Here is a 57,671-nt window from a genome sequence, read left to right as displayed (position 1 = left end):
GCCAACAGCGCCCAAGCGGCATTCTGGACCACCTCCGAAGCCTGGTGGCTGGTGGCCGCCGGTCCGGTAACCCTGGTGCCCCTGGTGTGCTTCAACGCCGCCGCGCGGCACCTGCCCTACACCACATTGGGTTTTCTGCAGTACATCGCACCAACACTGGTATTGATGCTCGCTGTGCTGTTGTTCGGTGAACACCTGTCGTCCAGCACGCTGGTGGCGTTCCTGTTCATCTGGGCCGGGCTCGCCGTGTACAGCATCGATGCAGTAGTCAGCATGCGGCGGCGCAGCTGATCAAAAATCGTACAACCCTATACAGGCCACGTCCGACGTGGCCTGCGCAGATCCTTCCCAAGGTTATCCACAGCGTGATCCCCGCCGTTTGTGCACAAGCCATTGAAAAATGGTGATTTTTTGATCAGTACCCGGCAAGGCACGGCGGACCTGGCCTGGCGTCAAGTCTCTACAGGTTATCCACAGGCAGGCGCAGTTTTTCCTTGGATAACCGGCCTTACCCTTCATCGCTGAACTTGAGTTCCACCATTAACTCGTCGGCAAGGGTTTCCAGACGTTCTTGCAAGGTATCCAGCGACAGGGTCAAGGGCACCCCGAGGATGGCCTCGGCATGGAACAGCAATTCACTGCTCATCGGCGCCGGGCGCACGTGTGTCACCAACCGCTCGACATTCACGCCCTGCTCGCTCAGCAATCGGGTGATGTCCCGCACGATACCCGGGCGATCATTGCCCACCAGTTCCATGGCGATGGGTTTCCAGGTGCAGGACTCTTCAACCGCACTTTCAGCGATCAGCACTCGAATGCCATGGGTCGACAGTTCCTGCAGGGCTTCGATCAACTCGGCGTGGGATTCGGCCGGCGCACTGAGGCGCAGGATCCCGGCAAATTGCCCGGCCAGGTGCGACATGCGGCTTTCCAGCCAGTTACCGCCATGCTCGGCAATGCACTGGGCAATGCGCTCGACCTGCCCCGGCTTGTCCGGAGCGAAAACGGTAATCACGAGATGGTCCATGGCGCAGCCCTCTTGTTGTGGAAGCAAGAGTATAGGCAGAGCAGTTCCAACCTGTGACAAGTACAAATCGTGTACAACCATAAAGATTTATATGGAACAATCCATACATTTTTTGAGAACATCTCGTGCTTCGTCGTGACTGTACTGCTTTAGTCGGTCGCGGAACGACGCAATTAGTCTAATTTTCACAACCGCAAGTGATCATGTAGTATGCCTCGGCGCGCACTACATAACGTTGGACCGATGTCTGCTTAAGGCGCAGTCGCATCCCTGAAAAGCCCATCCGCAAGGCTTACTATCCCGCCGCCAGTGATGGCATGTACGGGTTCCGGGGTTTGTGGTTTAAATGTCCCGAGGCTTCATTGTCAAAATCGAAGAGCTGAAAAGCGAAATAGCTGAGCAGAGTGAGGCAAGCAATGACTGAACACGTTCAAGTCGGTGGCCTTAAGGTCGCCAAAGTCCTGTTCGACTTCGTAAATAACGAAGCCATTCCCGGAACCGGCCTCACCGCCGACGTGTTCTGGGCCGGTGCCGACAAGGTCATCCACGACCTGGCGCCGAAGAACAAAGCCCTACTCGCCAAACGCGACGATTTCCAGGCACGCATCGATGCCTGGCACCAGGCCCGTGCCGGCCAGGCCCACGACGCCGTGGCTTACAAAGCCTTCCTGCAAGACATTGGATACCTGCTGCCAGAAGCGGCGGATTTCCAGGCTACGACTCAAAACGTCGATGACGAAATCGCCCGCATGGCCGGCCCGCAGCTGGTGGTGCCGGTGATGAATGCCCGTTTCGCCCTCAACGCCTCGAACGCCCGCTGGGGTTCGCTGTACGACGCGCTGTACGGCACCGATGCCATCAGCGAAGCCGACGGCGCGGAAAAAGGCAAAGGCTACAACAAGGTACGCGGCGACAAGGTCATCGCCTTTGCCCGCGCCTTCCTTGATGAAGCGGCCCCCCTGGCGGCCGGCTCTCACGTCGACTCCACCGCCTATAAAATCGTCGACGGTAAATTGGTCGTCACCCTCAAGGGTGGTAGCAACAGCGGGTTGCGTGACGATGCGCAACTGATCGGCTTTCAGGGCGATGCCTCGGCTCCGGCCGCCGTCCTGCTGAAACACAATGGCCTGCATTTCGAAATCCAGATCGACGCGACCACCCCGATCGGCCAGACCGACGCCGCTGGCGTCAAAGACATCCTGATGGAAGCCGCACTGACCACCATCATGGACTGCGAAGACTCGGTCGCCGCCGTCGATGCCGACGACAAAGTGGTGATCTACCGCAACTGGCTCGGCCTGATGAAGGGTGACCTGTCGGAAGAAGTCGCCAAGGGCGGCCAGACCTTCACCCGGACCATGAACCCCGACCGTGCCTACACTGCCGTCGACGGTTCGAGCCTGACGCTGCACGGGCGTTCGCTGTTGTTCGTGCGCAACGTCGGTCACCTGATGACCATCGACGCGATCCTCGACAAGGATGGCAACGAAGTGCCGGAAGGTATTCTCGATGGCCTGGTCACCAGCCTGGCGGCGATCCACAACCTCAATGGCAACACATCGCGGCGCAACAGCCGTACCGGCTCGGTGTACATCGTCAAACCGAAGATGCACGGTCCGGAAGAAGTGGCATTCACCAACGAGCTGTTCGGCCGCATCGAAGACGTACTGAACCTGCCCCGCAATACCCTCAAGGTCGGCATCATGGACGAGGAGCGCCGTACCACGGTCAACCTCAAGGCCTGTATCAAGGCTGCCAGCGAGCGCGTGGTGTTCATCAACACCGGCTTCCTCGATCGTACCGGCGACGAGATCCACACCTCCATGGAAGCCGGCCCGATGGTGCGCAAGGCCGACATGAAAGCCGAGAAGTGGATCGCGGCGTACGAAAACTGGAACGTCGACATCGGGCTGAGCACCGGCCTGCAAGGTCGCGCGCAGATCGGCAAAGGCATGTGGGCCATGCCCGACCTGATGGCCGCAATGCTCGAACAGAAAATCGCCCATCCGATGGCCGGCGCCAACACCGCCTGGGTGCCATCGCCGACCGCCGCCGCCCTGCACGCATTGCATTACCACAAGGTCGACGTATTCGCCCGCCAGGCCGAACTGGCCAAGCGCGCTCGCGCTTCGGTGGACGACATCCTGACCATCCCGCTGGCCGTCAACCCGAACTGGACGCCGGAGCAGATCAAGAACGAACTGGACAACAATGCCCAGGGCATCCTCGGCTATGTGGTGCGCTGGATCGACCAGGGCGTGGGTTGCTCCAAGGTGCCGGACATCAACGACATCGGTCTGATGGAAGACCGTGCGACGCTGCGCATTTCCAGCCAGCACATCGCCAACTGGCTGCGCCACGGTATCGTGACCCAGGATCAGGTGATGGAAAGCCTCAAGCGCATGGCGCCAGTGGTGGACCGTCAGAACGCCGGCGACCCGCTGTACCGTCCGCTGGCGCCGAACTTCGACAGCAACATCGCCTTCCAGGCGGCGGTCGAGCTGGTGATCGAAGGCACCAAGCAGCCCAACGGCTACACCGAGCCGGTGCTGCATCGTCGTCGCCGCCAGTTCAAGGCAGCCAATGGGCTGTGATTGAGTGGTAGCGTTAAGAAAGGGCCCTGATCTTGCGATCAGGGCCCTTTTTATTTGCACAGTTCCTGTGCGAGGAAGCTTTGGTAAAAATCACTACAACTGGCTAGAGATCCATCCCCAACTCATGCTTGACCAACCCCAGCAACTTTTCCGTATCGATGGGCTTGAGCAGGAAATCCACCACGCTCAGGTGCATCGCCTCGATGGCGTCTTTCACGTCGGCATCGCCAGACACGATGATGATCGGCAGCGCGGCGCGCTCCGACTCGCGCACCAGGCGAACCAGTTCCAGGCCATCGACATTGCCCATGCGAAGGTCGGTGATCAGTAACCCGATCGACGGCTTGGTCTCCAACATCTTGAGCGCGGTTTCACCACTGGCCGCAGTCATGCAGTGGATGCCGTCCAATGCCAGGATTTCCGACAACAGCTCGCGGGCGTCCTTATCGTCATCGACAATCAGGACGCGCTGCGGCGGCAGGTCAGGTTCCAGCATGACGGCACTCAGCGCCTCGCGCTCGGCATCACTCAAAATATCGTGGTCGGACATGGTGCTCTCTACGTTCTATAAATCGATCCCCTGGCACAGTGGTCAGACATCGTTCGGCAGCGCTTCAATGTGCACTTCGTCGGATTTTTTTCCAAGAAACTTTGATGAAGTTTTTTTCAGCGTCCTGGGTGGGATGGTTCCGTCATTCCGGCGCAACGTCGGGACCTAGACTTACGTCCAATGGGCACTCCACTCGCAGAGGTCGACCATGGGGAACAGATCCGACCACAACAATTCAAAAAAGATTGCGCAATGGTTATGAAAAAAGCGGACGCCTTCATCCAGGCAGGGAAAACCGCGGTGTTACAGAACATTCAGGGCACGTTGCAGTTCCTCCAGCGCTTCCCCCCGTTCAACCAGATGGAAAACGCTCACCTGGCTTATCTGGTGGAACAATGCCTGCTACGTTTCTACGCACCGGGCGAAACCATTATCAAACCGGCCGACGGCCCGGTGGAGCATTTCTACATCGTCAAGCAGGGCCGGGTGGTAGGGGAACGCCCGCATTCGGCAAAGGGTGGCACCGAGACTACGTTCGAGATCACCACCGGCGAGTGTTTTCCCCTCGCTGCATTGCTTGGCGAACGGGCTACCCGAACCGAGCACAGGGCAGGTGAAGACACCTTCTGCCTGCAGTTGAACAAGCAGGCCTTCATCAAGTTGTTCGCCTTGTCCAGCCCGTTCCGGGATTTCGCCCTGCGCGGGGTCAGCAGCCTGCTCGACCAGGTCAACCAACAAGTCCAACAGAAGTCCGCGCAAACCCTGGGCACCCAGTACTCGCTCAACACACGCCTGGGTGAGCTGGCGATGCGTCATCCGGTCAGCTGCAGCCCGCAGACGCCGCTGCGTGAAGCGGTCAAGCTGATGCACGAGCAGCAGGTCGGCAGCATCGTGGTGGTGGATGAACAGAAAGCGCCGGTGGGGATCTTCACCCTGCGCGACCTGCGCCATGTGGTGGCCGACGGTACCGGGGATTTTTCCCAAGCCATCGCCGAGCACATGACCCAGACACCGTTTTACCTGACACCGGATCACAGTGCCTTCGACGCCGCCATCGCCATGACCGAACGCCACATCGCCCATGTCTGCCTGGTCAAGGAGCATCGTCTGTGCGGTGTAGTGTCGGAGCGCGACCTGTTTTCGCTGCAACGGGTCGATCTGGTTCACCTGGCACGGACCATTCGCAACGCTCCACGCGTAGAGAACCTGGTCAGCCTGCGCGGTGAAATCGGCCAACTGGTGGAGCGCATGCTGGCCCACGGTGCATCTTCAACCCAGATCACCCATATCATCACCTTGCTCAATGACCACACCGTATGCCGGGTCATCGAGCTGACCCTGGCTGACAAAGGCGACCCGGGCGTGCCGTTCAGCTGGTTGTGTTTCGGCAGTGAAGGTCGTCGGGAACAGACCCTGCACACCGACCAGGACAACGGCATTCTTTTCGAAGCCCGGGATGCGGCCCATGCGGCGCAGATTCGTGGCCTCCTGTTGCCCATCGCCCAGCAGATCAACCAGAGCCTGGCGCTCTGCGGCTTCACCCTGTGCAAAGGCAATATCATGGCCGGCAACCCGGAACTGTGCCTGTCCCGTGCCGAATGGGCCCGTCGCTTCGCGGCGTTCATTCGCGAAGCGACGCCGGAAAACCTGCTGGGCTCGAGCATCTATTTCGATTTGCGGGTGGTGTGGGGCGATGAGCAGGGTTGTGAACAATTACGCCGACAGATACTCGACCAAGTGGCCGATAATCGCCTGTTTCAACGCATGATGGCCGATAACGCGTTGCGTCACCGACCGCCAGTGGGACGCTTCAGGGATTTCGTGCTGAGTCGCAAGAATGGTGAAAAAGCCACCCTCGACCTGAAAGTGCAGGGCCTGACCCCCTTTGTCGATGGGGCCCGCCTGCTGGCCCTGGCCAATGGCATCGAGGCCAACAACACGCTGGAACGCCTGCGGCAACTGGTTGCCAAGGGCGTGATTGAAGCGCTTGATGGCGCGGCCTATGAAGAGGCCTATCACTTCATCCAGCAGACCCGCATGCAACAACACCAATTGCAGACCCGCGAAAACCTGCCTTATTCCAACCGCGTCGACCCCGACAACCTCAACCATCTGGACCGTCGCATCCTGCGTGAATCCTTGCGCCAGGCCCAGCGCTTACAAAGCAGCCTGACGCTGAGGTATCAGCTGTGAACCTGTTTTCCTGGCTGCGCCCGGCCCCGCCCCTGCTGCCGGACGCCTTGCAGCGGCGTCTGGAAAACCTGCCCGTGCCCTCGCCCCTGGGTGAATGCATCCTGCGAGAACAGCGTTGGGTGGTGATGGACCTGGAAACCACCGGCCTGAATCTGAATAAGGATCAGGTGTTGTCCATCGGCGCCGTGGTGATCGAAGACGGCGCCATCGACTTCAGCCAGCAGTTCGAACGCACCCTGCAGTGTGACAAGGAAAAACTGGGGCCAAGCGTGTTGATCCATGGCCTGGCACCCAGCGCGATTGCCGCCGGCAGCGATCCGGCCGAGGCGCTGTTGGCGTTCATGGAGTTTGTGGGTGACAGCCCATTGATGGCCTTTCATGCACCCTTCGATGCCCACATGCTCGGACGGGCCTTGAAGGATTACCTGGGTTACCGCTTGCAGCATCCGTTCCTGGATGTGGCGGACCTGGCGCCGATGCTGTGCCCCCAGGCCAGCCTGCGCAAAGCGGGACTGGACGACTGGATCGGCTGGTTCAAGCTTGAGGTGCAGGAGCGCCATAACGCCAGCGCCGACGCGCTGGCCACCGCCGAGCTGGCGCTGATCCTGTTCAGCCGCGCTCGCCAGCAACAAATCCAGAGTCCGCTGGACCTGCAGCAGCGCCTGGGCCAATGGAAACGGCGACAACAGGCCCCTTCGCTTTGACCTGAGCTGACGAACACGGAGCGCTTGTGTGAGCGAGCCTGCTCGCGATGGCATCGCCCCGGTCCGACAGGCATACCGGGTTGTCCGCATCGCGAGCAGGCTCGCTCCCACAAGGGGCCGGCCCTCATGCAGGATGTGCAACACCACCCGACCAGCGCCAATTGCTTTCCCGCCCCCGCCTCTGCCACAATCGCGAACAATTCTCGTTACTTAAAACATCGGTGATACTCCGTGTCCTCAATTCCTGGCCCCCACAGTGATCTGGTTGGTGCGTTGTACCGTGACCATCGCGGCTGGCTATTGAGTTGGTTGCGGCGCAACGTGGCTTGTCCACAGCGGGCGGAGGATTTGAGCCAGGATACGTTCGTGCGCCTGCTGGGCCGCGAGGAATTCAAGACTCCCCGCGAACCCCGGGCATTCCTGGTTGCCATCGCCAAGGGCCTGCTGTTCGATTACTTCCGTCGGGCGGCGTTGGAACAGGCTTACCTCACCGAACTGATGCTGATTCCCGAAGACGAACAGCCGTCGCTGGAAGAACAGCAACTGATCCTCGAAGACCTCAAGCACATCGATCGTCTGCTCGGCCAGTTGTCGAGCAAGGCCCGGGCCGCCTTCCTTTATAACCGCCTCGACGGCCTCGGCCATGCCGAGATCGCTGAGCGCCTGGGGGTTTCGGTTCCGAGGGTGCGTCAGTACCTGGCCCAGGGTATGCGCCAGTGCTACATCGCATTGTATGGAGAGCCGACATGAGCCCGGCCCATTCCAAACCGGTGTCCTCCAAAGTCCTGGATACGGCCATCGCCTGGCAATTGTCCCTGGATTCAGGCAGCGGCAGCCCTCAGGATCGCGAGGCGTTCGCGCAATGGCACGCCGCCGACGAAGAACATGCCCGGGCCTGGCAGCAACTGGGCATGCTGGATCAGCGTTTCAGTGTTGCCAGCGGCCCCGCACGGGCCGCGCTGCTGCAATCGAGAGTGAGCATCCGGCGTCGGCTGCGCAAGGCAGGCAGCGGCCTGGCCAGTATTGTCGCGGTCATCGGCCTGGCACTGTTCGCCGGGGAGCGTTTCCTGCCGCTGGATTACTGGCTGGCCGACCAGCGCACCGCCACCGGCGAACAGCGCACCTTGCGCCTGGCCGATGGCACGCTGATCAACCTCAACACCCACAGCGCGCTGAATGTGCGCTTCGACGACCAGCAACGGCGCATCGTCCTCCAGGAAGGCGAGATCCTGGTGGAGACCGGCCACAACGACCCCCGTCCGTTCATCGTCGAAACCCGCGAAGGCAGCCTGCGTGCCCTGGGCACACGGTTCCTGGTCAAGCGCGAAGAAGACGCCACGCGCCTGAGTGTTTTGCAATCCGCCGTGGCGGCCCATCCCCAGGCATCGGCGCAGGAACAGATCCTGCGCGAAGGTCAGCAAGTGTTGATGCGTCGCGATGGCTTCGGATCGACGCAGGCGTTGCCCCTCGGCGCCGATGCCTGGACCCGAGGGATGCTGGTGGTGGACAACGCCCGCCTCGGGGACCTGGTCGATGAGCTGGGCCGCTACCGCCGTGGCTACCTGGGCGTTGCGCCACAGGTGGCCGACCTGCGCATCACCGGCAGCTTCCCGCTGCACGACACCGACCTGGCCCTGGCCGCGCTGCTGCCGACCTTACCGGTGCAGATCGAGCATCACACACGGTGGTGGGTGAAGGTGGGGCCGAGGACTGGGGTCAAGCCCTGAGAGGACTTTCTGTCAGGCAAGCCGTCTTCGCGAAGAGGCCCCTTGGCCTCCCCACAAAAATCCAGACCTGAATCTAAATTATTTTCATCCACCCCTATCACTTTTCAATTTTCATCCGGCATCCAGGCAATTGAGAAATATTTCCATTCAGGAGTCGCCGTATGTCCCGTCCGCTAGACACCCTGTTGCGCCCCAGCCTGTTGGCCGTTGCCATTGCCTTTGCCGCCCCGTTGGCCAGCGGCCCGTTGCTGGCAGCCGAACAGGCTTCCAGCGTGCGCGCCTACAACCTGCCTTCCGCGCCATTGGCCAGCACCCTTAACCAGATTGCCAGCCAGGCCGGCCTCGCCTTGAGTCTGAACCCTTCCCTGGTTTCGGGTAAGCATTCGGCTCCGGTCCAGGGCCAGTTCGATGCCATCGGCGCATTGCGTGAAGCCTTGCGCGGCACCGGCCTGCAACTGGAACAGAGCAGCGCCGGCACCTACAGCCTGGCCGCCGTGCCCGAAGGCGTCATGGCCCTGCCGGAAACCAGCGTGATCGGCGCCGGTATCGGAGAAACCGCGTGGGGCCCGACCGAAGGTTATGCGGTCACCCGCACCGCCGCCGGCACCAAGACCGATACTCCGATTGTCGAACTGCCACGCTCGGTTTCCGTGGTCACGCGCCAGCAAATGGAAGACCGCTCCGTCCTCAACCTCAACGATGCCCTACGCTACACCGCTGGCGTGCAGAGCAGCGGCTACGGCTCGGACTCGCGAAACGACTGGTTGTTGGTACGCGGCTTCGTGCCGACCCAGTTCCTCGATGGCCTGCCATTGCCCAAGGGCAACTACGTGACGCCGAAAATCGAGACCTGGAACCTGGAACGCATCGCCGTGTTGCGCGGCCCGGCCTCCTCGGTCTACGGCCAGACGCCACCGGGCGGCATGCTGGACATGGTCAGCCGTCGCCCACAGGCCGAGAGCAGTCATGAAGTGGAAGTACAGGCCGGCAGCTACGAGCACAAGCAGATCAATTTCGACAGCACCGGCAAGGTCGATGACGAAGGCCAGTTCCTTTATCGGGTCAGCGGCACCGTGCGCGACAGCAATTCCCAGGTCGATCACATTCCGGACAAGCGCTACAACCTCGCGCCGAGCCTGACCTGGAACATCAACGACGACACTCGCCTGACCTTGCTGTCCCAGTTCACCCGCGACGACACCGGCATTACCGGGCAATTCCTGCCATTGCAGGGCACCAAGCTGTCTTCACCGGCGGGCAAGATTTCCCATCACAAGAACCTGGGGGATCCGGAGTGGGAATTCTATGACCGCACCTATTACGCACTCGGCTACGCGTTCGAACATCGCCTGAACGATACCTGGCAGTTCCGCCAGAACCTGCGCTATACCAAGAGCGACCTGGAGACCCAGGGCATCTCCGCTGGCGGACAATTCTGGCCAGCGGGGCCTGACGAGGCGGTAAGCGCCGATGGCACCATCAAGCGCAGCGCCAGTGTCATCGATGAAGACATCAGCCAGTTCGCTGTGGATAACAACTTCCAGGCCGACTTCCAAACCGGCGTTCTCAGCCACACCTTGCTGCTGGGCCTGGATCACCAGCGCTCGAACAGCAATGCGCGCTGGGACTGGGGCTCAAACGGTGTGCCGACCAGCAACATCCACAACCCGATCTACGGACAGGATTTCTCCAACGTCCAGTACTTCACCATGTATGACTACAACCAGAAGACCAACCAGACCGGCCTCTACATCCAGGACCAGATGGCCCTGGACAACTGGCGCCTGACCCTCGGTGGTCGTGAAGACTGGATCCATACCGGCACCGAGTTCCACAACCTGAACAACGTCACCAACACTCAGCGGGACAAGAAATTCAGCGGCAACGCCGCCCTGAGCTACGTCTTCGATAACGGCGTGACACCTTACATTTCTTTCGCCCAGTCCTTCCAGGCCGCGGCCGGCTCGACGGTCAACAGCACCGATGCGTTCAAACCGACCGAGGGTGAGCAGTACGAGGCCGGGATCAAGTACCAGCCCCCTGGCACCAAGACGTTACTGACCGCCGCAGTGTTCGACCTGACCCAGAAGAACAACGCCGTGAGCGAAAACAACATCACCCGCCAGGTGGGCGAAGTCCAGATCCGAGGCCTGGAGCTGGAAGCGTCGGGTGACGTAACCGACAACCTGAAACTCATCGGTTCCTACACCTACAACGACAGCGAAATCACCAAAGGCACCGCAGCCGAAAAAGGCAAGCGCATGGCCCAGGTGCCGCGCAACCAGGCCACCGCATGGGCCGATTACACCTGGCACAACGGCCTGCTGGATGGCTTCGGCGTGGGAGCAGGCGTGCGTTATGTCGGTGACACCTATGGCAATACCACCAACACCGATTGGGGCCATGTCGGCTCCTACACCGTGTACGACGCCTCGGCCCATTACGACCTGGGCCGCCTGAACAAGACCCTCAAGGGGGTTACGGTGGCGGTGGACGCGAAGAACATCTTCAACAAGGACTACCTGTCCACTTGCGACGGTTTCTATTGCTACTACGGCGACCAACGCAACGTCGTTGCTAGCGTGAATTACAAATGGTAATCGGTTAGCCTTTGCGGCAAACCTTTCGAGGGTCGGCCGTGGCGAGGGATTTTCCTCTCGCCACGGCCGGTCCCTTTTGCATCCGGATCCTTCATGAAAAGCAAAACCATCCGCCGCTGGTCGTTCATCCACACCTGGACCAGCCTGATCTGCACGGTGTTCCTGCTGATGCTGGCGATCACCGGGTTACCGCTGATTTTCCATCATGAAATCGAACACTTGCTGGGCGATGCTCCCGAGTTCCGGGAGATGCCCGTCGACACGCCACACCTGGACCTTCAGCAACTGGTGGAAAAAGCCAAGGCCCATCGTCCGGATGAAGTGGTCCAGTATTTTGGCTGGGACGAAGACGAACCCAACGGCGTCATTACCATCATGGCGCCGACGCCGGACACCGAGCCCAACGCCTCCCACACCTTCATGCTCGATGCGCGCACTGGCGAAGCCCTGGAAATGCCTTCCGCCAATGGCGGCTTCATGATGGTCATGCTGCGCCTGCACGTGGACATGTTCGCTGGGTTGCCCGGCAAGCTGCTGCTGGCGTTCATGGGGCTGTTGTTCGTGATTGCCATCATTTCCGGCGTGGTCCTGTACCTGCCGTTCATGCGGCGCCTGAAGTTCGCCACGGTGCGCCAGGACAAATCCACCCGCCTGCGCTGGCTCGATCTGCATAACCTGATCGGCGTGGTCACGCTGGTCTGGGCGCTGACCGTAGGCGTCACCGGAGTCATTGCCGCCTGTGCCGACCTGATCATTGCGGCCTGGCGCAACGACAGCCTCAGCGCGATGGTCGAGCCCTACCGCAACGCTCCGCCGCTGACTCAGTTGGCGCCGGCTACCCACCTGCTCGACATCGCCAAGGAAGCCGCGCCAGGCATGGAGCCCAGTTTTATCGCATTCCCCGGCACGCTGTTCTCCAGCCAGCATCACTATGGCGTGTTCATGAAAGGCAACACCCACCTGACCTCCCACCTGCTCACACCGGTATTGATCGACGCCAGCACCCTGCAGGTCACCGCCGTGGCCGAGCGGCCTTGGTACATGGACGTCATGAGCCTGTCCCTGCCCCTGCATTTCGGCGATTACGGCGGCAGGCCCATGCAGATTTTCTGGGCGACCCTCGACGTATTGACCATTATCGTCCTCGGCAGCGGTGTTTATCTGTGGGTAGTGCGGCGCAAAGCAGCCAGACGGGCAACCGTTGGCGCGGAGGTCGCCTCATGAAACCCCGGCAGTCGAGTTTCTGGAAGGTGTTCGGCGCGCCCATTGCCATCGGCGCTCTTTGCGCGGCCGGATTGTTCAGCGCATTGCTGGGCGACGGCCCATGGGACGCGGTGAGTTGGCTGGGGCTGGGCCTTCCTTGCGTATTGGCGATGTGGGGACTGGTCCCCCGTCGCTGAGTCATCCGGCGTGTCCCATTTGCCTTGAGCCCAAGGTAACGCGCTATGCTGCGCAACCAGTCCCATTGACCGAGACGCTGCCATGTCCACACCCAGCATGACGCTGTTCTACAACCCCGCCTCCCCCTTCGTTCGCAAGGTCCTGGTGCTGCTGCACGAAACCGGCCAGCAGGATCGCGTGGCGTTGCAACTCAGCCAGCTCACGCCGGTCAAGCCGGATCGGGCGCTCATCGATGACAACCCGTTGAGCAAGATCCCGGCCTTGCGCCTGGCGAACGGCAGCGTGATCCATGACAGCCGCGTCATCCTCGACTATCTCGACCACCAGCACGTCGGCAATCCGCTGATTCCCCGGGATGGCGCGGCCCGCTGGCGGCGCCTGACCCTGGCTTCCCTGGCCGACGGAATCATGGATGCGGCGGTGATGATCCGCTACGAAACCGCCCTGCGTCCCACGGAAAAACACTGGGACGAATGGCTCGATGCGCAACGGGACAAGATCCGCCGCGCCCTGGGCGTGCTCGAAGCCGAAGCCATTGCAGAACTGGCCAGCCATTTCGATGTGGCGTCCATCAGCGTGGCCTGTGCCTTGGGCTACCTGGACCTGCGCCATCCGGACCTGGAATGGCGCAAGCACAATCCGCAATTGGCGGCTTGGTTTGCCGAGGTGAGCTTGCGGCCTTCGATGGTGGAGACGGTGCCCAGGGTCTAGATCTGCATTGACCGATCCGGCCTCTTCGCGAGCAAGCCCGCTCCCACAGGATCTGCGCCGTCCCTGTGGGAGCGGGCTTGCTCGCGAACGGGCCGACACGGATCCAAAGGAAACAACCCGCAAACCAGCGCCACCAGGGCTTCCCCCAACCGCTGATCCTCACGCAACCCCAACGACCGACTCATTTCACCTCTCCCAGATCGAAGGTCATTGCGGCAGCAGGCTTGGCCCCCACTCCGTACCAGTCCAGCTTGCGGGTCAGCACCATGAACACCCCCAACAGGCCGAACAACAGTAGCGAGCCCATCAACAGCGCGTAGTCCTCGGCGCTCAGCAAGCCGTAGAGCAAGGCGTACAGCGCCGCCAGCCCCGCCGAGAAGCCCAGGCCATGGCTCACGCTGCGCAGCACATGGCACACATAGAATCCAATCAGCAGCACACAGGCACTGGCCGACAACAGGTACGCCAGGGCAAAGCCGATGTGCTCCGACAGTGACAACAGCAACAGGTAGAAAAACGCCAGCGCCACGCCCACCAACGCGTACTGGACCGGATGCACCGCCAGGCTTTTGAGCACTTCGAAGAGGAAGAAACCGGCAAAGGTCAGGGCCACGAACAGCAGCGCATATTTAATCGCCCGATCACTCTTGAGGTACTGATCCACCGGATCGATGAAGCTCACCCCGAAGGCCCGGCTGCGGAAGGTTTCACAGCCTTCGCTCGACACACAGTCCGCCAGCGCTTCTTCGAGGTTGGTGGAAAAGAACGAAGTCTGCCAATCGGCACTGAAACCCTGCTCGTTGATTTCGCGATTGGTCGGCAAGTAATGACCGATGAAGCTGGGGTGCGGCCAGTCGGCGCTCAAGTGCACTTTGCTGGTCTTGCCCACCGGCAAAATCTGTAGCTCGCCAGTGCCTTGCAGGCTCAGGTCGAAACCGAAGGTCAGCTCGGCGACATTCTGGCCGTTGACCATCGGCAACGGCACATGCACCCCCTGCCCCAGCCAGCCAACCCGCGAGCCGGGCAGGAAATCGACGGTCTGTTGGTTGAGCGTCATGGTCAGGGCATTCTCGATGCCACGGATGTCGCTGATGCCCACGGTCAGGTAGGGTTCGTCGAAGCGGTAATCGGCCACTTCCTTGGCTGACAGACCAAAGCGCTCGGGCACCTTGAAACGGCCATCGATCCGGCTCGCAGCATGGAACAACCGCGCCTCGTAAATACCCCGGGCACGGGTTTCGGTCCGGACCTGACCGTCGAGCTCGAATTGCTCCGGCAGGAAATACAACTCGCCCTTATGCTCGACGGTTTCCAGGAAACGCACACCGGTCTTCTCGTTGGTGTTCCAGACCCGCACGTCCTTGCGAAACGGCACCACAATCATCGGCCCGATGAGCTGCTGGCTGTGGCTGGAACTGCTGGCAATCTCCTGCAACACGCCATCACGCAGGGACTGGCGCTCATCGATGAGCCCGCTGATCATCAGCAGCGGGATCATCAGCAAGAGAATCAATAAGGCGATCATGCCCAGTTTTATGGCGAGACTGCGGTTCATGTGGGGCTCTCCCTGTTCGAATGGGGAGAGTCTGGCGAGCTTGTGTGGGGTGTTTATGGGGTGAATGTGGAGATTGTGTGGAGACTGTACGGGACCTGCTCGCGAAGGCCGCACCGCGGAATTTCAAGGCAACCGCAACACCACCTCCACCCCACCCTCGACATTGCCGATCCCGAACTCCCCGCCGTGCAACTGCACCACTTCCTCCACGAAATTGAGCCCCAGGCCGGTGCTCTTGCGACCGCTGTCAGGGCGTGGCAAGGAGTAGAAGCGCTCGCTCAGGCGTGGCAGGGCGTAGTCGGGAATCGGATCGGCCAGGTTGAACAACCGGATTTCGACACGGCTGCCGATACGCTCGGCGCTGAGGCGCAACAGTCCATTGGCAGGTGTGAAGTCCAAGGCGTTGTCGAGCAGATTGCCCAGGGCCTGGCGCAACAGAAAGGCTTCCCCGGTCAGGACCAGGTCACGGGCAATGCGGCATTCGACGTTCAACTGACGACGCTCGATCCAACCACCCCGAGCCTCCAGCAACTCATCGAATAACGCGGCCAGCGGCACGGCGACGACGTCCTCCAACCCTTGGCGCTGTTCGACCTGGGCCAGGTTGAGCAGTCGCTCGATCAGCTGCTGCATGCGTACGCTTTCGTTGTCGATGTTGCTGACGAAACGTTGGTGCTGGGCTGCCGGCATGTCGCTTTGCAGCAGCTCGGCGGCGCCGCGAATAGCCGCCAGCGGGCTCTTGAGTTCGTGGGTCAGGGTATGCACGTAACGCTCGACATACGCCTTGCCTTCGAGCTGCGTGCGCATGTGCTCCAGGGCATGGGCCAGCTGTTCGAATTCGCCGCCGCGATAATGCGGCACCTCCACCCGTTGCCCCTGGCTGACGGCCTGGGCATAGCGCGTCAAACGGCGCAGCGCCGAGCTGAGCCACCAGGACAGCAGGGCTCCGAGCACCAGGCCCAGGCCGATCAGCCCCGCGCCATAGAGCAGCAATCGCCGCTCCGTGCGGTCGATATAGGGTTGCAACGAGCTGTTGGGCTTGGCCACGGTGACCACGCCGATGATCCGACCGTTATCGCGGATCGGCGCACCGACATGCATCACCGAGGAGGCCGGGTCATCAGCGATGCTACGGGACGAGCGAGCGCCATACTGGCCGCGCAGGGTCAGGTAGACGTCGTTCCAGCGCGAGTAGTCCTGGCCCACCGCGACGCCGCTGGAGTCGAGCACCACGATGCCCTTGGCATCGGTAACGTAGATACGATGGCTGACCTGGTTCTTCGGCAACCCCCAGATCGTCGCCGCCGGCTGGCGCTCACCATAGGCCTTGAGCAGTTGGGGCCATCGATTCTGGTTGAGGGTGCCGGCCTTGAAATCGTCCCGCAGGATCTCGGCCATCAGATTGGCCGTGTCCACCAGGGTTTCCTCGGTGGACTGGCGCACCCCGGGGCGGATCTGTTCGATCACCGTGCCGAGCACAAAATACCCGGTCAGGCCGATAAAGAGCACATAGACCAGGAAAATCCGGATCCCCAACGGCATCAGCTGTGCCCCGGACTGTAGCTGTAGCCCAGGCCGCGGTGAGTCTGGATTGGCTCAGCCTCGGCCCTGACCAGGCGAAGCTTGGCGCGTACGCTCTTGATGTGGCTGTCGATGCTGCGCTCGTAGCCGGCATCGCTGGCCACGCCCAGGGCGTCGAGCAATTGTTCGCGACTGAAGACCCGCTCCGGTTGCTCCAGCAGGCAGTTCAGCAAGCGGAATTCATGGCGAGTGAGGTTCAGCGGTTTACCGCGGTAGCTGATCTGCACCCGATCACTGTCCACCTGAAACAAGGCCATGCCCGGCTCCGCGGCAGGCCTGGGCGCCACCCGCTTGAGAATTGCCCGGACCCTGGCCGCCACCTCGCGAGGACTGAAGGGTTTGACCACGTAGTCGTCGGCACCGATTTCCAACCCCACCACCCGGTCGATCTCGCCATCCCGAGCTGTCAGAAAGATGACCGGAACCTCGCTGAAACGTCTGAGATTCTTGCAAGTTTCAAAACCGCTGATATCCGGCAGGCCCACATCGAGGATGATCAAGTCCGCCGGGGTGTTTTTCTGGTGCTCCAATGCAGCTGCGCCAAGGCTCACCCAGGTGGTGTCGAAACCCTCGCCTTGCAGCGCAAATACCAGCGTATCGGCAATGGCGGCTTCGTCTTCGACAATCAGAATATGAGGCATGTCTTGCGAGCCCGACAATAAAGTTGCCGGAACGGTGCCCCAACCCTGGGGGCACGTCAATCGGGGAAATCAGCAGTCAGGCTTGTCCGCCGTGAAACGTCGGGCCGGGTTCACCGCCGCACCGAACTCGCGCATGGCCTTGGCACCGATCAACAGCGGGTAATTGAAGCTGCTGCGGTCGGTCAGGTTGACCTCCACGGTGCGTTTGATGTTGCCCAGGCACATCTCCAGCTCGACTACCGGACGCTTGCTGGGAGCGATTTTCTCGTCTTCGTCCTCGTCTTCTTCGGAACGGGTCTTGATCTTGCTGATCCGTGCGATTTTGTGCTCGTAGAGCTTGTTACTCGCATCCTTGGTGGCCAGGCGGAACCGCACCCAATCATCACCGTCGCGGGTAAAAGTTTCGATGTCCTTGGCTGACAACGAGGCCGTCAGGGCGCCGGTGTCCATCTTGGCCTTGAGCACTTCGCCGCCGATTTCCGGCAGCGCAATATATTCGTAGCGCCCGTACAGGGTCGGCTCGGCGGCCAACACTGGAAGGGTTATCAGGGAAAACAGGGCGAGGAAGGATTTCATGTCATAGAGCTTCCTGTGTGAGGTGGCTTTTAGACCATGGCCTGGCCATTGGTTTCATTACGTCGGGAGCACAGCCTACCCAAAACGATGTGAAACAATCGTCTACGGCGGATTTGGCCTGTCGGCCGAAGCTGCTTATCATGGCCCGCCTATCTGTTTTCAAGAGTCCTTTATGCGCCGCCTGCTCACCGGCTGTTTCGTCACCCTGCTGCTGTTGCTCAACACCCTGGTGCTGTTCGGGCCGTTGATGGTGTTCGCACTGCTCAAATTGATCCTGCCCGGGCGCTTTCGCGACTACGCCTCGTGGGCGGTGATGTGGATCGCCGAGACCTGGGCCGAAATCGACAAGTTGATCTTTGCCCTGTGCATCCCCACTCGCTGGGACATCCGCGGCGGCGCGGACCTGCGCGGCGACACCTCTTATCTGGTCATCAGCAACCACCAGTCCTGGGTGGACATCCCCGCCCTGATCCAGACCCTCAACCGGCGCACGCCGTTCTTCAAATTCTTCCTAAAGAAAGAGCTGATCTGGGTTCCATTCCTGGGCCTGGCCTGGTGGGCGCTGGATTACCCGTTCATGAAGCGCTACACCAAGGCCTTCCTGGCGAAGAACCCGGAACTGGCCGGCAAGGACCTGGAAATTACCCGGGCGGCCTGCGAGCTGTTCAAGCGTCAACCCGTCACCGTTGTGAACTACCTCGAAGGCACGCGATTCACCGCCGCCAAAAGCCAGCAGCAACAATCGCCCTTCACCCACCTGCTCAAGCCCAAGGCCGGTGGCGTGGCGTTCGTACTGGCGGCGATGGGTGAACAACTGGACGCGATTCTGGATGTGACGGTGGTGTACCCGCAGGATCGGATTCCCGGTTTCTGGGATCTGATCAGCGGCGCAGTGCCCAGGGTCATCATTGACATCCAGACCCGGACACTGGACCCGGCACTGTGGCAAGGCGACTACGAGAACGATCCGGTGTTTCGCCAGCACGTCCAGGACTGGGTCAACCAGCTCTGGACCGAAAAAGACCGGCGCATCGTCGCTTTGCGCAACGAGCGCGGCTGATCAGATACCGGCGCCGGTGCCCCAGATACCGCCCAGGTTCTGCAGCAACGAACTGGCCACGCCCTGCTGCCCGAGGTACTCCAGGATCACCGGGGCAAACCGGCCAATCATGCCGCTGTCCATGCCCAGGGCGCTGAAGGTGTTGTTCAGGTCATTGAAGTCCTTGACGTTGCCCAGCAGGCCGTCGAGCAGCGCGTTCTTTTCCGCCCCTCCCTCCAGCAGGCCGCCCAAGCCGTTAAGCCCGCCAATGAGGTTATTGCCGGCGATCTGGTCCAGGCCCGGCACGCTTTTACTCAACTCGGAAAACTGCGGTTCGCTGAGGCGGTTCTTCGCCAGCCCCAACATTGCACCAGCCCCCCCGATAGCCTGCTCCGGCGTGATGTTCAGCTCCGATCCCAATGTATTGAGCAACCCGGCGGCCTCTGGCGCCGCCGCAACAGCACCGTCCCCCTGATTTCCCTGAATTGCCGCCACTGCGTTGACCGCGTCATTGAGGTTGAACTGCGCGAAGGCCGGACTGGCTGCCAACGACAGCAGGCAAGACAGTGCAAAACCGCGTGAAACCTTCATCCCGAACGTCCTCTGGAGCATGAAAAGCCACCCAAGGGATGGCGCGAAATCGTGGGTTGGACGGGGGTAGGCAGGAATTGTTCCCAGTCGCTCCTCACCAATTCCCATGCCTGTTTCAGAAAACGATTCCACAACTATCGGACGCAGCCGACAGCTACGAAAAAAGGAAGCGGTTATAACCAATTCGTCATAAATATCCACTAATAATTCAAAATTGACATAAATAACTGTCAGCATTGACAGTAGCCCGTCCCGCCGTAATCGCGACCATAGGATTGAATCGAGCCACGGAGTCTTGAAGATGCATAAGATACTGGCTGGGGGCGCGGGACTATTCATGTTGTTGAACGGCTATGTTCATGCCGGCGAAATAATTTGTCCTGCCGTTACCGACATTCATAAAGTCGTCGGAGCCGTGGAAGACGTTTATTCGGTGGACATCCCGGATGAACATGAATGGGCGAGCGAAAGCCTCGTAGACGTCGTCGATCCGAACTCATTGAAATTCAACGGCGCCGAATACGCTCCTCATGAGATCAACGAGAACGGGCAAGCGACACGACGAGCATCCCTTACGTGCAGGTACGGCCAGATAAACCTGACCTTGGAATATATTCAGCTCCAGGAATCTTCATTCTCGCAATGGGCCGAAAACCGATGCGAGAGCCACGAGCCCAGGATATGCGCGCTAATCGATGCCGATTATTTCAACGTGAGCTTCTGATCACTCGCCACTGCCCAAGCGTGCCTCTATATGAAACAGCTGAGTTATCACTTCTTGGTCTTGCCTACTGTCAGTGTCGACAGTAGGCAAGACCAAGCCCAACCAGGAACATCTGATAACAATAAACAACGGAGACGGGCCATGTACAAAACCATGATGACCTGCATGCTCTTGGCGACAAGCTTGTCGGGAAATGTTCACGCGGCAGTCTCCTGCCCCGCGGTAAATGATCTCAAGGCTTCCTTCGCCTCGGCAAACAATCCACCGCCCAATAATGAAGGCTATAAATACGACGCTGTCGATTCAAACGGAAATGCCTGGTCGGGACAGTATTTTCATAATGCAGAAGACATTAAGAACTACAACCTGCGATTAATAGGTCCCTCACCCGCGGGAAACACTTGCTTGTACAAGGCAGATCCAGAGAGAGACCAATATGGGGACGAGGTATTCTTCCGGGAGTTGACGTTGACGAAGCAATGACGATGGGTCATTCAGAACACGCCACGGCCTTGCGCGACTATAAAACCAGGGACAAATAAAAAGGGCGACATCGCTGTCGCCCTTTTCCCGTCTTGCCTCCAACTACGCCGCGCTGAACATCTTGTGCGGGTCGATCACGAATTTCTTCGGCACGCCGGCATCGAACTCACCGTAGCCTTTCGGTGCGTCATCCAGGCTGATGACCTGCACACCGACGATTTCTGCGATGTTGATACGGTCCCACATGATCGCTTGCATCAGCGCGCGGTTGTACTTCATCACCGGGGTCTGGCCAGTGTGGAAGCTGTGGGACTTGGCCCAGCCCAGGCCGAAGCGGATGCTCAGGGCACCGATCTTGGCGGCGGCATCCACCGCGCCCGGGTCTTCGGTCACGTACAAGCCGGGGATACCGATCTTGCCCGCGACGCGGGTGACTTGCATCAGCGAGTTGAGCACCGTGGCCGGGGCTTCGTGCTTGACGCCTTCGTGGCCGTGACCACGGGCTTCGAAGCCCACGGCGTCAACGGCGCAGTCCACTTCCGGCTCGCCCAGCAGATCGGCGATCTGCTCGTGCAACGGGGTGTCCTTGGACAGGTCGGCGATTTCGAAACCCTGGGCCTTGGCGTGGGCCAGGCGAACCGGGTTGACGTCGCCGACGATCACCACCGCCGCACCCAACAGGCGCGCCGAAGCTGCAGCGGCCAGGCCAACCGGACCGGCGCCCGCAATGTACACGGTGCTGCCAGGACCGACACCGGCGGTGACGGCACCGTGGTAGCCGGTCGGCAGAATGTCGGAGAGGCAGGTCAGGTCACGGATTTTCTCCATGGCCTTGTCGCGGTTCGGCAGTTTCAACAAGTTGAAGTCGGCGTACGGCACCAGCACATACTCGGCTTGGCCGCCGGTCCAGTCACCCATATCGACATAGCCGTAGGCGCCACCGGCACGGGCCGGGTTGACGGTCAGGCAGACGCCGGTGTGTTGCTCTTTGCAGGAACGGCAGCGCCCGCATGCGACGTTGAACGGCACGGACACCAGATCACCGATTTTCAGGTTCTCGACGTCGCTGCCCTTCTCGATCACTTCACCGGTGATTTCATGGCCCAGGACCAGACCGGTCTGGGCGGTGGTGCGACCGCGTACCATGTGCTGGTCGGAGCCGCAGATGTTGGTGGATACCACGCGCAGGATGACGCCATGCTCGATCTTCCTGCCACGCGGGTCCTGCATTTTTGGATAGTCGATTTTCTGTACTTCAACCTTGCCTTGGCCGAGATACACGACACCACGATTACCGGACATGCTTTCACCTCGCTGTTGTTTTTATGAAACTGCGATGCCCAGGCAGGCAGCGCGTTGATTGCTCGGGTTTTGCTAGTGGCTTGTTTCTTTGTTGTCTGTAACGGCCTCTTCGCGAGCAAGCCCGTTCCCACATTTGGATCGCTGGTGGATCTGAGATCTGTATGTCGACAAAAATCCTGTGGGAGCGGGCTTGCCCGCGAATGGACCGCTAAGCGGTCCTGAAATCTAGAGGACAACCGTTCTGTTGGCGTTGAGAAATACCCGCCGTTCAATGTGGTACCCCACCGCCCGGGCCAACGTCAGCCCTTCGATATCCCGGCCCTTGGCGATCAAGTCTTCGGGATAGTGGCTGTGGTCCACCACTTCCACGCCCTGGGCGATGATCGGGCCTTCGTCCAGGTCGTTATTGATGTAGTGCGCCGTGGCGCCCACCAGCTTCACGCCTTTGTTGTAGGCCTGGTGATAGGGCTTGGCGCCTTTGAATCCCGGCAGCAAGGAGTGGTGAATGTTAATGGCCTTGCCGTCGAGCTTGCGGCACAGCTCCGGCGACAGCACCTGCATGTAGCGGGCGAGAATCACCAACTCGGCGCCGGTTTCTTCGATGACTTGCCACACCTGCCGTTCCTGGGCCGGTTTGTCGTTCGGGTCCAGGGGGAAATGGTAGTAGGGAATCTGGTGCCAGTCGGCCAGCGGTTTGAGGTCCGGGTGGTTGGACACCACGGCCACCACGTCCATGGACAACTGGCCGATGCGCTGGCGATAGAGCAAATCGTTGAGGCAGTGATCGGCCTTGGAAACCATGATCACCACTTTGGGCCGGTAGTTGGGTGGGGTCAGTTCGAACACCATGTCGAAGGCTTGCGCCCGCTCGGCCAGGCCGGCCCGGAAAGCCTGCTCGGCAAAACCGTCAGGCTGGCGGAATTCCACACGAATGAAGAAACGCCCCGAGAGTCGGTCATCGAAGGAGTGGTGTTCAGTGACGTAGCAGCCCTGCTCGAACAGAAAGCGGGTCACCGCGTCCACCGTGCCGAGCACGCTGGGGCAGTCGGCGGTCAAGATCCATGTATCCGGGGCGCGGCTCATTGCGGTGACTCCTGTTCGTTATGGCTAAACCCTGTGGCGAGGGGATGCATCCCTCACCACAGGGCAGTGTGCAGCTTTGGTTAAGCCTGGACGCTCAACCCATACTCAGCCGACGCATCCTGCAACCACAGCCACCAGTAATCGGAGAAGCTGCGACGGATCAGCAGTTCCCAGGTGTTCTCCGCGGTGTGGCGGATAACCAGTTGCGACTTGGCGAACACCGTGCCCACGGCCTTGCCCACCGGGAAGTTGCTGGGGTGGACGTCGTAGCTGGTGGATTTCATCAGCACGTCGCGCACGTTCGGGCCGGACAGCTCGAGGATCTGCTGGCCGCCACTGACGTTGACGATCTGGATGTGCAGGTCGCCCAGCGCTTCGCGCAGCTTCTTCTCGGCAGCGAATTCTTCACCGGTCGGCACGACCAGCAGCCATTCATCCGGCCCCATCCATTGCAGGCTGGTTTCGCCCTTGACGATGATGCTCAGTGCGCCCGGCAATTCAATGCCCAGCGCCTTGTGGACACCGGCAGCGAAGGCCGCATCATGACCATCGCCACGGATGGTCAGGTGACCCAGGAGTTTTTTCTCGCGCACGATCACGCTGGCGTTCTTGCGACCCTTGCCCACCAGGCTGGCGAGGTCGGCATGGTGCAGCGACGACTCGGCCTTGGCCCCGGTGGTCGGGCGTTGTTGGTACACGTTGACTGCGGTCATATGGAGCACCTGTCTTGAATCTTGCTTGGCCTGCCGGTGTGTGGGGCTGTGGGAGCAAGGCTTGCCCGCGATGAACGATAATGCGGTCTGACGGCTACCGCGTCGCCTGCATCGCGAGCAAGCTTTGCTCCCACTCGCCCCCACCCACAGGGCTCGAGTGTTAAATATTCTGCCGATCACCCTTCGGATCGAAGAACACCGAAGAAACGATCTCTGCCTCGATCACGCTGCCATCGGCCTGGGGCGAGAACACCCGCTCGCCGATGCGCTTCAGACCACCCTTGACCACGCCCATGGCAAATGAATAGCCCAGGGAGTTGTGCGCGTAGCTGGAGGTCACGTGGCCGACCATGGTCATCGGGATCGCCTGCTTGGGGTTGAAGACCAGTTGCGCGCCTTCCGGCAGCCAGACGTTCGGGTCGATCGGCTTGAGGCCCACCAGTTGCTTGCGGTCTTCGCGCAGGCAATCTTCGCGGTTCATGCCACGCCAGCCGATCCACGAGAACGGTTTGGTACGGCCCACGCACCAGCCCATGTTCAGGTCGTCCGGAGTCATCGAGCCGTCGGTGTCCTGGCCGACAATGATGAAGCCCTTTTCGGCCCGCAGTACGTGCATGGTCTCGGTGCCGTACGGGGTCAGGTTGTACTTCTTGCCGGCCTCGACGATCTGTTCGAGCACGCCCATGGCGTAGTCGGCCTGCACGTTGATTTCGTACGACAGCTCACCGGTGAACGAGATCCGGAACACCCGCGCCGGCACGCCGCCCACCAGGCCTTCCTTCCAGGTCATGAACGGGAAACCGTCCTTGTCCAGGTCGATGTCGGTGACTTCACTCAACAGTTTGCGGCTGTTGGGGCCCGACAGGGTCATGGTCGCCCAGTGGTCGGTGACGGAGGTGAAGTACACCTTCAGGTCCGGCCATTCGGTCTGCTGGTAGATCTCCAGCCATTGCAGCACACGGGCCGCACCGCCGGTGGTGGTGGTCATGATGAAGTGGTTGTCGCCGACGCAGGCGGTCACGCCGTCGTCAAACACCATGCCGTCTTCCTTGCACATCAGACCGTAGCGGGCCTTGCCCACGTCGAGCTTGGTCCAGGCGTTGGTATAGATGCGGTTGAGGAATTCGCGGGCATCCGGGCCCTGGATGTCGATCTTGCCCAGGGTCGAGGCGTCCAGCAGGCCGACGCTTTCGCGAACAGCCTTGCATTCGCGCTTGACCGCAGCGTGCATGTCTTCACCGTTTTTCGGGAAGTACCAAGGACGTTTCCACTGGCCGACGTCTTCGAATTCGGCGCCGTTCTTCACATGCCAGGCATGCAGCGCGGTGAAACGTACCGGTTCGAAGATGTGCCCGCAGTGCCGGCCCGCTACCGCGCCGAAGGTCACCGGCGTGTAGTTCGGACGGAACATGGTGGTGCCCATTTGCGGGATGCTCACGTTCAGCGAGCGGGCCGCGATGGCCAGGCCGTTGACGTTGCCCAGTTTGCCCTGATCGGTACCAAAGCCCAGTGCGGTGTAGCGCTTGACGTGTTCCACCGACTCGAAGCCTTCGCGGGTGGCGAGTTCGATGGCGGCGGCAGTGACGTCGTTCTGCAGGTCGACGAATTGCTTCGGCGCCCGTGCGGTGGATTTTTCGTGCGGCACCTGGAACAGCGCCAGGGTCGGCTCTTCATGACGGCTCAGCGCTTTGGGCAACACGCCCTCCACCGCCTTGAAACCGGCCTCGCTGGCTGCGCGCACACCGCCTTCAAAGCCATCGGCCAGGGAATCACCGAGGCTGTAGACGCCGTTCACGCCACCGACACACACGCGTTTCTGCGGCGCTTCGCCGGGTACGAAACCGAGGATATCTTCGCGCCAGATCGGCTTGCCGCCCAAGTGCGAAGCCAGGTGGACCACCGGGCTGTAGCCGCCGGAGCTGGCCACCAGGTCGCAGTCCAGCCACTCGCCAGGGCTGGTGACTTTGTGTGCCTTGACGTCGATGGCGGCGATGCGGGCGCCGGTGACGCGCTTGCTGCCACGGGCTTCGATCACGGCGCTGCCGGTGAGGATGCGAATGCCCTTGGCTCGTGCTTCTTCCACCAGCGCACCACGAGGGTTGCTGCGGGCATCGGCAACGGCGATCACTTGCAGGCCGGCATCGAACCAGTCCAGGGCCACGCGATAGGCGTGGTCGTTGTTGGTGGACAGCACCAGTTTCTTGCCCGGTGCCACGCCGTAGCGACGCACGTAGGTGGACACCGCACCGGCCAGCATGTTACCCGGCACGTCGTTGTTGCCGTAGACCAGCGGACGTTCGCAGGCACCGGTCGCCAGTACCACGCGCTTGGCGCGGACACGGTTGATACGCTGGCGCACCTGACCGATCGGCGCACGGTCACCGAGGTGATCGGTCAAGCGCTCGTGGATGGTCAGGAAGTTGTGGTCGTGATAGCCGTTCACGGTGGCGCGAGGCAACAGCACCACCTCGGGCATCGAACGCAATTCAGCCACAGCCGCGGCGACCCACTCGGTCGCGGGCTTGCCATCCAGGCTCTCACGGGAATCGAGCAGGCTGCCGCCGAACTCTTCCTGCTCGTCCGCCAGGATCACTCGCGCACCGCTGCGACCGGCAGCCAGTGCAGCGGCCAGGCCGGCAGGACCCGCGCCGACCACCAGCACGTCGCAGTGGCGGTTCATGTAGTCGTAGGTGTCCGGATCGTTCTCGGTCGGCGAGCGACCCAGGCCTGCAGCCTTGCGGATGTACTTCTCGTAAGTCATCCAGAACGATTGCGGGTACATGAAGGTTTTGTAGTAGAAGCCCGGCGGCATCAGCTTGCCGCCGACCTTGCCGAGAATGCCCATCATGTCGTTGTTCACGTTCGGCCAGCCGTTGGTGCTGGTGGCGACCAGGCCCTGGTACAACGCCTGTTGCGTGGCGCGCACGTTAGGGATCTGCGTGGCTTCGGTGGCACCGATCTGCAATACCGCGTTCGGCTCTTCGGCACCGGCGGCGAAGATGCCGCGGGGACGGGAATACTTGAAGCTGCGACCGATGATGTCGACGCCGTTGGCCAGCAATGCAGCGGCCAGGGTGTCGCCTTCGAAGCCTTTGTAGGTCTGGCCGTTGAAGGTGAAGCTCAGCGCTTTGTTGCGGTCGATCCGTCCGCCGTTGGACAGGCGATTGATCTGGCTCATACCTTCTCTCCCAGAGCCTGTGCGGCCGCTTTCGGACTGTCAGCCTTATCGGTGAATTGCGGCTTTTGGCCGATCTTGTAGGTTTCGAGAATCTCGTAGGTCACGGTGTCGCGGGTCGCGTTGAAGTACTGGCGGCACCCGGCAGCGTGAATCCACAGCTCGTGATGCAAACCACGAGGGTTGTCGCGGAAGAACATGTAGTTGCCCCACTCCTCGTCGGTGCAGCTGTTGGGGTCCAGTGGGCGCGGGATGTGCGCCTGGCCGGACGAATGGAATTCCTCTTCGGAGCGCAGTTCGCCGCAGTGAGGACAGAAGATGTGCAACATAGGGATTTCTCCTGTTAGTGGGCGACGGCAGCAGCGCCGTGTTCGTCGATCAATGCACCGTTGTGGAAACGGTCGATGGAAAATGGCGCGGCCAACGGGTGCATCTCACCCTTGGCCAGGCTGGCGGCAAACACGTTGCCCGAGCCCGGGGTGGCCTTGAAGCCGCCGGTGCCCCAACCGCAGTTGAAGAACATGTTCGGCACTGGCGTTTTGGAGATGATCGGGCAGGCGTCCGGCGTGGTGTCGACGATGCCGCCCCACTGGCGGTTCATGCGCACGCGCGAGAGGATCGGGAACATCTCGACGATGGCCTGGATGGTGTGTTCGATCACCGGGTACGAACCGCGCTGACCGTAGCCGACCCAACCGTCGATACCGGCGCCGATCACCAGGTCGCCCTTGTCGGACTGGCTGATGTAGCCGTGCACGGCGTTGGACATGATCACGCTGTCGATGATCGGCTTGATCGGCTCCGACACCAGCGCTTGCAGTGGGTGGGACTCGATCGGCAGGCGGAAGCCGGCGAGCTTGGCCATGTGCCCGGAGTTACCGGCGGTGACCACGCCGACGCGCTTGGCGCCAATGAAGCCCTTGTTGGTTTCCACACCGATGCACACGCCGTTTTCCTTGCGGAAACCGATCACTTCGGTCTGTTGGATCAAGTCCACGCCCAAGGCGTCCGCCGCCCGGGCAAAGCCCCAGGCCACGGCATCGTGACGGGCGACGCCGCCGCGACGCTGGACGGTGGCACCCATCACCGGGTAACGGGTGTTCTTCGAGCAGTCCAGATACGGGATCTCCTCGGCCACTTGTTTGGCATTCAGCAGCTCGCCGTCCACGCCATTGAGGCGGTTGGCGTTGACCCGACGCTCGGAGTCGCGGATGTCCTGCAGGGTGTGGCACAGGTTGTAGACGCCACGCTGGGAGAACATCACGTTGTAGTTCAGGTCCTGGGACAGGCCTTCCCAGAGTTTCATCGCATGTTCGTACAGGTGGGCCGATTCGTCCCACAGGTAGTTGGAGCGCACGATGGTGGTGTTGCGCGCGGTGTTACCGCCGCCCAGCCAGCCCTTCTCGACCACGGCCACGTTGGTGATGCCGTGTTCCTTGGCCAGGTAGTAGGCGGTCGCCAGACCATGCCCGCCACCGCCGACGATGACCACGTCGTAGACTTTTTTCGGGGTGGGCGTGCGCCACATCCGTTGCCAGTTTTCGTGATGGCTGAGAGAGTGCTTGAAGAGGCCGAAGCCCGAATAGCGTTGCATAGTCATTTACTCCAAAACCGACTCAGCGATAAACCGGGAAGTCCGCGCACAGGGCCGCCACTTGCTGGGCGACATTGGCCTCGACATCGGCGTCGCCGAGGTTGTCGAGGATGTCGCAGATCCAGCCGGCCAGCGTCACGCATTGGGTAACCTTGAAGCCGCGAGTGGTCACCGCCGGAGTGCCGATGCGCAGGCCCGAGGTCACGAAGGGCGACTGCGGGTCGTTTGGCACGGCGTTCTTGTTGACGGTGATATGAGCGCGACCCAGGGCGGCGTCGGCGTCCTTGCCGGTCAGGCCCTGACGGATCAGGCTGACCAGGAACAGGTGGTTGTCGGTGCCGCCGGACACTACATCGTAGCCGCGCTTGATGAACACGCCAGCCATGGCCTGGGCGTTCTCGATCACTTGCTGCTGGTAGGCCTTGAAGCCAGGCTCCAGCGCTTCCTTGAAGCACACGGCCTTGCCGGCGATCACGTGCATCAACGGGCCGCCCTGGGCGCCTGGGAATACGGCGGCGTTGAGTTTTTTCTCGATCTCTTCGTTGGCTTTGGCGAGGATCAGGCCACCACGCGGACCGCGCAGGGTCTTGTGGGTGGTGGTAGTGACCACGTCGGCGTAAGGCAGCGGGTTCGGGTACAGACCGGCGGCCACCAGACCAGCCACGTGGGCCATGTCGACGAACAGCAGGGCACCGACCTTGTCAGCGATCTGGCGGAAACGCGGGAAGTCGAGGGTCTTGGAGTACGCCGAGAAACCGGCGACGATCATTTTTGGCTTGTGCTCCACTGCCAGGCGCTCGACTTCGTCGTAGTCGATCAGGCCGGTGGTGGTATCGATACCGTATTGCACTGCGTTGTAGAGCTTGCCCGAGGACGACACTTTGGCGCCGTGGGTCAGGTGACCGCCGTGGGCCAGGCTCATGCCCAGGATGGTGTCGCCCGCTTGCAGCAGGGCCAGGTACACGGCGCTGTTGGCCGAAGAGCCGGAGTGCGGCTGGACGTTGGCGTAATCGGCGCCGAACAGTTGCTTGGCGCGTTCGATCGCCAGGGCCTCGACCTTGTCGACGTGCTCGCAGCCACCGTAGTAGCGCTTGCCCGGATAACCTTCGGCGTATTTGTTGGTCAGACCGCTGCCCTGGGCCTGCATGACGCGCTTGCTGGTGTAGTTCTCTGACGCGATCAGTTCGATGTGATCTTCCTGGCGTTGCTCTTCGGCGTTCATCGCCGCCAGCAGTGCATCATCGTAACCCTGGATCTGGTCTTGCTTGCTGAACATCGCGTCTCTCCCAGCGGCGTCATTGCGCCTTTTGTCTTGGTGAGGCACCGCCCGTTCGACAGTGCCCTTTGGATGCGATGGTATGGCTGGCGCAGGCAGGTCAAATGCCTATGGACGCCACGCAACGGCGCGTTTACGACATGCATTCAAAAGCACGGACGCGCCTGGCTCTCCCGTCACGGAATCACGCCACCGCCAGGCGAACCGCTAGCAGCGTCAGAAAATGCGCCGGATAAAGCGCATAAGCCCAACGCCGCATCGCCGGGGGACGAACACGACCCGCCTGTCGCAAAAGCAACAGCCCGAGCCCTGGCGCAAACAGGCAGCTCAGCAAACCCCACACTGCGACTTCGTTGCCGAGCCACGCCGCGCCATACAGAACCCGCCATTGATTGGCCGCCACGCACACAATCCCTGGCAACAAGCCCAGGTACCAGGGCCGGCGCAACACCAACAACATCACCAGCGGCAGCAGCACGCCGAAAACCCCGAACATCAGCCGCGACGAGAACAGCGCCGCCAACAATAACGCTGCTACCGCCAGCATTCGCGCCTGCCGCGTCGGAATCTGCCAACCGCGTGCGACCAACAAACCCAGGACCAGGGTCGGCATTACATTTAGGGTCGCGGGATCGGGAAAGAACAATCGGTAGGGAACTTCGCTGATGGCGCTGAACAGCAGCAACCAGCCCAGGTAACGCCCCCGATCAACACTCGACCCGCTGCGCGCCAGATTGGCCGCCATCGCCAGGCAAAACCAGGGGAATGCCAGACGCCCTGGCACATACAGCCAATCGGCGGAGAAACCGACATATCGCAGATGATCGAGCACCATCGCCAGCAGAGCCAGCCACTTGAGCAGGTCAAGGGCACCGTCGCGCTGGTTCATGCGGGAGGAGACTCGATGACTTTGTGATTTGCTGACAGAAACATCCGGTGTGTTCCCCCCCTAATCTTGGGTAAAGTGCGCACCAACATTGAACACGGCGTCGTGGACCCAAACACGCCGGACCATGGGATTCCCCACACGGGAATTCCGCCAGGGATCTCTTTACCCAGGACTCTCTATCTAAGGAGCAAGGCCATGACCGACAAGAGTCAACAGTTTGCCAGCGACAATTATTCAGGCATTTGTCCCGAAGCCTGGGCCGCCATGGAAGAAGCCAACCAGGGCCATCAGCGCGCCTACGGCGATGATGAGTGGACCCATCGCGCGGCGAATGATTTCCGAGCCTTGTTCGAAACCGACTGCGAAGTCTTCTTCGCGTTCAACGGCACGGCAGCCAACTCCTTGGCGCTGTCCTCACTCTGCCAGAGCTACCACAGCGTGATCTGCTCGGAAACCGCCCACGTCGAAACCGACGAATGTGGTGCGCCGGAATTCTTCTCCAACGGTTCCAAGCTGCTACTGGCGCGCACCGAAAACGGCAAGCTGACGCCCGACTCGATCCGCGAGATCGCCCTCAAGCGCCAGGACATCCACTACCCCAAGCCGCGGGTCGTGACCCTGACCCAGGCCACGGAAGTCGGCAGCGTCTATACACCGGAGGAAATTCGCGCCATCAGCATCACCTGCAAGGAACTGGGGCTGAATCTGCACATGGACGGCGCTCGCTTCTCCAATGCCTGCGCCTTCCTCGGCTGCTCACCAGCGGACCTGACCTGGAAAGCGGGCGTGGACGTGTTGTGCTTCGGCGGCACGAAGAACGGTATGGCGGTGGGCGAAGCGATCCTGTTTTTCAATCACGACCTGGCCGAAGACTTCGATTACCGCTGCAAGCAAGCCGGGCAACTGGCCTCGAAGATGCGCTTCCTGTCCGCCCCCTGGGTCGGCCTGCTGCAGGACGACGCCTGGCTCAAGCACGCTCGCCACGCCAACCGCTGCGCCCAATTGCTGGCACAGCTGGTGAGCGACATTCCTGGCGTGGAACTGATGTTCCCGGTCCAGGCCAACGGCGTGTTCCTGCAGCTCTCGGAACCTGCCATCGCCGCCCTCACCGCTCGCGGCTGGCGCTTCTACACCTTCATCGGCAAGGGCGGCGCGCGGTTCATGTGCTCGTGGGACACCGAAGAAGCACGAGTGCGGGAATTGGCGGCGGATATTCGCGAAGTCATGTCCAACTAAATAGAGACACACTCAAGACCGCTGATCGTTCCCACGCTCCGCGTGGGAATGCAGCCGGGGACGCTCCGCGTTCCCCTGCCCCGCCCCAGCGTCAGAACTCGATCCGCACATCCCCCTTTGGCACGCTGCAGCACGACAGGATGTACCCCTCGGCCTCGTCGTCCTCGGTGATCCCGCCGTTGTGGTCCATTTCCACTTCGCCGCCCAGCTTCAATACCTTGCACGTTCCGCAGATGCCCATGCCACAGGCCTTGGGAATCATCATGCCGAGCTTGGCAGCAGCGGCGTGGACGGTTTCGCCCGGCGCCACGCGAATGCTCTTGCCCGAGGAGGTGAACTCCACCAGGTGCAGGTCCGCCGCATCGACTTCCGGTGCCTCGGCGGCCTGTTCGGCCTGTTCCACCGCGTCGGCACGGGCTTCCGGTGGCGTGGCCCCGAAGGACTCCTCGTGATAACGCTTCATGTCAAAGCCGGCATTTTCCAGCAGGCGCTTGACCGCGTTCATGTACGGCGTAGGGCCGCAGCAGAACACTTCGCGCTCAAGGAAGTCAGGCGCCATCAGTTCCAGCATCTTGTGGTTCAGGTAGCCGCGATAACCCGCCCACGGCTCGCCCAGGCCGTGTTTCTCGCAGATCAGGTGCAGACTGAAGTTGTCGATCCGCGACGCCATGTGCTCCAGCTCGCGGTGATAGATGATGTCCTTGGGCGAGCGGGCGCTATGGATGAACACCATGTCGACGTTGCCGTTGGTGTCGTAGTACCAGCGTGCCATGGACATCACTGGCGTGATGCCGACACCGCCGCTGAGGTAGAGCACTTTCGGGGCAGAGAAATCGATGGCATTGAACAGCCCCACCGGCCCGTGCACCGCCAGCTCCTGGCCTTCGTGCAGGGTGTCGTGCAGCCAGTTGGAAACCTTGCCCCCGGGCACGCGCTTGATGGTCACCGAAAAGCTGTAAGGCACCGACGGCGAGCTGGAGATAGTGTAGGAACGCATGACCTGCTGGCCTTCGATTTCCAGCTCCAGCGTCACGAACTGCCCCGGCTTGAAGAAGAACATGATCGGCTGGTCGGCCATGAAGCAGAAGGTACGCACATCCCAGGTTTCCTGGATGACTTTGACGCAACGCACGATATGTCGGCCATTGGCCCAGGTCTGGGTGGTGACCGGGTTCAGGAAATTATTGGACATACTGTTCTCCACGGCCGACTGCCGGCCTTCATGGTGGCGATTGTGCGCAGGCGCCGGGAGCGTCGTTTACCTATTCGCGACATCCACGTACTTATCGCGACCAGCCCCCAACCACCGGGGCTTGCGCGTCGGGAACAGATTGGGCCATGTCGCCCATGGATAAGGTTCCGGCCCTGCGCGGCCCCACACTCGCCCCAACAGACAAACAACGTTTTCTGCCTTGCGTAGCACAACCGATTAGCCATATTTCGCCGGCCACACAGATGGCCATGAGGATAAAACGATGGACGTAACTACAACCCTGAGCCTGGGCGATCCACTGGAACCCGCACGCAAGGCCACCGCACAGATGCTGCAGGAACGCGAGCGCACGTTCTCGCTGCCGCAGCCGTTCTATTGCGATGAGCGCCTGTTCGACATCGACATGCAGGAAATCTTCCAGAAGGAATGGCTGATCGCCGGCATGACTTGCGAGATCCCGACCAAGGGCAACTACCTGACCCTGCAGGTAGGCAAGAACCCGATCATCGTGATTCGTGGCGCCGAAGGCGTGGTGCATGCGTTCCACAACGTCTGCCGTCACCGTGGCTCCCGGTTGTGCACCAGCGACAAGGGCAAGGTTGCCAAGCTGGTCTGCCATTACCACCAGTGGACCTACGAACTGGACGGTCGCCTGCTGTTCGCCGGCACCGAAATGGGCGCCGACTTCGACATGAAGCAGTACGGCCTCAAGCCCGTGAACGTGAAAACGGCCGGCGGTTACATCTTCATCAGCCTGGCGGAAAACCCACCACCCATCGATGACTTCCTGTCCACGCTGAACCACTACATGGAACCGTACGACATGGAAAACACCAAGGTGGCGGTGCAAACCACCTTGATGGAAAAAGCCAACTGGAAACTGGTGCTGGAGAACAACCGCGAGTGCTACCACTGCGGCGGCTCACACCCGGAATTGCTCAAGACCCTGTTGGAATGGGACGACGTCACCGACCCACGCGCCGACCAGGCCTTCAAGGACCACGTGGCCGAATCCGCCGCCGCCTGGGAAGCCGAGAAAATCCCTTACGCCCACAAGAGCTTCGGCCTGCGTAACCGCATCGTGCGCATGCCACTGCTCAAGGGCACCGTGTCGATGACCATGGACGGCAAGCAGGGCTGCGCCAAGCTGATGGGCCGCATCAAGAACCCGGACCTGGGCTCGATGCGCATCCTGCACCTGCCGCACTCGTGGAACCACTGCATGGGCGACCACATCATCGTGTTTACCGTGTGGCCGATCAGCGCCCAGGAAACCATGGTCACCACCAAATGGCTGGTGCACAAGGACGCAGTCGAAGGCGTGGATTACGACGTGGAGCGCATGCGCCAGGTCTGGGACGCCACCAACGACCAGGACCGTCGCCTGGCCGAAGAAAACCAGCGCGGCATCAACTCCACCGCCTATCAGCCGGGCCCGTACTCCAAGACCTACGAGTTCGGCGTGGTGAACTTCGTGGATTGGTACAGCGAGCGTATGCTCAACAACCTGGGAGCTGAGCCGGCGCCGTACCTCAAGGGCGTGCCGGTCCAGGGCTAAAAGCAAAAGCTTTCGCGAGCAAGCCCGCTTCCACACGGGATCTTCAGTGCAATGGAGATCCGGTGTGGGAGCGGGCTTGCTCGCGAAGACGGTTCAAGCAGCACCGATCACTTCGAAGACCACCGCACCGACCCATCCTCGCCATAGAACGTCTCTTCGATGTTCTCCCCCACCAACCGCACCCTCACATACCCGTTCAAGACCCGCTCCGGATATGCCGGATCCCCCGCCAACTCCGTCTCCGACCATAGCACCCGGGCGTGCCCGTTCAGCTCGCTGGTGGTGCCATAGGGAATCGCCCCATGTCCGGCGCAACGTGCATGCAAACCGCCTTGAGGCGCATAGCAGATGCCGTTGTGCAAATGCCCCCAGTACCAGTAGTCCGGCTCGCGCCCGAGGGCGTCGCACACCGGCTGATAAAGCGCAGTCTTGTGGTGTCCGGAAATATCGAAGCCCTGGTGATGACTGAGCACCATCAATTTCTTGCGTATGGGCAGGCCTTTCATCCAGTTGATCTGCTGCTCGTTGAGCGTGCCATCCATGTACAGGTTCATGGCGTCCGAGGCATAGGCGGTGTCCAGACCGACCACCAGCCAGTCGTCGTTGTACAAGGCAAAGTAACTGGTACCCTGCTGCACGGGGAAGCGCGCCGCCAGTTCCTTGAAATAGCCATGGGCGCCGCTGTACATCTCGTGGTTGGAATTGAGGGTGAACGAGCCATGTTTGCCTTGAGGCCAGCCCGCCATGTCGACATCTTCCTGGGACTGAGTCCCGGCGTAATACACATCCCCCAGGTGGATGGTGAAATCGGCTTGTGCCAACTGCATCTGATTGGCTACGGCCACCGCCGGGGCGTGGCTGTCGAACGGCCCGGTGCCCCAGTCGCCGGCGATGGCCAGGACGACATCGTTGTCCATTTTCACCAAAGCCGGATTGGTCGCGAAGGTCGCATGGTGACGCAGGTTCTCGATCCATTTGAGCAGCGCCTCGCTCCACAGCAGGTCCAGCAACTCCCATTTACGACAGCCCAACAAGGTGCCGTCCTTGAGCACACGGGTCGGCAATTCGTCCTCGCTTTGCGGCAAGGGCGTGGCGTTGCCGATCTTCAGGATCGACAGACCGTGGGCCAGTTCCCATGGGACGGCCGGTTCGTCATCCGGCAGGTCACCGTGCTCGATGACGTGCCGGGCCTGGTCATGACCCCGTTGCAACAGTTTGACGATGGCCTGGAACTCCTCGGGCTCCAGGTCGTTGACGAGTTTTTTCCAGGACATTTCCAGGCGCGTCACCAACCCGTGCAACCGGACCTTGACCTTGTCGAACTCATGTTCCAGATGATGCAGTAATGACATGTGAACGCTCCTTCGCAATGCCCTGGGTCACAGGGTTTTCATGAACTCGATCAAGGCCCGTTTGTCGGCGTCCGACAGCTGCGTGCCATACAGGTGGCCGCCGTTGTGATTGCCTTCCAGGCGGGTGTCGTATTTGAAATCCGCCGAAGCTTTCATCTGCTCGCCACTGGTGATGAAGCCCACCTTCTCCGGGTCGTAGATGTCGGAGCCGGTGTAGAACACCTGCGGACGTCGTTCCGGCGGCTGCAGCAGATCCCACAAAGTCGGTACCGAGCCGTTATGCAGGTACGGCGCCCGCAACCAGATACCGTCGGTAGGCGTGTTGCTGTAGCTCTGGGTCTTGCGGTAGGCGCCGAAGTCGAACGGCGGTTTCTTGAAGCCGTGGAAAGCCGATACCAGCCCTGTGGTAAAGGAGTTCAGGCGATGGGGATCGGTGCCCAGTTGGTCGATGTTGGTGGTGACCTGCCCGGTGTCGGCGCGACCGAAGTCATGGCAACCGGCGCAGTTCTGCTCCCAGATCGGCTTGCCCTGGGCGACTTTTGCCTGATCCAGGGCGAACGGCCAGGCCGGCGCCTTGTGGCCCAGCAGCCAATTGGTGACCCGGTTGAAACTCGGCGGCAGCACCGATTCCGGCGTCGCACCCACCGCCATGGCCGCGGCGTAGTTACGCTCGTGGATCTTGTTGTTATTGCCGTCCCAGTGCAGGTACATCGACTCCCGGGGTTTCTGGTTCCAGACCTGCGGCAAGTCCACGGTGCCGATGGTGGAATCATCCGGGAAGCCGAACACCACCATCTTGGTCGGGTTGAACGTGTCGGTCCGCCCTGGTCCCTGGGCCGGGCGTAGCTTCTGCCAGGCGTAGGCCTGCTTCTGCTTGATCAGCGCGCTTTTGGCCATCGGGATGATCAGGTAGCGGTTATACAGCTTCTCGAAAAAGCCCAGCTGGAATTTGGCGTTGATCGCCGCCATCACCGCATCGACGGTGAATTTCGGGTCACTGGCGCAGTCGTAGGCAAACCACTGGAAGGCCTGCAGTTGCAGCGTATTGGCCGGTGCGCTGGCGACCGGGATCGCTACGTCAGTGGCATTGGCCCGATAGGAACCGGTGTGGCACAAGGCGCAGTTCGGTTCTACCGTGGGATAACCGAGCTGCCGCTTGGCCATCCCGATGGGCAGGTCGTTGCCGTTTTCATAGAGGAAACCGAACACCTCGTAGCCACCGGGCTTGGGCATTTTTTCCGGGCACATCTGCGGCAGCACGGCGAACAGGTAATAAGGAATCCGCGCCTCGATGCCCAGCCCGATGGCCGCGTATTTGTAATGGTCCTCATCGGACTTGAAGTCCGGTTGCGGCACCTCTCGTATCATCTGGTACCAGGTCTGGTAGCCGATGAATCCCAGCACCAGCACCACGACCAGCGCACCCACCTTGAAGCCATGGCTTTTCCAGCGTTGCGCCCAACCTGCGCGCCACGCTCGCCACCCGGCGCAAAGCAAGGCCAGCGGGCGATTAGCGACCGGACTGCCCAGGTACAGCAGGGTCCCCAGCACCAGGAACATGGTCAGGTCGCCCATCAGCATCGGCTTGAACAAAGGCCCCTGGTTATTGGTGTTGATCAGGTAGATCCAGAACACCACCGCCACCAGCCGCGACAGCACGCACAACCACGAATGAATCACGAAACGCGGCGCATTGAACCCGGAGGGCATGTAGAACAGGCTGATCCCCACCAGCAACATGCCGGTGTTTTCCAGCCAGGGATCGGACAACACGGGGGGCAGGCCGAGCATGGACGTCAGCAACGCCGGCGCGAACAGCGCCGGAATCGCAAAGACCATGTTCATGACGATCCCCACCCAGATGATGCGTTGGAACCAGCGGATGTAGGTATTCATGGGCATCCTTTTTCCTTGGGCCTATTCATGAGGTGCGGTGCTCTTCAGTCCGCCTTCGCGAGCAAGCCCGCTCCCACAGGAGATCGCGTACCCCTGTGGGAGCGGGCTTGCTCGCGAAACAGTCGACTCGATCCGGCCTCAACCCAGGGCCGTCTTCTCCAGGTGTCCGAGGATGATCGGATACACATCCATCACCGCGTCCTTGCCGAAGATGCAGTCGATATGGCCGTAGCCCGGCACTTCATGGCGGCTGAACAGTTGCGGGCCATGCATGTCGCACAGTCGTTCATAAGTCTTGAGGGTGCTCTGCGGCAGGTAGCATTGGTTGTCGGCACCGCTGATGAAGCAGATCGGCAATTTCAGCCGGTCGAAATGCGGCATGTAGACGTCGTTGCCCTTGAAGTCCACCAGATGCCCCTTGCGCACGATCAGCGCCAGGTGTTCGAAGGTGTGCATGTTCGACTCGCCGAACAACTCATGAAGGTTGTCGTGCAGGGTTTCATTGAGGGTGTCGTGGCGATACAGCGAGGCGTACATGAAGGTGATGCGGTGGCAAACCGGGTTGGTGCAGTAGCCCTGGGCCTCGATCCGGGCATAGCCATTGAGGGCCTTGTCATAGAGTTTGTTGAACCAGTTCTCCTTGGTGTCGGCATAGGCCGTCAGTGATTTGATGCCGATGGCGTCGAGCATCCCCGGCAGATGCAGGCCGGCCTTCAGACCGGTGGCGGTGGCGACCACCGTGTCGGCGGCGATCTGCGAACAGACCACCGAGCGCACCCCTTGCAAGCCCGCCAGCATCGACATAAAGAAGGTCGTCGCGCCATAGCAATGCACCACGCATTGCACGTCACGGGCCAGGGTCGCCTGCTGGATCTGCTCGATGGCAGCCTTGAAGTCGTACTGGGCCACTTGGTCACCGTTCCATTCCCGCTTGCTGGCGGGCAACAGGATGCTCACCCGCAGGTCCAGCAGCCAGACGTCGTACTCGTGCTTGCACAGGTATTCCAACAGGTTGGTATGGATAGTGTCGGTGGAAAAGATGTTCGAGCCCACACCCAGGCCATGCACCAACATCACCGGGCCCTTGCTGCCCGCCTGGTAACGGGTCAGACGCAGTTGGACGTTGTCTTCTGTCTCGAAGAAATGCACCGTCGGCGCCGGCGCGTCCAGCGGTCGCTTGATGCGCGGCGGCGCATCCGGGTTGAAGTAGATGTCGCCGGCAAACACCCCGCCATAGCTCTCCCACAGGATACCGGCAAAGAACTTGCCGAACCGTGCCAGGGCATCCAACCGTTCGCGCTCGTTACGTGCGTTGAGCACTTTCATAGTGGTCATCTGCTTGGCGAAATCGGCCGGCAGAATGTGCATCACCCCCGAACCGATCACCGCGCCGGTCTTGTCCGGCCCGTGGTAAAGCGTGACATAGAGGGTACTGGTGTCGTGCCAGATGTTCAGCACGCCGTTGTCCTCGGGCACGGTTTTGAAGGCGCTGAAGTAATAGTCGCTGCCGTCCTCGGCGGTCAGTTTCATGTCGTAGTTCATGTGCCGCACGCCGACCTGTTCCTGGTATTGCTCGAACAGATTGAACACCCCGTTGCTGGCCACCAGCGGTTGTGGTGAGAGCAGCGGCGCATCGAGGGTGCCAACGATGGTCGCGGCGTGTTCTGGCTCCTTGATCAGGCGATTGAGGTCATCGGCGGTGATGGTCAGCGTGAACTCGATGGGCGAATTGTCTGCCTTGCCACGTTTGGCCGCTGCTTCGTACAGCGTCAGGTCGGTGCCCTGCGGCTGGGTGAACGCCGTAGAGAAAAAGCCCTTCATGGTTTCAGTGAACTGCACCCCGAGGGTGGGCGCCGCCACCGGTTTGCGCGGTGCCGAAGGCAGGGTGTAGTCGATCAGCCAGCCATGATCGGCCGCCAGCAGCGCCATGTTGCGCTCGCTCACCGCCGAAATGGTCAGCAGCGGGTTGACCGCCAGGGACGTCGGAATCACCGCACCGTCGGCCACGTACAGGTTGGGGTAGACCTCCGTGCCGCTAGCACCGCTGAACACCTGCCCCTTGTGATTGACCACGCCCTGGGTGGCATCCTCACCCATCACGCACCCACCCAGCGGGTGAACCGAAACGATGCTGTGCTTGAGCAGCTTGGTCCAGATCGGGTTCTCGACCCAGATTCCGCCCAGCGCCTTGGTGCACTGGTGCAGGCGTTCGTTGCCCAGGGTGACGTTCTCCTGCTCGCCGACGCCGGGCCAGTCGATGCGCAACTGATCCTTGTCGTCGAGCACCATGCGGCCCTTGCCATTGTCGTGGCTCATGATCAGGTAGGTCTGCATGTTATGCAGCGCGCCGTGGTAGGGGCCGCGCAGGAAGCTTTCAGCCTCCCGCCCCTTGTATTTGAGGCTGGCGCCGAAGCCGGTGTCAGTAGGTACGCCGATCATCTCGGCGAACGCCGCCATGCTCGGTACCATTGGCCGGCCGAGAGCGCCGGGGATCGAGCCTTCTTCGATGACCATGCGGCTGCGCCAATCGCCCTCGGTGCGCATGTCGATGATGGAGGTAATGCACGGCCCCACCGGTTCCAGCTCCTTGGCCGAATGGGCACCGAAACCGATGCCGTTGATGGTCTGGTCGCAGTTGTGGCCGAATCCGAGGATGTCGCCGTTGCCGCTCATGTTTTCGCCCAACTGGTTGGACATCGACAGGCCCTTGTCCCGGGAGCGCAGCATGATTTCCGTGGTGCCCAGGGTGCCGGCGGACACCACCACAATGTCGGCCCGCACGAACAGCGTTGGCGCCGAGAACAGCTCGCGGCCGCTGTCCAGGTACTGGAAGTGCACGATCCAGCCGTTGCCGTCGCGCTCCAGGTGGCGCACCTCGGCCTGGCAGAAAATCTCCGCACCGTGGTTCCAGGCATCGGGCAGGTAATTCATCAGTGTGGTGTTCTTGGCCTTGTTGTTACAGCCCGAGACGCAATCGCCACAACCGTTGCATGGCAATTGTTCGACGCCGACGTGGTTGAGGTTGTTGGGCAACTTGTCGAACGTCACGTTGATCGGCGGCTTGTAGAAATGTGCGCTCTGTTTGAGATAGTCGGCCGATTTGCTGTGGGCATCGAGCTTGGGCAGGTTTGGCTCCGAGGCCGGATAGGCGTTGGGCTTGAGCATCTCGCGAGCCCGGGCATAGCCTTCCTTGAGCAACGTGTCTTGATGGTCACGTACCGCCTGTGGCCAGCGCGGATCCTCGAACACACCAGGTTCTGGCTCCAGCGAGACGTTGGCATTGATCAGCGAAGTGCCACCCAGGCCGCAACCGACCACCACGTTCTGCTGAGCATTGACGTGCAGGTCGTACAACCCGGTTCGCGAGCCAATGTGACCGTCCGGGTCATGGACCTGCAACTCCTCGGTGGCCGCGAGCATGGTGTTGGGGTACTCGCCGGGCTGGATTTCCCGGCCACGCTCCAACAGGCACACCTTGCGTCCGGCCCGGGACAGGCGCGAGGCGGCAATGCCGCCGCCATAGCCTGAACCGATGACGATCACATCGTAATGTTCCTGGATTTGGCTGATGGGGGTCGATATCCGTGTCATGTTCAAGTCCTCTCAGGCGGAAGGGGCAACTCTGCGGTTGCCTGTCGATCAGGCGTACAGACGCCTGGCCACTCTCTCTTCGGGATTGAGCGGCAGTCAGCGGTGCTACAGGGGAAAAACCAGGTGCGTATCGACGCGCTATAGCCGTGCACGCTGATGAATGGCGCGCCGTCGGGGTAACAGGGTGGGAGGCGTCGGGACGCACTTCACAGGAAGGTTCGGGCAAAAACGGGAGAGCGGGTTATCCATCATGTGTTCTCCCTGAACCTGACATGGATATAAGGTAGCGATGTCCTTGTGCCATTGGAGTGAAGACAGGCGACAGCGCCCCGTCAAGGCAGTTCCTTAGAACTGTATGAAATTTGATCTATCGCGGTTTGAACTAAGCCAGCCGGGCTCCGCAGCCTTTGGCAAACAAGTTATCCACAAGTCCACCCACAGCTATTGGGGAAAAGTGCGTCTTGTTGAGCAATATCCTGATCGACAGAGCCTTGAAAGCTATGAATTATGAACAGGCGAGCCGTTGACTGCGCGCAGATCAATTTTTGATCATTCTCGCTAACGCCTTGAATGGCTTGGCTTACAGGACATAGCGAACACCTTATCCACAGAAGCACCAACAGCGTTTGGGGGTAATTTTGACGTTTCTGTGGAAAACCGCCGTGACGGTCTCTAAGCCATGGAAATGTTAAGCGATTTCAGAGAAACCGAGGCAATTGATCATTAAATAAACAATTCTCTGGAACCCTCGTTTCACAAGGCCTGGAGACGATAACGAACATCTTATCCACAGAAGCGCCAACAGAGATTGGGGGCAAGTCGGAGCGGTTTAAGTCACCTGCCAATCAGAAAACCTCAGTAAAAACCGTCAGTTAGGCTGGTTATTTTTTGAGCGCAGGCTTGAAGGGCTTGATTGGCGTGGGGTGTGGCGATGGACGAACAGGTTATCCACAGTGGGGCGCACAGGTATTGTGGGAAACTTTGCCAAGGTTGTGGGTAAATGAGTTTCCCTGTGGAAGCGGATTTGCTCGCGAAAGTGACGTGTCAGGCAACATCTTCCTGACTATTACCACACTTTCGCGAGCAAGCCCGCTCCCACAAAGACTCGCAGAGATTCCGAAGCTAGCGAACGACGCCTTCTTCAATCAGCAGCTTGAGAATCGCCTCGGCGCCTGCTTCGGGGCTGACGCCCTTGAGCATCTGCCCGCCTCCGCCGCTGGCCTTGGCCGTGGCGGCTTTCATGCGGTCGGCGCCGCTCTTGGCCTTGATTACTTTCAGGCGCTTGGGCCGTGGTTTGGCCGGTTGCAGAGTGGCCACTGCCAGCAGAGTATCATCGATCACTTCGACTTCCTCGGCGTGCAGCACGCCCCGTCTGGCCGGGCCATAGGCGCTTTGCCGAGGTTTGGGCGCGGCGTTATCCACAGTTGCCAGGAAAGGCAGGCGCACCTTCAGGCGGCGGCGCTGCCCTCTAGGCAAGGCTTGCAGCACCAGGGCCGCCCCATTCTCGATGGATTCCACCTGGGCCAGCCCTACCACCAGCGGCCAACCGAGGTTTTCCGCCAACAGAAACGGCAGCATGCCCGAGCCCTCGCCGGTCTCCGCCTGACTGCCGGTGAGCACCACCTGGGGCGCGGCGTCGCGCAGGTAATCGGTCAAGGCCGGCAGCGCGTCGGCGCCCGTCGGGTTTTCCAGCACGTGAAGTTCGTCCAGGCCCATACCCAGGTAAGCGCGCAGGGCCGGTTCGGCGACATCGCCCGCATGCAGCACCTGCAAGTCGTTGCCAGCCAGTTGCAGGCCCAGCTCTACGGCGCGAGCGTCCTGCTCGGCGCGCCGTGGGCGACCGGAGGTCGGGTGGGCGCCAATGGACACGAGGCTGATCACTTGAGTCGTCATGGTTGAATCCTTAGCTTAAGCCGCATCGCGTTTGGCTTCGTTGCGGTAAGCCTCTACCGCCGCGATCAGGGCGTGGAAAATCGCCGTACTGTCGCCGATCACCGACAAATCCGCCCGTTTGATCATGTCGCAGCCCGGATCGAGGTTGATTGCCACCACCTTGTCGCAGGCACCGATGCCTTGCAGATGCTGGATCGCCCCGGAGATGCCCACCGCAACATAGACCCGCGCCGTGACCCAGGTGCCGCTGGCACCGACCTGGCGGTCGCGGGCCATGAAGCCATCGTCCACCGCCACCCGCGACGCGCCTTCGGTTGCGCCCAGGGCCGCGGCGGTCTGATGGAACAGCGCCCAGTCCTTGACCCCGTTGCCGCCAGAGAAAATGAACTCGGCTTCGGCCATCGGGATCGCGCCCGGATCCACCGCCACCGCGCCGAGATCTTCGATGCGCGACAGGCTGCGGGCCACGCTTGTGGATAACTCCACCGGCAAGGCTTCGTGACGGGTCTCACTGACCGGCTCGGCACATTCGGCCGCTGCCAGGATCAACCGGGCCAACGGCCGGGCCAGGTCTTGCAGGCCCGCGCCAGCGCGGCCGATGCACTCCTCGCCCTTGACCTGCCAGACCCGCGTGGCCGGGCGTTCGCCCAGGGCCGCGGCAAAGCGGCGGCCCAGTTCGGCCCCGCCACTGCGACTGTCAGGCAGCAACCAATGACGTGGGTTGAACTGGTTATCCACAGCCCGCAGCCCCTGAACCCGTTGTTCCGGTGCATAACCGCTGAATTCTTCGCCTTCCAGCACCAGCAGGCGGTCGACACCGGCCGTGGCGAAGGCGTTTTCCTTATGCTCACCGAAGACCACCGCCAATACCGCACCATCGGAACCGGCCAATTGGTGGGCCAGGCCCAGCAGATCGCGGTCGTGACTGCTCAGGCGGCCACCGACCATGTCGGGCACGACGCTGATGTAAAACGCCGGTTGCGGCACTTGATGCAGCGGCAGTAACACTTCAGTGGCGGCGCTGCGCTTGGTGGTCCCGCCCTGCTGGGCGCCGCTGCGGTCGATCCGCTTGATGCCGTTGGGGCCGATGAAACCCACCCCATGGACATTCTTGCGGACGATGCCGTTGGGCCCCATCCAGCTGTGTTGTACCGGTTGCATGGCCGCATGCAATGGATGCAGACGGTTGCGGGCGATCCGCTCGGCGCGAGGGTCGCGACGGATGATGTCGCTCATTAATGCACCTCCGCAGGTTCACGTTTGGCCGAGGCCATGGGCTTGGTCGGTGCCGCATCTTCGAGCAATGCATCGGCCACCAGCTCGGCGATGTCCTTGATCATCGGGCGAGGCTCGACCACGCCTTCGAGCATTGCGGTGCATTGTGGACAACCCACGGCCACCAGCTCGGCACCGGTTTCGCGGATGTCTTCCATGCGCATGTCGGGGATACGCTGCTTGCCCGGAATGTCGGTGATCGGCGCGCCGCCACCGCCACCGCAGCAGCGGGAGCGGAAACCGGAGCGCTGCATTTCCTTGACCTCGATACCCAGCGCACGCAACACCTGGCGCGGCGCCTCGTATTCACCGTTGTAGCGGCCCAGGTAGCACGGGTCGTGATAAGTCACGCTGTCGCCCTTGTGCTGGCCAAGGCTGAGAGCGCCGGCGTCGATGATTTCCGCCAGGTAGGTGCTGTGGTGTTGCACCAGGTAGTTGCCATCGAAGGCGCCGTATTCGTTTTTCAGCACATGGAAACTGTGGGGATCGCAGGTCACGATGCGGTTGAAGCGGTACTTGGCCAGGGTCTGGATGTTGCGCTTGGCCAGGAGCTGGAACGTCGCTTCGTCACCCAGGCGTCGGGCCACGTCGCCGCTGTCGCGCTCTTCGAGGCCGAGCACGGCGAAGTCGATGTTTGCCGCCTTGAGTACTTTGACGAAGGCCCGCAGGGTGCGTTGGTTGCGCATGTCGAAGGCACCGTCGCCGACCCAGAACAGCACGTCGGTGGCTTTCTTCTCGCTGAGCAGGTTCAGGTTCAGGTCCGCCGCCCAGTTCATCCGTCCGCCCGGGGCGAAGCCACCCGGGTTGTCGGTGGCGATGAGGTTTTCCAGAACCTCGGCGCCTTTGTTCGGCGTGGCGCCTTTTTCCAGGGTCAAGTGCCGACGCATGTCGACGATGGCATCGACATGCTCGATCATCATCGGGCATTCCTCGACGCACGCCCGGCACGTGGTGCAGGACCACAGCGTCTCGGCGTCCACCAGGCCGTTGACGATCGGCTGATGAGGATTGCCGCCGTGCTCGCCCACCGGCTTGCCAGGGTACGGGCTACCGGCGAATTTGGCATCGGTGCCGCCGGCCAGGCCGACGACCATGTCCTGGATGAGTTTTTTCGGGTTCAGCGGCTGGCCGGCGGCGAACGCCGGGCACGCGGCTTCGCATTTACCACACTGCACGCAGGCGTCGAAGCCGAGCAGTTGGTTCCAGGTGAAATCCTTGGGTTTCTCCACGCCCAGCGGCGCGGCAGGGTCGTTCAGATCCAGCGGCTTGAGACCGGTGGAGCGACCGCCACCAAAGCGTTCGGCGCGACGGTGCCAGGCCAGGTGCAGGGCACCGGCGAAGGCATGCTTCATCGGCCCGCCCCAGGTCATACCGAAGAACAGCTCCGAGACGCCCCACACCACGCCAATCCCCAGGATTGCCGCCAGCAGCCAGCCGCCGAAATTCTCCGGCAGGATACCGGCCACCGGCAGGGTCACCAGGAAAAACGATGCCGAGAATGCCAGCAGGCTTTTCGGCAGGCGCATCCACGGGCCTTTCGACAGACGCGACGGCGGATTGCGCCGACGCAGGTAGACGAAGATCGCGCCGACGAACATCACCGCCGACATCAACAGCAGTGCGTAGCCGAGGAAGCGGTTATGCAGGCCAAAACCGTGCACCAGGATCGCCAGCACGATGGACGCCACCGCACCACCGGCCGTGGCAACGTGGGTATTGGCAATGTACTTGTCCCGCGCCACCACATGGTGCAAGTCCACCATGTAGCGCTTGGGCATCGCGAAGAGGCCGCCGATCAAGTCGACCTTGGATGGCCGGCCCCGGCGCCACATGTTTACCCGGCGCAAAGCGCCGAGGACCGCTAGGCCCAGGGCGGCGAAGAGCAGGATGGGGAGAAGGGTGTTCAACATAGGTGAAGCTCCCAAAGACCTCAGGGTCTTGCAGGCACAGAAACCTGAATGTCTTGCTCGATTCCTGTGGGAGCGGGCTTGCTCGCGAAGGCGGACTCACATTCAACATCGATGTCGACTGGTCCACCGCTTTCGCGAGCAAGCCCGCTCCCACAGGGTTATCCACAAGCCGTTAGAAATCCTTGCACAACCGCAGGGCGTCATAGATGGCCGCGTGGGTATTACGCTGAGCCACGCAGTCGCCAATGCGGAACAGCAGGTAGCCATCGCCGCTCTGCTCCAGGCACGGTTGAGGCTTGATCGCGAACAAGGCTTCGACATCGATCTGGCCCTTGTTGCGCGAACCTTCCTTCAGCGCGTAGTAGATCTCTTCATCCGGCCGTACGCCGTTCTCCACCACCACCTGGTCCACCACGCGTTCTTCCTTGGCACCGGTGTATTCGTTCTCCAGCACCGCCACCAGCTTGTCGCCTTCGCGGTAGACCTTCTCCAGCATCATGTCCCCGGTCATGATCACTTCTTTGGGGTACATGCTGCGGTAGTAGGTCGGGAACGAGGTGCCGCCAATCGCAACGCCCGGCTTGATGTCGTCAGTGACGATCTCGACCTGGCTGCCCTTGTCGGCCAGGAAGTCGGCCACCGACATGCCGGTGAATTCGCAAATGGTGTCGTAGACCAGTACGTTCTTGCCCGGCGCAACCTTGCCATCGAGCACGTCCCAGCTGCTGACCACCAGCCCTTCGGCGGCGCCCCAGTGTTCGTTCTGCTCCAGGTTCGGATGCCCGCCGACGGCTAGCACCACCACATCCGGACGCAAATCCATGATGGTCGCCGCGTCAGCCGCCACGCCCAGGCGCAGGTCGACTTTCAGCCGTGCCAGCTCCAGTTGGAACCAGCGGGTGATACCGGCAATCTGGTCCCGTTGCGGCGCCTTGGCGGCCGTGGTGATCTGCCCGCCGATGAACTCCTTCTTCTCGAACAGGGTCACGTCGTGGCCACGCTCGGCCGCCACGCGAGCGGCTTCCATACCCGCCGGGCCGGCACCAACCACCACCACCTTGCGTTTCGGCCCGGTGGATTTCTCGATGATGTGCGGTACGCCCATGTATTCACGGGAGGTCGCGGCGTTCTGGATGCACAGCACATCCAGGCCCTGATACTGACGGTCGATGCAGTAGTTGGCGCCGACGCATTGCTTGATCTGGTCGACCTGGCCCATCTTGATCTTGGCGATCAGGTGCGGGTCGGCGATGTGGGCGCGCGTCATGCCGACCATATCGACGTAACCGCCTTCCAGGATCCGCGTGGCCTGGTTCGGGTCTTTGATGTTCTGTGCGTGCAGCACCGGAACCTTGACCACTTCCTTGATACCGGCGGCCAGGTGCAGGAATGGCTCCGGTGGATAACTCATGTTCGGAATGACGTTGGCCAGGGTGTTGTGGGTGTCGCAACCCGACCCCACCACGCCGATGAAATCCAGCATGCCGGTGTCGTCGTAATACTTGGCGATCTGCTTCATGTCTTCATGGGACAAACCATCCGGGTGGAACTCATCCCCGCAGATGCGCATGCCCACGCAGAAATCGTCGCCCACTTCGGCGCGCACGGCTTTCAGTACTTCCAGACCGAACTTCATGCGGCCTTCGAAGCTGCCGCCCCATTCGTCGGTCCGCTTGTTGACCCGCGGGCTCCAGAACTGGTCGATCATGTGCTGGTGCACAGCGGACAGCTCGACGCCGTCCAGGCCACCGGCCTTGGCACGACGAGCTGCCTGGGCATAGTTGCCGATCACCCGCCAGATTTCTTCCGGCTCGATGGTCTTGCAGGTAGCACGGTGCACCGGCTCACGCACGCCGGACGGCGACATCAGGGTCGGCCAGTTGAAGCCGTCCCAACGCGAACGACGCCCCATGTGGGTAATCTGAATCATGATCTTGGCGCCATGCTTGTGCATGGCGTCGGCCAGGTTCTGGAAGTGCGGAATGATGCGGTCGGTGGACAGGTTCACCGAGCTCCACCATTCCTGCGGGCTGTCGATGGCGACCACGGAAGAGCCGCCGCAGATCGCCAGGCCGATACCGCCCTTGGCCTTCTCTTCGTAATACTTCACGTACCGGTCGGTGGTCATGCCGCCGTCGGTCGCATAAACCTCGGCGTGGGCGGTACTGAGGACGCGGTTGCGGATGGTCAGTTTGCCGATCTGGATCGGCTGGAACATTGCTTCAAAAGCCATGGCGCGATCCTCGACTTACAACGGCTTGACGATGAACAGGCCGTCGTCGTGGCCTTCTTCGGAACCGCCGTAGACCTGCTCGGCCACAGTGCGGATCGAGCTGCCACGCGCGGCGAGGATCTGGTCCATGGCACCGGCGAACCAGCCGGTGAACATGTAGTCGACCTTGCGCCCGACTTTGCCGTACACGTAGACGAACGCCGAGTGTTCGAGCTTGACGCTGGCAGTGCCTTTGTCCAGGTCGATGTCCTGGATCTTGAACAGACCCCAGCCACGTTGCGACAGGCGCTTCATGTAGTGCTCGAACACCGCGACGCCTTCCAGGCCGTGGCATTCGGCTTCTTTCTCGCACCAGTGCCAGGCAGACTTGTAGCCTGCCTTGTAGAGGATTTCGGCGTAGGCTTCGGCGCCCAGCACTTCCTCGATCCCCATGTGGTTGTTGACGAAGAAGTGACGCGGCACGTAGAGCATCGGCAGGGCGTCTGAGGTCCAGACACCGGTTTCGCTGTCGACTTCGATAGGCAGTTGAGGGGCGATTTTAGCCATTGAAACTTGACTCCGGAAATTCGTGATGTTGCCCGCGGCGCGGATGGCCGCAGGTAAAGGATTCGGTGCAGCAGCGGCGTTTATTCGCCCCAGACGTCTTTCAAAACGTTCACCCAGTTCTCACCCATGATCTTGCGTACCACCCGCTCGGAATGACCACGCTTGAGCAGCGTCTCGGTGAGGTTCGGGAACTCGCCCACGGTGCGGATGCCCAGCGGGTTGATGATCTTGCCGAAGTTGGTCAGGCGGCGGGCGTAGCCCTTGTCGTGGGTCAGCATCTCGAAGAACGCCTGATCGTGACCCTGGGTGAAATCGGTGCCGATGCCGATGGCGTCTTCGCCAACGATGTTCATGGTGTATTCGATGGCTTCGGCGTAGTCGTCGATGGTCGAATCGATGCCCTTGGCCAGGAATGGCGCGAACATGGTCACACCGACGAAACCACCATGATCGGCGATGAATTTCAGTTCTTCATCGGACTTGTTGCGCGGGTGTTCCTTCAGGCCGGACGGCAGGCAGTGGGAATAGCAGACCGGTTTCTTCGATTCGAGGATGACCTCTTCGGAGGTCTTGGAACCGACGTGGGACAGGTCGCACATGATGCCGACACGATTCATCTCGGCGACGATCTCACGACCGAAGCCCGACAGACCACCGTCGCGCTCGTAGCAGCCGGTGCCGACCAGGTTCTGGGTGTTGTAGCACATCTGCACCACACCGACGCCGAGCTGCTTGAAGATCTCGACGTAGCCGAGCTGGTCTTCGAAGGCGTGGGCATTCTGGAAGCCGAAGATAATGCCGGTCTTGCCCTGCTCCTTGGCCCGACGAATGTCGGCGGTGGTTTTCACCGGAATCACCAGGTCACTGTTTTCGCGGATCAGTTTCTGGCTGGCGGCGATGTTGTTGATGGTGGCCTGAAAGCCCTCCCACACCGACACGGTGCAGTTGGCCGCCGTCAGGCCGCCCTTGCGCATGTCTTCGAACAGGTCACGGTTCCATTTGGCAATGATCAGCCCGTCGATAACGATGCTGTCGGCGTGCAATTCGGCTGGGCTCATCAGGCAGTCCCCTTTTGTCAGATTTCATGCGCCGAATCGTGTGCCGGCGCTTTGGGGCCAGCATATGCCTGAGGGCCGTGGCGACCGGGTGCAAAAACGACAGGGGAATTGCCGAAAGCGTCAATCGGCGACAAAGGGCAGTGACGGGCCTGCCCACACCGTCTGTTCTTTGCCCGACGCTTGCGCCAGAATCCGCCGCACCACTGGCTTTCACTGGACTCGAGCGGCAGCGCAATGAAATCAATCTTCCTGGCTTTGGCACTGATCAGCACCGTCGCCCATGCGACAGAAGACACCGAACCGAACCCTTGCGACGCCGTCGAAAACGACGTCCAGACCCTGGCCTGCTCGGCCTATGGCAGGGCAGCCGCCGAACAATTGCTCAACGAAAACCTGCAAAGCCTCAACGAACGCCTGCAAACCCGCTACGCCAGTGACAAGACCAAACTCAGCGACATCACCGGCAAGATCAAGGCAGCCCAGCAACTGTGGCAAAAACAGCGGGACGCCGACTGCGCCATCGCCGCCTTCCCGGCCAGACCCGGCAGCGACGCCTACAAAATCGCGGAAAACGACTGCATGGCTCAGGTGAGCGATGACCGGTCGGAGTTTCTGGAGTCGATCGGGCAGGAGTGAGAGGCGCAGAGAGACCAGATTTTAATGATCTGGAGACTCGCCATGCGGTGACTTGCGCCTCAGAGGAGCAATATCCCGATAACTTTCATTCGTTGGCGTTGGGGAAGATATAGGTCAGCATTCGCAAAACTTATAAAAGACTTATATCCTCCATGAACACTATTCACTGGACCAGAAAGGCCGTTAAGCAGCTTCTAAGATTGCATTCTGTTCATCAGGCCCAGGTTCGGGATGCCGTCACGTTGCTCGCCCGGATGCCTGACGTGACTAACGTCAAAGCGCTTGTCGGCCATGACTATGCGTACCGCCTACGGGTGGGGAATTATCGAGTCATGTTCGACTGGGACGGGGCGATCAAGGTCGTCAGCATTCAAGAGGTCAAGAAACGCGATGAACGTACCTACTGATATTCAAATCATCAACGATGCAGATGGCAACCCGGCATTTGTAGTCATTCCATATGCCCAATACGTTGCGCAAAAACTGGAACCCGACCTGATTCCTCATGAAGTCGTCAGCCGTATCGTCGACGGCGCCACCCCCATTCGCGCCTGGCGCGAACATCTGAACCTGACTCAGGACGATGTCGCCAAGCGCCTGGGCATCTCGCAACCGGCCTTTGCCCAGCAGGAATCCGTCGCCAAACCTCGCCGGGCGACTCGTGAGAAAATTGCTGCTGTCTTTGGCATTCATGCCGATCAGCTTGAGCTGTAGCTGCACGTCGTCTTGCGCAAGGGCCGCTCAACCACCGCCTACTGTCAACTCTGACAGTAGGCGGATCACAACGAGAATCCTAGGATGACCCCAGGCTTAGCTTTGGGGATTCTCGAATGCATGCACTCACCGTCCTGCCCCTCTACGGCGCGGCCATTTTCATGGCCATTGTGCTGGGGATCGAGGCCGGTCGCCGGATCGGCAACCGTCACCTTGCCCAGGATCCGGAAGGTGCCCGCCAGGGTATTGGAGCGATTGAAGGCGCGGTGTTCGGCCTGTTGGCGCTGTTGATCGCCTTTACCTTTTCCGGCGCCGCCTCGCGCCTGGATCAGCGTCGAGCGCTGATCGTTGCCGAAACCAACGCCATGGGCACCGCCTGGCTGCGCCTGGACCTGTTGCCCGCCAGCGAGCAACCCGGCGTGCGCCAGGCGTTCCGGGACTATGTCGACGCCCGCATCGAGTATTACCGCGATTTGCGCGAGGATCAGGTCGACGAGGCGGCCCATGACCGGGCCAACGCCTTGCAGCGGACCATCTGGAAAAGCACGATCGGCGCCTTGCAGAAGATGCCCACCCCGACGTTGGGAACCAGCCTGCTGCAAGCGCAGAACGAAATGTTCGACATCACCACCACCCGCGCCGTGGCCCACGAAACCCACCCGCCTCTGATCATCTACTTGATGCTGGTGACCATGACCCTGGTCAGCGCCGTGCTGATCGGCTATGGCATGGCCGGCACGGCGCAACGCCATTGGCTGCACAGCCTGGGCTACGCGACGGTCATGGTTTGCGTGCTGTATGTGATCCTGGACTTCGAATACCCCCGCTTCGGTATCATCCGGGTCGATTATTTCGACAAGATCATGCTGGACCTGCGCAGAACCATGGACTGAGGCAAATTCCAGGCGCCCCCAGGTGCCGATGGGGATAGACTTGCGGTCCAGATCTCACATCACGAAGGCTCAAATGATCATCTGCGGCATTGAAATCAAAGGCAGCGAAGCCATCATCGCCATTGCCTCGCTGGGTCAACAGGGCTTGAGCCATGTCGCGCACAACACAAAAAAAATCACCCTGGACGACGATGACGAAGCTGCCAACGTCAAGGTGTTCGCCGCCCAGGTAAGGGCGTTTGTGCTGGAAAACGGTATCGAACGGATCGCCATCAAGAAGCGCAGCAAAAAAGGCGAGTTCGCCGGTGGCCCGACCACGTTCAAGATCGAAGGGATTTTCCAGCTATTGGAAGGCTGCGAAGTGACACTGCTGTCACCGCAGACCATCAATGCCCAGAGCAAAAAGCATGACTTCGCTTTGCCGACGACGCTGAACAAGTATCAGCATGAGGCGTACAAGGCGGCGTGTGCGGCGTTGGTGAAACAATAATGCCCCCAGGCAAAGCAGATTTCCTGTGGCAGCGAGCAGGCTCGCTCCCACAAGGGCCTGTGTTCGACCATCAGACCACCTTGCGCCGATCCTCTCGCGGACAGCGCTCGAACCGAGCTCGATAACTGCGTGTGAAATACGACGGCGACTCGAACCCACAGGCGATACTCACCTCCAGCACGCTCAAGTCAGTCTGGCGCAGCAGCTGCCGGGCCTTTTCCAGGCGCAGGCGCAGGTAGAAGTTGCTGGGGGTGTCGTTCAGGTGCAGGCGGAACAGGCGCTCGAGCTGGCGCCGCGTGACATTGATGGATTCGGCCAGGGCCAGGGTGCTCAGGGGCGGCTCGCTGTGTGCTTCCATCTCGCCGATGACGTGCACCAGCTTCTTGTTGCGAATGCCATAGCGGCTGGCGATCTCCATGCGCTGGTGATCCTTGCGCGGCCGGATGCGCCCGAGCACGAATTGCTCGCTGACCTGGATCGCCAGGTCGGCACCGTGGGCCTGGCCGATCAGGTCGAGCATCAAATCGATGGAGGCGGTGCCACCGGCGCAGGTGATACGACGGCGGTCGATTTCGAACAGTTCCTGGGTCACGCTGAGCGTTGGATAGGATTCCTTGAACGCCTCGATCGCTTCCCAGTGCAGGGTCACGCGATGGCCCTCCAGCAACCCCGCCTCGGCCAGGATCACGCTGCCCGTGTCGATACCGCCCAGGGTCACGCCATCGCTGTCCAACCGGTGCAACCAACGCTCCAGCGTCGGGGTGGCGAATTTCAACGGCTCGAACCCCGCCACCACCCACAAGGTCGCGCCTTTCTTCAAGGGTTCCAGTGCAACATCGGCGTTGACCGACATGCCGTTGCTCGCCAGCACCGCCCCGCCATCGGCACTCAACACATGCCAGCGGTACAGTTCGCCACGAAAGCGATTGGCAACCCGTAACGGCTCGATGGCCGAAATGAAGCCGATGGCCGAAAAACCTGGCATCAACAGAAAGTAGAAATCCTGGGACATGGCGCACTCGACCGACGGGTAGCGTGGGGACCTTGATACGCCACTTGCCTGAGCCGTTCAAGAGGTCGCTGCAGTGCAAGTGCGCGTCGCCGCAGTGCGTTTTGCAAAGGGGCCGGCTGCGTAACTTGGCATCACCGGCGCACAGACGCCGGACACTCATAACAATAAGCTGCCGAGGACCCCGCGATGAAACGATTGATCAGCACCTGCGTTCTTGCTTTGAGCGGTACTACCTTCCTGACCGGCGCAGCCATGGCAGCCGAGCCCGCCGCGTGTCAGAACGTGCGCCTGGGCGTGGTCAACTGGACCGACGTCATCGCCACCAGCGCCTTGACCCAAGTGATACTCGATGGCCTCGGCTACAAGACCAAACAGACCAGCGCTTCCCAGCAGATCATCTTTGCCGGCATTCGTGACCAGCGTCTGGACATGTTCCTTGGCTACTGGAACCCGTTGATGACCCAGACCATCACACCCTTCGTCGAAGCCAGGCAGGTGAAGGTGTTGGACCAGCCCAACCTCGGTGATGCACGCGCCACCCTGGCCGTGCCGACGTACCTGGCCGACAAGGGCCTGAAGACCTTCGCCGACATCGCGAAATTCGAGAAGGAGCTGGGCGGCAAGATCTATGGCATCGAGCCGGGCTCCGGCGCCAATACCCAGATCAAGGCGATGATCGCCAAGAACCAGTTCGGCCTGGGCAAATTCCAACTGGTGGAGTCCAGCGAGGCCGGCATGCTCGCGGCGGTGGACCGCGCCGTACGGCGCAAGGAAGCCGTGGTGTTCTTCGGCTGGGCGCCCCACCCCATGAACGTCAACGTGCAGATGACCTACCTGACCGGCAGCGACGATGCCCTCGGCCCGAACGAAGGCAAGGCCACCGTCTGGACCGTCACCGCACCGAACTACGCCGAGCAGTGCCCTAACGTCAACCGCCTGCTGAGCAACCTGACCTTCAGCGCCGAAGACGAGAGCCGGATGATGCAGCCGCTGCTCGATCACAAGGATCCGCTGGAGTCGGCCCGACAATGGCTCAAGGACCATCCGCAGGACAAACAACGCTGGCTGGAAGGTGTGACCACCTTCGACGGCAAGCCAGCCGCCGACAACCTGAAACTGACCAGTAACTGATCGAACGTTCTCCATCTGCGCAGCTGCCGAACGGCTGCGCAGTGACTCAACACGCCTGAAGGAAATCGCACCATGAACCACGACGTCATCATCACCTGCGCACTCACCGGTGCTGGCGACACAACCGCCAAGAGCCCTCACGTACCGGTCACTCCGAAGCAGATCGCCGAGGCCGCCGTCGAGGCTGCCAAGGCCGGAGCCACCGTAGTGCATTGCCATGTTCGCGATCCCCGGACCGGCAAGTTCAGCCGCGATGTGGCGCTGTACCGCGAAGTGATGGAGCGCATCCGCGAAGCGGACGTGGACATCATCGTCAACCTCACCGCCGGCATGGGGGGCGACCTGGAAATCGGTGCCGGTGAATGCCCCATGGAGTTCGGCCCCAGCACCGACCTGGTGGGCCCGTTGACTCGCCTGGCCCATGTCGAGGAGCTGCTGCCGGAAATCTGCACCCTGGATTGCGGCACCCTGAACTTCGGCGACGGCGACACCATTTATGTCTCCACCCCGGCGCAGCTGCGCGCTGGCGCCAGGCGCATCACCGAACTGGGGGTCAAGGCCGAACTGGAAATCTTCGACACCGGCCACCTGTGGTTCGCCAAGCAGATGATCAAGGAAGGCCTGCTGGACAACCCGCTGTTCCAACTCTGCCTCGGCATCCCGTGGGGCGCGCCGGCCGACACCACCACCATGAAAGCCATGGTCGACAACCTGCCGCCGGACGCGGTGTGGGCCGGCTTTGGTATCGGCCGCATGCAAATGCCGATGGCCGCCCAGGCGGTACTGCTCGGCGGCAACGTGCGGGTCGGGCTGGAAGACAACCTGTGGCTGGACAAGGGCGTGCTTGCCACCAATGGGCAGCTGGTCGAACGCGCCAGCGAAATTCTCAGTCGCCTAGGGGCGCGGGTGCTCACCCCGGCTGAAGGTCGCAAAAAGATGGGGCTGACCAAGCGTAGCTAGCCAGAACCGACTCCAAACCCTGTGGGAGCAAGGCTTGCCCGCGATGACGATGTATCAGTCGACATTAGCGCTGAATGTATCGCCGCTATCGCGGGCAAGCCTTGCTCCCACGGGAGACAGTTAATCCCCTTTAGGAAATCACCATGCGCTTTATCACGGACATCAAAACCTTCGCCGCCCTGGGCAGCGGTGTGATCGGCAGCGGCTGGGTCAGCCGCGCCCTGGCCCATGGCCTTGACGTCGTAGCCTGGGACCCCGCGCCGGGCGCCGAAGCGGCGCTGCGCAAACGTGTTGCCAATGCCTGGGGTGCGCTGGAAAAACAGGGCTTGGCGCCCGGTGCCTCCCAGGACCGCCTGCGTTTCGTCACCACCATCGAAGAATGCGTGCGCGACGCCGACTTCATCCAGGAAAGTGCCCCCGAACGCCTGGAACTCAAACTCGAGCTGCACAGCCAGATCAGCACCGCTGCCAAGCCGGACGCATTGATCGGCTCCAGCACCTCGGGGCTGTTGCCGAGCGAGTTCTACGAAGGGTCCACCCACCCGGAGCGCTGCGTGGTCGGCCATCCGTTCAACCCGGTGTATTTGTTACCGCTGGTGGAGGTGGTGGGCGGCAGGCACACCGCGCCCGAGGCGGTCCAGGCCGCCATGCAAGTGTATGAATCCCTGGGCATGCGACCCCTGCACGTGCGCAAGGAAGTACCCGGCTTCATCGCCGACCGACTGCTCGAAGCGCTGTGGCGCGAGGCGCTGCATCTGGTCAACGACGGCGTGGCCACCACGGGTGAGATCGATGACGCCATCCGCTTTGGCGCTGGGCTGCGCTGGTCGTTCATGGGCACGTTCCTGACGTACACCCTGGCCGGCGGCGACGCCGGGATGCGTCACTTCATGGCTCAGTTCGGCCCGGCCCTGCAACTGCCGTGGACCTACCTGCCGGCCCCGGAACTGACCGAGAAACTGATCGACGATGTGGTAGACGGAACGCGTGAACAACTGGGCAACCACAGCATCCCGGCCCTGGAGCGCTATCGCGATGATTGCTTGCTGGCGGTGTTGGAAGCGGTGAAAACCACCAAGGCCAAACACGGCATGGACTTCACCGAATAACCTTGTGGGAGCGAGCTTGCTCGCGAAGAGGCCAGTACATCCGCTAAAAATTTTCTAGCCGATAGACCGCTTTCGCGAGCAAGCCCGCCCCCACATAAACCCAATCTTAATTTGGATGGTCATCATGCCCACCCTCACCACCTACCAAACCCACATCCGCCCCGAATGGGTCGATTACAACGGCCATCTGCGCGACGCCTATTACCTGCTGATTTTCAGCTACGCCACCGACGCGT

General features: G+C 61.1%; 50 protein-coding genes (2 of these 50 cut by a window edge). 24 read left to right on the top strand and 26 right to left on the bottom strand.

The genetic code is table 11. From position 1 onward, the window contains the following. On the top strand, positions 1-291 hold the 3' portion of the coding sequence (gene rarD / locus AD666_RS21170) for an EamA family transporter RarD (RefSeq protein ID WP_053156257.1). Its footprint begins 597 nt before the window's first position; the window shows 291 of its 888 coding nt (coding positions 598-888); the start codon falls outside the window, past its left edge; its stop codon occupies positions 289-291. A 217-nt stretch (positions 292-508) separates the two neighbouring features. Here rarD and AD666_RS21165 read toward each other — a convergent pair whose 3' ends face one another. Next, positions 509-1,027, bottom strand: coding sequence for a glycine cleavage system protein R (locus AD666_RS21165; RefSeq protein ID WP_053156254.1), 519 nt, complete (start codon positions 1,025-1,027; stop codon positions 509-511). A gap of 416 nt (positions 1,028-1,443) precedes the next feature. Here AD666_RS21165 and AD666_RS21160 point away from each other — a divergent pair, with 416 nt between their 5' ends. Next, positions 1,444-3,621 (top strand): malate synthase G, encoded by a 2,178-nt coding sequence (locus tag AD666_RS21160; protein ID WP_053156251.1) that lies wholly within the window; start codon positions 1,444-1,446, stop codon positions 3,619-3,621. 103 nt (positions 3,622-3,724) lie between these two features. Here AD666_RS21160 and AD666_RS21155 read toward each other — a convergent pair whose 3' ends face one another. Then, positions 3,725-4,171 (bottom strand): response regulator, encoded by a 447-nt coding sequence (locus tag AD666_RS21155; RefSeq protein WP_053126003.1) that lies wholly within the window; start codon positions 4,169-4,171, stop codon positions 3,725-3,727. A 258-nt stretch (positions 4,172-4,429) separates the two neighbouring features. Here AD666_RS21155 and AD666_RS21150 point away from each other — a divergent pair, with 258 nt between their 5' ends. From AD666_RS21150 to AD666_RS21115, 8 genes are all read left to right on the top strand, one after another. Further along, complete coding sequence (locus AD666_RS21150) at positions 4,430-6,364, top strand: putative nucleotidyltransferase substrate binding domain-containing protein (protein WP_305728965.1); 1,935 nt, start codon at positions 4,430-4,432, stop codon at positions 6,362-6,364. Next, entirely contained in the window at positions 6,361-7,068 is a 708-nt protein-coding gene (locus AD666_RS21145; RefSeq protein WP_053156246.1) for a PolC-type DNA polymerase III, read from the top strand. The genes AD666_RS21150 and AD666_RS21145 overlap by 4 nt, the downstream gene beginning before the upstream one ends. A gap of 231 nt (positions 7,069-7,299) precedes the next feature. Beyond that, positions 7,300-7,818, top strand: a complete 519-nt coding sequence (locus AD666_RS21140; protein ID WP_053156243.1) for an RNA polymerase sigma factor — start codon at positions 7,300-7,302, stop codon at positions 7,816-7,818. Next, on the top strand, positions 7,815-8,795 hold the full coding sequence (locus AD666_RS21135) for a FecR domain-containing protein (RefSeq protein WP_053156240.1): 981 nt from the start codon (positions 7,815-7,817) through the stop codon (positions 8,793-8,795). The genes AD666_RS21140 and AD666_RS21135 overlap by 4 nt, the downstream gene beginning before the upstream one ends. A gap of 161 nt (positions 8,796-8,956) precedes the next feature. Then, the gene (locus AD666_RS21130; protein WP_053156238.1) at positions 8,957-11,395 is read left to right on the top strand and encodes a TonB-dependent siderophore receptor; all 2,439 of its coding nucleotides are present in this window, start codon (positions 8,957-8,959) and stop codon (positions 11,393-11,395) included. A gap of 93 nt (positions 11,396-11,488) precedes the next feature. After that, positions 11,489-12,619: a PepSY domain-containing protein gene (locus AD666_RS21125; protein WP_053156235.1), complete on the top strand. Its 1,131-nt coding sequence runs from the start codon at positions 11,489-11,491 to the stop codon at positions 12,617-12,619. After that, on the top strand, positions 12,616-12,795 hold the full coding sequence (locus tag AD666_RS21120) for a hypothetical protein (protein ID WP_053156232.1): 180 nt from the start codon (positions 12,616-12,618) through the stop codon (positions 12,793-12,795). The genes AD666_RS21125 and AD666_RS21120 overlap by 4 nt, the downstream gene beginning before the upstream one ends. Before the next feature lie 82 nt (positions 12,796-12,877). Continuing rightward, entirely contained in the window at positions 12,878-13,507 is a 630-nt protein-coding gene (locus tag AD666_RS21115; protein WP_053156229.1) for a glutathione S-transferase, read from the top strand. 181 nt (positions 13,508-13,688) lie between these two features. Here the strand turns inward: AD666_RS21115 and creD are convergent, their stop codons facing one another. From creD to AD666_RS21095, 4 genes are all read right to left on the bottom strand, one after another. After that, on the bottom strand, positions 13,689-15,062 hold the full coding sequence (gene creD / locus AD666_RS21110) for a cell envelope integrity protein CreD (RefSeq protein WP_053156226.1): 1,374 nt from the start codon (positions 15,060-15,062) through the stop codon (positions 13,689-13,691). Positions 15,063-15,185: 123 nt separating this feature from the next. Continuing rightward, positions 15,186-16,604, bottom strand: a complete 1,419-nt coding sequence (gene creC / locus AD666_RS21105; RefSeq protein WP_053156222.1) for a two-component system sensor histidine kinase CreC — start codon at positions 16,602-16,604, stop codon at positions 15,186-15,188. Next, the gene (gene creB, locus AD666_RS21100; protein ID WP_053156219.1) at positions 16,604-17,284 is read right to left on the bottom strand and encodes a two-component system response regulator CreB; all 681 of its coding nucleotides are present in this window, start codon (positions 17,282-17,284) and stop codon (positions 16,604-16,606) included. The genes creC and creB overlap by 1 nt, the downstream gene beginning before the upstream one ends. Before the next feature lie 69 nt (positions 17,285-17,353). Next, positions 17,354-17,860: an ATP-dependent zinc protease gene (locus tag AD666_RS21095; RefSeq protein WP_053156216.1), complete on the bottom strand. Its 507-nt coding sequence runs from the start codon at positions 17,858-17,860 to the stop codon at positions 17,354-17,356. 172 nt (positions 17,861-18,032) lie between these two features. Here AD666_RS21095 and AD666_RS21090 point away from each other — a divergent pair, with 172 nt between their 5' ends. Then, positions 18,033-18,920 (top strand): acyltransferase, encoded by an 888-nt coding sequence (locus AD666_RS21090; RefSeq protein ID WP_053156215.1) that lies wholly within the window; start codon positions 18,033-18,035, stop codon positions 18,918-18,920. On the opposite strand, the gene AD666_RS21085 is transcribed toward AD666_RS21090, so the two are convergent. Next, complete coding sequence (locus AD666_RS21085; protein ID WP_053156212.1) at positions 18,921-19,490, bottom strand: DUF2780 domain-containing protein; 570 nt, start codon at positions 19,488-19,490, stop codon at positions 18,921-18,923. It abuts the gene before it with no gap. A gap of 301 nt (positions 19,491-19,791) precedes the next feature. Here AD666_RS21085 and AD666_RS21080 point away from each other — a divergent pair, with 301 nt between their 5' ends. Continuing rightward, the gene (locus AD666_RS21080) at positions 19,792-20,214 is read left to right on the top strand and encodes a hypothetical protein (RefSeq protein WP_053156209.1); all 423 of its coding nucleotides are present in this window, start codon (positions 19,792-19,794) and stop codon (positions 20,212-20,214) included. A 141-nt stretch (positions 20,215-20,355) separates the two neighbouring features. Beyond that, a complete protein-coding gene (locus AD666_RS21075; RefSeq protein ID WP_053156206.1) occupies positions 20,356-20,697 on the top strand; it encodes a hypothetical protein in 342 nt (113 codons plus the stop codon). Between the two features lie 102 nt (positions 20,698-20,799). On the opposite strand, the gene fdhA is transcribed toward AD666_RS21075, so the two are convergent. From fdhA to AD666_RS21035, 8 genes are all read right to left on the bottom strand, one after another. Further along, a complete protein-coding gene (fdhA, locus tag AD666_RS21070; RefSeq protein ID WP_053151494.1) occupies positions 20,800-21,999 on the bottom strand; it encodes a formaldehyde dehydrogenase, glutathione-independent in 1,200 nt (399 codons plus the stop codon). Between the two features lie 225 nt (positions 22,000-22,224). Continuing rightward, complete coding sequence (gene purU / locus AD666_RS21065) at positions 22,225-23,082, bottom strand: formyltetrahydrofolate deformylase (RefSeq protein ID WP_053156203.1); 858 nt, start codon at positions 23,080-23,082, stop codon at positions 22,225-22,227. 80 nt (positions 23,083-23,162) lie between these two features. Then, a complete protein-coding gene (locus AD666_RS21060; protein WP_053156200.1) occupies positions 23,163-23,795 on the bottom strand; it encodes a sarcosine oxidase subunit gamma in 633 nt (210 codons plus the stop codon). Positions 23,796-23,955: 160 nt separating this feature from the next. After that, complete coding sequence (locus AD666_RS21055) at positions 23,956-26,973, bottom strand: sarcosine oxidase subunit alpha (protein WP_053156196.1); 3,018 nt, start codon at positions 26,971-26,973, stop codon at positions 23,956-23,958. Beyond that, on the bottom strand, positions 26,970-27,299 hold the full coding sequence (locus AD666_RS21050) for a sarcosine oxidase subunit delta (RefSeq protein ID WP_053156193.1): 330 nt from the start codon (positions 27,297-27,299) through the stop codon (positions 26,970-26,972). Before AD666_RS21050 ends, AD666_RS21055 begins: the two co-directional genes overlap by 4 nt. A 14-nt stretch (positions 27,300-27,313) precedes the next feature. Next, positions 27,314-28,564 carry a sarcosine oxidase subunit beta gene (locus tag AD666_RS21045; RefSeq protein ID WP_053156190.1) on the bottom strand — a complete coding sequence of 417 codons (1,251 nt, stop codon included), beginning with the start codon at positions 28,562-28,564 and terminating at the stop codon, positions 27,314-27,316. A 22-nt stretch (positions 28,565-28,586) separates the two neighbouring features. After that, positions 28,587-29,840 (bottom strand): serine hydroxymethyltransferase, encoded by a 1,254-nt coding sequence (gene glyA / locus AD666_RS21040; RefSeq protein ID WP_053156187.1) that lies wholly within the window; start codon positions 29,838-29,840, stop codon positions 28,587-28,589. 184 nt (positions 29,841-30,024) lie between these two features. Then, positions 30,025-30,729, bottom strand: a complete 705-nt coding sequence (locus AD666_RS21035) for a TraX family protein (RefSeq protein WP_053156184.1) — start codon at positions 30,727-30,729, stop codon at positions 30,025-30,027. A gap of 195 nt (positions 30,730-30,924) precedes the next feature. Between AD666_RS21035 and AD666_RS21030 the strand changes: the two genes are divergently transcribed. Then, positions 30,925-31,965, top strand: coding sequence for a low specificity L-threonine aldolase (locus AD666_RS21030; RefSeq protein WP_053156181.1), 1,041 nt, complete (start codon positions 30,925-30,927; stop codon positions 31,963-31,965). 91 nt (positions 31,966-32,056) lie between these two features. On the opposite strand, the gene gbcB is transcribed toward AD666_RS21030, so the two are convergent. Further along, a complete protein-coding gene (gene gbcB, locus AD666_RS21025; protein ID WP_053156178.1) occupies positions 32,057-33,157 on the bottom strand; it encodes a glycine-betaine demethylase subunit GbcB in 1,101 nt (366 codons plus the stop codon). Positions 33,158-33,440: 283 nt separating this feature from the next. On the opposite strand from gbcB, the gene gbcA reads away from it, so the two are divergent. Beyond that, the gene (gene gbcA / locus AD666_RS21020; protein WP_053156175.1) at positions 33,441-34,736 is read left to right on the top strand and encodes a glycine-betaine demethylase subunit GbcA; all 1,296 of its coding nucleotides are present in this window, start codon (positions 33,441-33,443) and stop codon (positions 34,734-34,736) included. 107 nt (positions 34,737-34,843) lie between these two features. Here the strand turns inward: gbcA and AD666_RS21015 are convergent, their stop codons facing one another. The 9 genes from AD666_RS21015 to AD666_RS20975 form a co-directional block, all read right to left on the bottom strand. Next, positions 34,844-36,088 carry a metallophosphoesterase gene (locus tag AD666_RS21015; RefSeq protein WP_053156172.1) on the bottom strand — a complete coding sequence of 415 codons (1,245 nt, stop codon included), beginning with the start codon at positions 36,086-36,088 and terminating at the stop codon, positions 34,844-34,846. 27 nt (positions 36,089-36,115) lie between these two features. After that, positions 36,116-37,984: a hypothetical protein gene (locus AD666_RS21010; RefSeq protein WP_053156169.1), complete on the bottom strand. Its 1,869-nt coding sequence runs from the start codon at positions 37,982-37,984 to the stop codon at positions 36,116-36,118. Between the two features lie 138 nt (positions 37,985-38,122). Further along, a complete protein-coding gene (locus AD666_RS21005) occupies positions 38,123-41,575 on the bottom strand; it encodes a GMC oxidoreductase (protein ID WP_053156165.1) in 3,453 nt (1,150 codons plus the stop codon). 1,122 nt (positions 41,576-42,697) lie between these two features. Next, positions 42,698-43,468, bottom strand: a complete 771-nt coding sequence (locus AD666_RS21000; protein WP_053156161.1) for an electron transfer flavoprotein subunit beta — start codon at positions 43,466-43,468, stop codon at positions 42,698-42,700. A 15-nt stretch (positions 43,469-43,483) separates the two neighbouring features. Continuing rightward, positions 43,484-44,704, bottom strand: a complete 1,221-nt coding sequence (locus AD666_RS20995) for an electron transfer flavoprotein subunit alpha/FixB family protein (RefSeq protein ID WP_053156158.1) — start codon at positions 44,702-44,704, stop codon at positions 43,484-43,486. After that, a complete protein-coding gene (dgcB, locus tag AD666_RS20990) occupies positions 44,704-46,653 on the bottom strand; it encodes a dimethylglycine demethylation protein DgcB (protein WP_053156155.1) in 1,950 nt (649 codons plus the stop codon). Before dgcB ends, AD666_RS20995 begins: the two co-directional genes overlap by 1 nt. A 172-nt stretch (positions 46,654-46,825) precedes the next feature. Then, on the bottom strand, positions 46,826-48,886 hold the full coding sequence (gene dgcA / locus AD666_RS20985; protein WP_053156152.1) for a dimethylglycine demethylation protein DgcA: 2,061 nt from the start codon (positions 48,884-48,886) through the stop codon (positions 46,826-46,828). Between the two features lie 15 nt (positions 48,887-48,901). Then, positions 48,902-49,432 (bottom strand): DUF5943 domain-containing protein, encoded by a 531-nt coding sequence (locus AD666_RS20980; RefSeq protein ID WP_053156148.1) that lies wholly within the window; start codon positions 49,430-49,432, stop codon positions 48,902-48,904. Positions 49,433-49,512: 80 nt separating this feature from the next. Further along, a complete protein-coding gene (locus AD666_RS20975) occupies positions 49,513-50,490 on the bottom strand; it encodes a dipeptidase (protein WP_053156145.1) in 978 nt (325 codons plus the stop codon). Positions 50,491-50,724: 234 nt separating this feature from the next. On the opposite strand from AD666_RS20975, the gene AD666_RS20970 reads away from it, so the two are divergent. The 5 genes from AD666_RS20970 (at position 50,725) to AD666_RS20950 (ending at position 53,223) form a co-directional block, all read left to right on the top strand. Then, positions 50,725-51,126: a lysozyme inhibitor LprI family protein gene (locus AD666_RS20970; RefSeq protein WP_053156142.1), complete on the top strand. Its 402-nt coding sequence runs from the start codon at positions 50,725-50,727 to the stop codon at positions 51,124-51,126. Positions 51,127-51,278: 152 nt separating this feature from the next. Continuing rightward, positions 51,279-51,533 (top strand): type II toxin-antitoxin system RelE/ParE family toxin, encoded by a 255-nt coding sequence (locus AD666_RS20965; protein WP_053156139.1) that lies wholly within the window; start codon positions 51,279-51,281, stop codon positions 51,531-51,533. Further along, positions 51,517-51,840, top strand: a complete 324-nt coding sequence (locus AD666_RS20960) for a helix-turn-helix domain-containing protein (RefSeq protein WP_053156137.1) — start codon at positions 51,517-51,519, stop codon at positions 51,838-51,840. The genes AD666_RS20965 and AD666_RS20960 overlap by 17 nt, the downstream gene beginning before the upstream one ends. Before the next feature lie 116 nt (positions 51,841-51,956). Next, positions 51,957-52,733 (top strand): hypothetical protein, encoded by a 777-nt coding sequence (locus AD666_RS20955; protein ID WP_053156135.1) that lies wholly within the window; start codon positions 51,957-51,959, stop codon positions 52,731-52,733. A gap of 73 nt (positions 52,734-52,806) precedes the next feature. After that, a complete protein-coding gene (locus AD666_RS20950) occupies positions 52,807-53,223 on the top strand; it encodes a DUF3010 family protein (RefSeq protein ID WP_053156132.1) in 417 nt (138 codons plus the stop codon). Positions 53,224-53,293: 70 nt separating this feature from the next. Here the strand turns inward: AD666_RS20950 and AD666_RS20945 are convergent, their stop codons facing one another. After that, positions 53,294-54,235, bottom strand: a complete 942-nt coding sequence (locus tag AD666_RS20945) for a GlxA family transcriptional regulator (protein WP_053156129.1) — start codon at positions 54,233-54,235, stop codon at positions 53,294-53,296. Between the two features lie 186 nt (positions 54,236-54,421). Between AD666_RS20945 and choX the strand changes: the two genes are divergently transcribed. From choX to AD666_RS20925, 4 genes are all read left to right on the top strand, one after another. Continuing rightward, positions 54,422-55,366, top strand: coding sequence for a choline ABC transporter substrate-binding protein (gene choX / locus AD666_RS20940; protein WP_053156126.1), 945 nt, complete (start codon positions 54,422-54,424; stop codon positions 55,364-55,366). A gap of 72 nt (positions 55,367-55,438) precedes the next feature. Beyond that, positions 55,439-56,326, top strand: a complete 888-nt coding sequence (locus tag AD666_RS20935) for a 3-keto-5-aminohexanoate cleavage protein (RefSeq protein ID WP_053156123.1) — start codon at positions 55,439-55,441, stop codon at positions 56,324-56,326. A gap of 143 nt (positions 56,327-56,469) precedes the next feature. Continuing rightward, positions 56,470-57,435 (top strand): L-carnitine dehydrogenase, encoded by a 966-nt coding sequence (locus AD666_RS20930; RefSeq protein WP_053156119.1) that lies wholly within the window; start codon positions 56,470-56,472, stop codon positions 57,433-57,435. A gap of 124 nt (positions 57,436-57,559) precedes the next feature. After that, positions 57,560-57,671, top strand: partial view of a thioesterase family protein gene (locus AD666_RS20925; RefSeq protein WP_053156116.1) — the 5' end (the start) only. It continues 365 nt past the right edge of the window; 112 of the gene's 477 nt are visible here — the first part of the coding sequence; its start codon is at positions 57,560-57,562; its stop codon lies off the right edge, out of view.

Origin of the sequence: Pseudomonas sp. Pf153 (genome assembly GCF_001269775.1) — a bacterium.
Taxonomy (GTDB): domain Bacteria; phylum Pseudomonadota; class Gammaproteobacteria; order Pseudomonadales; family Pseudomonadaceae; genus Aquipseudomonas; species Aquipseudomonas uvaldensis.
Note: the sequence above shows the minus strand (reverse complement) of the source record. Positions and strands in the feature narration are given on the sequence as shown.

What these genes read in the sequence shown, in the direction of transcription:
- AD666_RS20945 (WP_053156129.1), bottom strand. Translation starts at nt 54,235, where the DNA reads ATGTCCCAGGATTTCTACTTTCTGTTGATGCCAGGTTTTTCGGCCATC.
- AD666_RS21005 (WP_053156165.1), bottom strand. Translation starts at nt 41,575, where the DNA reads ATGACACGGATATCGACCCCCATCAGCCAAATCCAGGAACATTACGAT.
- AD666_RS21035 (WP_053156184.1), bottom strand. Translation starts at nt 30,729, where the DNA reads ATGAACCAGCGCGACGGTGCCCTTGACCTGCTCAAGTGGCTGGCTCTG.
- AD666_RS20975 (WP_053156145.1), bottom strand. Translation starts at nt 50,490, where the DNA reads ATGAGCCCAGCCGAATTGCACGCCGACAGCATCGTTATCGACGGGCTG.
- creC (WP_053156222.1), bottom strand. Translation starts at nt 16,604, where the DNA reads ATGCCGTTGGGGATCCGGATTTTCCTGGTCTATGTGCTCTTTATCGGC.
- AD666_RS21160 (WP_053156251.1), top strand. Translation starts at nt 1,444, where the DNA reads ATGACTGAACACGTTCAAGTCGGTGGCCTTAAGGTCGCCAAAGTCCTG.
- AD666_RS21095 (WP_053156216.1), bottom strand. Translation starts at nt 17,860, where the DNA reads ATGAAATCCTTCCTCGCCCTGTTTTCCCTGATAACCCTTCCAGTGTTG.
- AD666_RS21015 (WP_053156172.1), bottom strand. Translation starts at nt 36,088, where the DNA reads ATGTCATTACTGCATCATCTGGAACATGAGTTCGACAAGGTCAAGGTC.
- AD666_RS21060 (WP_053156200.1), bottom strand. Translation starts at nt 23,795, where the DNA reads ATGACCGCAGTCAACGTGTACCAACAACGCCCGACCACCGGGGCCAAG.
- AD666_RS20930 (WP_053156119.1), top strand. Translation starts at nt 56,470, where the DNA reads ATGCGCTTTATCACGGACATCAAAACCTTCGCCGCCCTGGGCAGCGGT.
- AD666_RS21000 (WP_053156161.1), bottom strand. Translation starts at nt 43,468, where the DNA reads ATGACGACTCAAGTGATCAGCCTCGTGTCCATTGGCGCCCACCCGACC.
- AD666_RS20980 (WP_053156148.1), bottom strand. Translation starts at nt 49,432, where the DNA reads ATGGCTAAAATCGCCCCTCAACTGCCTATCGAAGTCGACAGCGAAACC.
- choX (WP_053156126.1), top strand. Translation starts at nt 54,422, where the DNA reads ATGAAACGATTGATCAGCACCTGCGTTCTTGCTTTGAGCGGTACTACC.
- AD666_RS21090 (WP_053156215.1), top strand. Translation starts at nt 18,033, where the DNA reads ATGCGCCGCCTGCTCACCGGCTGTTTCGTCACCCTGCTGCTGTTGCTC.
- AD666_RS21130 (WP_053156238.1), top strand. Translation starts at nt 8,957, where the DNA reads ATGTCCCGTCCGCTAGACACCCTGTTGCGCCCCAGCCTGTTGGCCGTT.
- creB (WP_053156219.1), bottom strand. Translation starts at nt 17,284, where the DNA reads ATGCCTCATATTCTGATTGTCGAAGACGAAGCCGCCATTGCCGATACG.
- AD666_RS21150 (WP_305728965.1), top strand. Translation starts at nt 4,430, where the DNA reads ATGAAAAAAGCGGACGCCTTCATCCAGGCAGGGAAAACCGCGGTGTTA.
- creD (WP_053156226.1), bottom strand. Translation starts at nt 15,062, where the DNA reads ATGAACCGCAGTCTCGCCATAAAACTGGGCATGATCGCCTTATTGATT.
- AD666_RS21085 (WP_053156212.1), bottom strand. Translation starts at nt 19,490, where the DNA reads ATGAAGGTTTCACGCGGTTTTGCACTGTCTTGCCTGCTGTCGTTGGCA.
- dgcA (WP_053156152.1), bottom strand. Translation starts at nt 48,886, where the DNA reads ATGGCTTTTGAAGCAATGTTCCAGCCGATCCAGATCGGCAAACTGACC.
- AD666_RS21080 (WP_053156209.1), top strand. Translation starts at nt 19,792, where the DNA reads ATGCATAAGATACTGGCTGGGGGCGCGGGACTATTCATGTTGTTGAAC.
- purU (WP_053156203.1), bottom strand. Translation starts at nt 23,082, where the DNA reads ATGAGCCGCGCCCCGGATACATGGATCTTGACCGCCGACTGCCCCAGC.
- AD666_RS20995 (WP_053156158.1), bottom strand. Translation starts at nt 44,704, where the DNA reads ATGAGCGACATCATCCGTCGCGACCCTCGCGCCGAGCGGATCGCCCGC.
- AD666_RS20970 (WP_053156142.1), top strand. Translation starts at nt 50,725, where the DNA reads ATGAAATCAATCTTCCTGGCTTTGGCACTGATCAGCACCGTCGCCCAT.
- AD666_RS21045 (WP_053156190.1), bottom strand. Translation starts at nt 28,564, where the DNA reads ATGCAACGCTATTCGGGCTTCGGCCTCTTCAAGCACTCTCTCAGCCAT.
- gbcA (WP_053156175.1), top strand. Translation starts at nt 33,441, where the DNA reads ATGGACGTAACTACAACCCTGAGCCTGGGCGATCCACTGGAACCCGCA.
- AD666_RS21125 (WP_053156235.1), top strand. Translation starts at nt 11,489, where the DNA reads ATGAAAAGCAAAACCATCCGCCGCTGGTCGTTCATCCACACCTGGACC.
- AD666_RS21050 (WP_053156193.1), bottom strand. Translation starts at nt 27,299, where the DNA reads ATGTTGCACATCTTCTGTCCTCACTGCGGCGAACTGCGCTCCGAAGAG.
- AD666_RS20955 (WP_053156135.1), top strand. Translation starts at nt 51,957, where the DNA reads ATGCATGCACTCACCGTCCTGCCCCTCTACGGCGCGGCCATTTTCATG.
- gbcB (WP_053156178.1), bottom strand. Translation starts at nt 33,157, where the DNA reads ATGTCCAATAATTTCCTGAACCCGGTCACCACCCAGACCTGGGCCAAT.
- AD666_RS21075 (WP_053156206.1), top strand. Translation starts at nt 20,356, where the DNA reads ATGTACAAAACCATGATGACCTGCATGCTCTTGGCGACAAGCTTGTCG.
- AD666_RS21010 (WP_053156169.1), bottom strand. Translation starts at nt 37,984, where the DNA reads ATGAATACCTACATCCGCTGGTTCCAACGCATCATCTGGGTGGGGATC.
- AD666_RS21120 (WP_053156232.1), top strand. Translation starts at nt 12,616, where the DNA reads ATGAAACCCCGGCAGTCGAGTTTCTGGAAGGTGTTCGGCGCGCCCATT.
- AD666_RS21115 (WP_053156229.1), top strand. Translation starts at nt 12,878, where the DNA reads ATGTCCACACCCAGCATGACGCTGTTCTACAACCCCGCCTCCCCCTTC.
- dgcB (WP_053156155.1), bottom strand. Translation starts at nt 46,653, where the DNA reads ATGTTGAACACCCTTCTCCCCATCCTGCTCTTCGCCGCCCTGGGCCTA.
- AD666_RS21135 (WP_053156240.1), top strand. Translation starts at nt 7,815, where the DNA reads ATGAGCCCGGCCCATTCCAAACCGGTGTCCTCCAAAGTCCTGGATACG.
- AD666_RS21155 (WP_053126003.1), bottom strand. Translation starts at nt 4,171, where the DNA reads ATGTCCGACCACGATATTTTGAGTGATGCCGAGCGCGAGGCGCTGAGT.
- AD666_RS21165 (WP_053156254.1), bottom strand. Translation starts at nt 1,027, where the DNA reads ATGGACCATCTCGTGATTACCGTTTTCGCTCCGGACAAGCCGGGGCAG.
- AD666_RS20960 (WP_053156137.1), top strand. Translation starts at nt 51,517, where the DNA reads ATGAACGTACCTACTGATATTCAAATCATCAACGATGCAGATGGCAAC.
- AD666_RS20950 (WP_053156132.1), top strand. Translation starts at nt 52,807, where the DNA reads ATGATCATCTGCGGCATTGAAATCAAAGGCAGCGAAGCCATCATCGCC.
- AD666_RS20965 (WP_053156139.1), top strand. Translation starts at nt 51,279, where the DNA reads ATGAACACTATTCACTGGACCAGAAAGGCCGTTAAGCAGCTTCTAAGA.
- fdhA (WP_053151494.1), bottom strand. Translation starts at nt 21,999, where the DNA reads ATGTCCGGTAATCGTGGTGTCGTGTATCTCGGCCAAGGCAAGGTTGAA.
- AD666_RS21030 (WP_053156181.1), top strand. Translation starts at nt 30,925, where the DNA reads ATGACCGACAAGAGTCAACAGTTTGCCAGCGACAATTATTCAGGCATT.
- AD666_RS21055 (WP_053156196.1), bottom strand. Translation starts at nt 26,973, where the DNA reads ATGAGCCAGATCAATCGCCTGTCCAACGGCGGACGGATCGACCGCAAC.
- AD666_RS20935 (WP_053156123.1), top strand. Translation starts at nt 55,439, where the DNA reads ATGAACCACGACGTCATCATCACCTGCGCACTCACCGGTGCTGGCGAC.
- glyA (WP_053156187.1), bottom strand. Translation starts at nt 29,840, where the DNA reads ATGTTCAGCAAGCAAGACCAGATCCAGGGTTACGATGATGCACTGCTG.